The organism is Parabacteroides sp. AF14-59, from assembly GCF_003479515.1.
Taxonomy (GTDB): domain Bacteria; phylum Bacteroidota; class Bacteroidia; order Bacteroidales; family Tannerellaceae; genus Parabacteroides; species Parabacteroides faecis.
Genome location: NZ_QUHH01000019.1, coordinates 1 through 57,671, shown reverse-complemented (window position 1 = coordinate 57,671; position 57,671 = coordinate 1). Strand labels below are relative to the sequence as shown.

At 43.6% G+C, this 57,671-nt stretch carries 53 protein-coding genes (1 of these 53 running past the window's edge); 35 read left to right on the top strand and 18 right to left on the bottom strand.

The annotated features are described in order from the left end of the window. Window positions 1–329 carry the start of an aldose epimerase family protein gene (locus DWW23_RS18570; protein WP_122354954.1) on the bottom strand. 748 nt of this gene lie to the left of the window's left edge, so the window shows 329 of its 1,077 coding nt (coding positions 1–329); it begins with the start codon at window positions 327–329; its stop codon lies off the left edge, out of view. A gap of 189 nt (window positions 330–518) precedes the next feature. On the opposite strand from DWW23_RS18570, the gene DWW23_RS18565 reads away from it, so the two are divergent. The 15 genes from DWW23_RS18565 (at window position 519) to DWW23_RS18495 (ending at window position 19,186) form a co-directional block, all read left to right on the top strand. Continuing rightward, entirely contained in the window at window positions 519–2,471 is a 1,953-nt protein-coding gene (locus DWW23_RS18565) for an alpha-L-arabinofuranosidase C-terminal domain-containing protein (RefSeq protein ID WP_122354953.1), read from the top strand. A 146-nt stretch (window positions 2,472–2,617) separates the two neighbouring features. Next, window positions 2,618–4,171 (top strand): ATP-binding protein, encoded by a 1,554-nt coding sequence (locus DWW23_RS18560; protein WP_222941136.1) that lies wholly within the window; start codon window positions 2,618–2,620, stop codon window positions 4,169–4,171. A gap of 6 nt (window positions 4,172–4,177) precedes the next feature. Next, window positions 4,178–4,510 carry a CGGC domain-containing protein gene (locus DWW23_RS18555; RefSeq protein ID WP_075557030.1) on the top strand — a complete coding sequence of 111 codons (333 nt, stop codon included), beginning with the start codon at window positions 4,178–4,180 and terminating at the stop codon, window positions 4,508–4,510. Between the two features lie 635 nt (window positions 4,511–5,145). Further along, entirely contained in the window at window positions 5,146–6,063 is a 918-nt protein-coding gene (locus DWW23_RS18550; RefSeq protein ID WP_122354951.1) for a site-specific integrase, read from the top strand. Between the two features lie 533 nt (window positions 6,064–6,596). Further along, window positions 6,597–7,955 carry a DUF3575 domain-containing protein gene (locus DWW23_RS18545; protein ID WP_233564388.1) on the top strand — a complete coding sequence of 453 codons (1,359 nt, stop codon included), beginning with the start codon at window positions 6,597–6,599 and terminating at the stop codon, window positions 7,953–7,955. 15 nt (window positions 7,956–7,970) lie between these two features. Continuing rightward, window positions 7,971–8,891 carry a DUF5119 domain-containing protein gene (locus tag DWW23_RS18540; protein WP_122354949.1) on the top strand — a complete coding sequence of 307 codons (921 nt, stop codon included), beginning with the start codon at window positions 7,971–7,973 and terminating at the stop codon, window positions 8,889–8,891. Between the two features lie 30 nt (window positions 8,892–8,921). Continuing rightward, window positions 8,922–9,854 (top strand): fimbrillin family protein, encoded by a 933-nt coding sequence (locus tag DWW23_RS18535; protein ID WP_147382628.1) that lies wholly within the window; start codon window positions 8,922–8,924, stop codon window positions 9,852–9,854. Window positions 9,855–9,900: 46 nt separating this feature from the next. Further along, window positions 9,901–10,842 (top strand): fimbrillin family protein, encoded by a 942-nt coding sequence (locus DWW23_RS18530; RefSeq protein ID WP_122354947.1) that lies wholly within the window; start codon window positions 9,901–9,903, stop codon window positions 10,840–10,842. A 21-nt stretch (window positions 10,843–10,863) separates the two neighbouring features. After that, entirely contained in the window at window positions 10,864–11,817 is a 954-nt protein-coding gene (locus DWW23_RS18525) for a fimbrillin family protein (protein ID WP_122354946.1), read from the top strand. Window positions 11,818–11,846: 29 nt separating this feature from the next. Continuing rightward, window positions 11,847–13,142, top strand: a complete 1,296-nt coding sequence (locus tag DWW23_RS18520) for a fimbrillin family protein (protein ID WP_233564387.1) — start codon at window positions 11,847–11,849, stop codon at window positions 13,140–13,142. A gap of 24 nt (window positions 13,143–13,166) precedes the next feature. Further along, window positions 13,167–14,285, top strand: coding sequence for a fimbrillin family protein (locus DWW23_RS18515; protein ID WP_122354944.1), 1,119 nt, complete (start codon window positions 13,167–13,169; stop codon window positions 14,283–14,285). 67 nt (window positions 14,286–14,352) lie between these two features. Then, entirely contained in the window at window positions 14,353–15,522 is a 1,170-nt protein-coding gene (locus DWW23_RS18510; protein WP_233564386.1) for a fimbrillin family protein, read from the top strand. A gap of 49 nt (window positions 15,523–15,571) precedes the next feature. Beyond that, window positions 15,572–18,130, top strand: a complete 2,559-nt coding sequence (locus DWW23_RS18505; protein WP_122354943.1) for a BACON domain-containing protein — start codon at window positions 15,572–15,574, stop codon at window positions 18,128–18,130. Between the two features lie 180 nt (window positions 18,131–18,310). Further along, a complete protein-coding gene (locus DWW23_RS18500; protein WP_122354942.1) occupies window positions 18,311–18,586 on the top strand; it encodes an HU family DNA-binding protein in 276 nt (91 codons plus the stop codon). 114 nt (window positions 18,587–18,700) lie between these two features. Beyond that, complete coding sequence (locus DWW23_RS18495; RefSeq protein WP_122354941.1) at window positions 18,701–19,186, top strand: hypothetical protein; 486 nt, start codon at window positions 18,701–18,703, stop codon at window positions 19,184–19,186. Window positions 19,187–19,594: 408 nt separating this feature from the next. On the opposite strand, the gene DWW23_RS18490 is transcribed toward DWW23_RS18495, so the two are convergent. Then, on the bottom strand, window positions 19,595–22,228 hold the full coding sequence (locus DWW23_RS18490) for a response regulator (RefSeq protein WP_122355061.1): 2,634 nt from the start codon (window positions 22,226–22,228) through the stop codon (window positions 19,595–19,597). Between the two features lie 811 nt (window positions 22,229–23,039). On the opposite strand from DWW23_RS18490, the gene DWW23_RS18485 reads away from it, so the two are divergent. The 4 genes from DWW23_RS18485 (at window position 23,040) to DWW23_RS18470 (ending at window position 26,347) form a co-directional block, all read left to right on the top strand. After that, entirely contained in the window at window positions 23,040–23,360 is a 321-nt protein-coding gene (locus DWW23_RS18485) for a helix-turn-helix domain-containing protein (protein WP_122354940.1), read from the top strand. Between the two features lie 3 nt (window positions 23,361–23,363). After that, window positions 23,364–24,629, top strand: a complete 1,266-nt coding sequence (locus DWW23_RS18480) for a type II toxin-antitoxin system HipA family toxin (protein WP_122354939.1) — start codon at window positions 23,364–23,366, stop codon at window positions 24,627–24,629. Between the two features lie 343 nt (window positions 24,630–24,972). Beyond that, window positions 24,973–25,572 (top strand): DUF1062 domain-containing protein, encoded by a 600-nt coding sequence (locus DWW23_RS18475; RefSeq protein WP_075557047.1) that lies wholly within the window; start codon window positions 24,973–24,975, stop codon window positions 25,570–25,572. A gap of 46 nt (window positions 25,573–25,618) precedes the next feature. Next, window positions 25,619–26,347: a nitroreductase family protein gene (locus DWW23_RS18470; protein ID WP_122354937.1), complete on the top strand. Its 729-nt coding sequence runs from the start codon at window positions 25,619–25,621 to the stop codon at window positions 26,345–26,347. Window positions 26,348–26,436: 89 nt separating this feature from the next. On the opposite strand, the gene DWW23_RS18465 is transcribed toward DWW23_RS18470, so the two are convergent. The 5 genes from DWW23_RS18465 to DWW23_RS18445 all read right to left on the bottom strand — a co-directional run bounded on the left by DWW23_RS18465 (window position 26,437) and on the right by DWW23_RS18445 (window position 32,212). Beyond that, window positions 26,437–26,775 carry a type II toxin-antitoxin system RelE/ParE family toxin gene (locus DWW23_RS18465; protein ID WP_075557049.1) on the bottom strand — a complete coding sequence of 113 codons (339 nt, stop codon included), beginning with the start codon at window positions 26,773–26,775 and terminating at the stop codon, window positions 26,437–26,439. Continuing rightward, window positions 26,765–27,028: a hypothetical protein gene (locus DWW23_RS18460; protein WP_075559932.1), complete on the bottom strand. Its 264-nt coding sequence runs from the start codon at window positions 27,026–27,028 to the stop codon at window positions 26,765–26,767. Before DWW23_RS18460 ends, DWW23_RS18465 begins: the two co-directional genes overlap by 11 nt. Before the next feature lie 81 nt (window positions 27,029–27,109). Then, window positions 27,110–28,876, bottom strand: a complete 1,767-nt coding sequence (locus DWW23_RS18455) for an ABC transporter ATP-binding protein (protein WP_122354935.1) — start codon at window positions 28,874–28,876, stop codon at window positions 27,110–27,112. 3 nt (window positions 28,877–28,879) lie between these two features. Beyond that, window positions 28,880–30,604, bottom strand: coding sequence for an ABC transporter ATP-binding protein (locus DWW23_RS18450; protein WP_122354933.1), 1,725 nt, complete (start codon window positions 30,602–30,604; stop codon window positions 28,880–28,882). Between the two features lie 72 nt (window positions 30,605–30,676). After that, entirely contained in the window at window positions 30,677–32,212 is a 1,536-nt protein-coding gene (locus tag DWW23_RS18445; RefSeq protein WP_122354931.1) for a hypothetical protein, read from the bottom strand. A 297-nt stretch (window positions 32,213–32,509) separates the two neighbouring features. Between DWW23_RS18445 and rbsK the strand changes: the two genes are divergently transcribed. The 7 genes from rbsK (at window position 32,510) to DWW23_RS18410 (ending at window position 39,251) form a co-directional block, all read left to right on the top strand. Further along, window positions 32,510–33,439: a ribokinase gene (rbsK, locus tag DWW23_RS18440; protein WP_122355059.1), complete on the top strand. Its 930-nt coding sequence runs from the start codon at window positions 32,510–32,512 to the stop codon at window positions 33,437–33,439. Between the two features lie 19 nt (window positions 33,440–33,458). After that, entirely contained in the window at window positions 33,459–35,015 is a 1,557-nt protein-coding gene (locus tag DWW23_RS18435; RefSeq protein ID WP_122354929.1) for an ADP-ribosylglycohydrolase family protein, read from the top strand. A gap of 9 nt (window positions 35,016–35,024) precedes the next feature. Then, window positions 35,025–36,038, top strand: coding sequence for a nucleoside hydrolase (locus DWW23_RS18430; protein ID WP_122354927.1), 1,014 nt, complete (start codon window positions 35,025–35,027; stop codon window positions 36,036–36,038). Window positions 36,039–36,045: 7 nt separating this feature from the next. Next, window positions 36,046–37,047, top strand: coding sequence for a GRP family sugar transporter (locus DWW23_RS18425; protein WP_122354925.1), 1,002 nt, complete (start codon window positions 36,046–36,048; stop codon window positions 37,045–37,047). Window positions 37,048–37,202: 155 nt separating this feature from the next. Further along, a complete protein-coding gene (locus tag DWW23_RS18420) occupies window positions 37,203–37,958 on the top strand; it encodes a hypothetical protein (RefSeq protein ID WP_122354923.1) in 756 nt (251 codons plus the stop codon). Next, on the top strand, window positions 37,933–38,313 hold the full coding sequence (locus DWW23_RS18415) for a GtrA family protein (RefSeq protein ID WP_075557103.1): 381 nt from the start codon (window positions 37,933–37,935) through the stop codon (window positions 38,311–38,313). Before DWW23_RS18420 ends, DWW23_RS18415 begins: the two co-directional genes overlap by 26 nt. A 5-nt stretch (window positions 38,314–38,318) precedes the next feature. Further along, entirely contained in the window at window positions 38,319–39,251 is a 933-nt protein-coding gene (locus tag DWW23_RS18410; RefSeq protein ID WP_122354921.1) for a glycosyltransferase family 2 protein, read from the top strand. A gap of 82 nt (window positions 39,252–39,333) precedes the next feature. Here the strand turns inward: DWW23_RS18410 and msrA are convergent, their stop codons facing one another. Further along, complete coding sequence (gene msrA, locus DWW23_RS18405; RefSeq protein ID WP_122354919.1) at window positions 39,334–39,840, bottom strand: peptide-methionine (S)-S-oxide reductase MsrA; 507 nt, start codon at window positions 39,838–39,840, stop codon at window positions 39,334–39,336. A 63-nt stretch (window positions 39,841–39,903) separates the two neighbouring features. Here msrA and DWW23_RS18400 point away from each other — a divergent pair, with 63 nt between their 5' ends. The 7 genes from DWW23_RS18400 (at window position 39,904) to DWW23_RS18370 (ending at window position 47,272) form a co-directional block, all read left to right on the top strand. After that, window positions 39,904–41,094 carry a uracil-xanthine permease family protein gene (locus tag DWW23_RS18400; protein WP_122354917.1) on the top strand — a complete coding sequence of 397 codons (1,191 nt, stop codon included), beginning with the start codon at window positions 39,904–39,906 and terminating at the stop codon, window positions 41,092–41,094. A gap of 140 nt (window positions 41,095–41,234) precedes the next feature. Further along, on the top strand, window positions 41,235–42,617 hold the full coding sequence (potA, locus tag DWW23_RS18395; RefSeq protein ID WP_122354915.1) for a polyamine ABC transporter ATP-binding protein: 1,383 nt from the start codon (window positions 41,235–41,237) through the stop codon (window positions 42,615–42,617). Window positions 42,618–42,655: 38 nt separating this feature from the next. Then, the gene (locus DWW23_RS18390; RefSeq protein WP_122354913.1) at window positions 42,656–43,429 is read left to right on the top strand and encodes an ABC transporter permease; all 774 of its coding nucleotides are present in this window, start codon (window positions 42,656–42,658) and stop codon (window positions 43,427–43,429) included. After that, the gene (locus tag DWW23_RS18385; RefSeq protein WP_122354911.1) at window positions 43,426–44,217 is read left to right on the top strand and encodes an ABC transporter permease; all 792 of its coding nucleotides are present in this window, start codon (window positions 43,426–43,428) and stop codon (window positions 44,215–44,217) included. Before DWW23_RS18390 ends, DWW23_RS18385 begins: the two co-directional genes overlap by 4 nt. A gap of 22 nt (window positions 44,218–44,239) precedes the next feature. Then, window positions 44,240–45,568: an ABC transporter substrate-binding protein gene (locus DWW23_RS18380; protein ID WP_122354909.1), complete on the top strand. Its 1,329-nt coding sequence runs from the start codon at window positions 44,240–44,242 to the stop codon at window positions 45,566–45,568. Window positions 45,569–45,585: 17 nt separating this feature from the next. Further along, window positions 45,586–46,191, top strand: coding sequence for an HAD family phosphatase (locus tag DWW23_RS18375; protein ID WP_122354907.1), 606 nt, complete (start codon window positions 45,586–45,588; stop codon window positions 46,189–46,191). A 100-nt stretch (window positions 46,192–46,291) separates the two neighbouring features. After that, complete coding sequence (locus DWW23_RS18370; protein ID WP_122354905.1) at window positions 46,292–47,272, top strand: FimB/Mfa2 family fimbrial subunit; 981 nt, start codon at window positions 46,292–46,294, stop codon at window positions 47,270–47,272. A 37-nt stretch (window positions 47,273–47,309) separates the two neighbouring features. On the opposite strand, the gene DWW23_RS18365 is transcribed toward DWW23_RS18370, so the two are convergent. From DWW23_RS18365 to DWW23_RS18355, 3 genes are all read right to left on the bottom strand, one after another. Beyond that, window positions 47,310–47,876, bottom strand: a complete 567-nt coding sequence (locus DWW23_RS18365) for an ORF6N domain-containing protein (protein ID WP_122354903.1) — start codon at window positions 47,874–47,876, stop codon at window positions 47,310–47,312. Between the two features lie 157 nt (window positions 47,877–48,033). Beyond that, a complete protein-coding gene (locus tag DWW23_RS18360) occupies window positions 48,034–48,717 on the bottom strand; it encodes a queuosine precursor transporter (protein ID WP_122354901.1) in 684 nt (227 codons plus the stop codon). Between the two features lie 99 nt (window positions 48,718–48,816). After that, entirely contained in the window at window positions 48,817–49,485 is a 669-nt protein-coding gene (locus DWW23_RS18355; RefSeq protein ID WP_122354899.1) for a DUF2490 domain-containing protein, read from the bottom strand. A 92-nt stretch (window positions 49,486–49,577) separates the two neighbouring features. On the opposite strand from DWW23_RS18355, the gene DWW23_RS18350 reads away from it, so the two are divergent. Next, the gene (locus tag DWW23_RS18350) at window positions 49,578–50,249 is read left to right on the top strand and encodes an SGNH/GDSL hydrolase family protein (protein ID WP_122354897.1); all 672 of its coding nucleotides are present in this window, start codon (window positions 49,578–49,580) and stop codon (window positions 50,247–50,249) included. A gap of 222 nt (window positions 50,250–50,471) precedes the next feature. Further along, window positions 50,472–51,026: a GNAT family N-acetyltransferase gene (locus DWW23_RS18345; RefSeq protein WP_122354895.1), complete on the top strand. Its 555-nt coding sequence runs from the start codon at window positions 50,472–50,474 to the stop codon at window positions 51,024–51,026. 98 nt (window positions 51,027–51,124) lie between these two features. Here the strand turns inward: DWW23_RS18345 and DWW23_RS18340 are convergent, their stop codons facing one another. The 7 genes from DWW23_RS18340 to DWW23_RS18310 form a co-directional block, all read right to left on the bottom strand. After that, a complete protein-coding gene (locus DWW23_RS18340) occupies window positions 51,125–51,886 on the bottom strand; it encodes an exodeoxyribonuclease III (protein WP_122354893.1) in 762 nt (253 codons plus the stop codon). 117 nt (window positions 51,887–52,003) lie between these two features. Next, window positions 52,004–52,744, bottom strand: a complete 741-nt coding sequence (locus DWW23_RS18335) for a LytTR family DNA-binding domain-containing protein (RefSeq protein WP_122354890.1) — start codon at window positions 52,742–52,744, stop codon at window positions 52,004–52,006. After that, complete coding sequence (locus DWW23_RS18330; protein ID WP_122354888.1) at window positions 52,741–53,877, bottom strand: sensor histidine kinase; 1,137 nt, start codon at window positions 53,875–53,877, stop codon at window positions 52,741–52,743. The genes DWW23_RS18335 and DWW23_RS18330 overlap by 4 nt, the downstream gene beginning before the upstream one ends. Before the next feature lie 5 nt (window positions 53,878–53,882). Beyond that, complete coding sequence (locus DWW23_RS18325; RefSeq protein ID WP_122354886.1) at window positions 53,883–54,557, bottom strand: DUF2490 domain-containing protein; 675 nt, start codon at window positions 54,555–54,557, stop codon at window positions 53,883–53,885. Between the two features lie 21 nt (window positions 54,558–54,578). Further along, entirely contained in the window at window positions 54,579–55,262 is a 684-nt protein-coding gene (locus DWW23_RS18320) for a DUF4956 domain-containing protein (protein WP_122354884.1), read from the bottom strand. Further along, a complete protein-coding gene (locus DWW23_RS18315) occupies window positions 55,246–56,025 on the bottom strand; it encodes a polyphosphate polymerase domain-containing protein (protein WP_122354882.1) in 780 nt (259 codons plus the stop codon). The genes DWW23_RS18320 and DWW23_RS18315 overlap by 17 nt, the downstream gene beginning before the upstream one ends. Window positions 56,026–56,265: 240 nt before the next feature. Next, window positions 56,266–57,153 (bottom strand): Rpn family recombination-promoting nuclease/putative transposase, encoded by an 888-nt coding sequence (locus DWW23_RS18310; RefSeq protein ID WP_122354880.1) that lies wholly within the window; start codon window positions 57,151–57,153, stop codon window positions 56,266–56,268. Between the last annotated feature and the right edge of the window lie 518 nt (window positions 57,154–57,671).

Here is a 57,671-nt window from a genome sequence, read left to right as displayed (position 1 = left end):
CCATTGTTGATGGCCAACTTATCGTACACAACGCCGTCGAGTGTAAATGAACCCTTGGCGATACGGTTCCCGTAGCGACCGCAGATAGCTCCGAAGTAAGGCTCTTCAGAAACCAGATAATCATCGATTGAATTATGTCCGGTAACAACATCGGTTAACTTGCCGGACCGATCCGGTACCATAAGCGATACAATTTTTGCACCGTAGTTGGTAATGGTAAGTTCTGCTCCTTTCTTATTGGTCAGGATACATAGCATCGTCTCCTTCCCGTCTATTTGCTTGCTGAAATTAGCCACAGTCAAGCCAGACAGTGTATTCTTGTTCTTCATGTATGTAATGTTATCAAAATTGCGTGTAAAATTAGCCTACTTCTTCGTAAATAGGATGCACGAAAAGATGTTATAGAGCATAAAGCCGCTTTTTGTCTACCAATTTAGTGTATTAGTCCACCTTTTAAATATGTATTTAGTGTACATTTGCAACTAAATAAATCTTTTATTTACGGAAAAACACTTGATATGAGAAGAAGCATGAAAAACGCTATCTCTCTGTTCCTCTTTAGTATGGGGGTAAGCAGTCTGATGGCACAGACTAGTGAGTTCAAAATAGACGTGCAGCAAACGGGTGCGTCTATCCAATCCACCATGTACGGTATCTTTTTTGAAGATATCAACTTCGGAGCGGATGGAGGATTGTATGCAGAGTTGATTAAGAACCGTTCTTTTGAGTTTGAAAATCCTTTCGGGGGCTGGGTTCCTTTTGGAAATGTAACGGTACAGACCAAATCCCCCTGTTTTGACAAGAATCCGCATTATGTACGTCTTTCTTATAATAAAGAATTGACCGGTACAGGGCTGGATAACGAAGGTTTTAAAGGTATTGGTATTAAGGCAGAGGAGAAGTATGACTTTTCTTTCTATGCCCGTACGGTAACTAACGGTCCGATCAAGTTTCGTATAAATCTGGTAAATAGTGGGCATGACATTTATGAAACAAAGGAAGTTGAGATAAACGGTAAAGATTGGAAAAAGTATTCCGTTGTCCTGACTCCTGAGGCAACAGAAGCCCATTCCCGTTTACGTATCACGATGCTTACACAGGGAACGGCGGATCTGGAACATATATCTTTATTCCCTCAGAAAACATTCAATAACCGTCCGAACGGTATGCGTGCCGATCTTGCACAGGCATTGAAAGATCTTAAACCGGGTGTATTCCGCTTTCCCGGAGGTTGTATCGTGGAAGGAACGAACCTGGCCACTCGTTATCAGTGGAAAAATACGGTTGGTCCGGTTGAAAACCGACCGATCAATATCAATCGTTGGAATTATACATTTCCTCATAAGAAGTTCTCCGATTATTATCAGTCTTATGGTTTAGGTTTCTTTGAATATTTCCAGTTGAGTGAGGATATCGGTGCCGAGCCGCTTCCTGTGTTGAACTGTGGTCTTTCTTGTCAGTATGAAAATGATGATCCGAAAGAAAACTGTCCGGTCGATAAATTGCAACCTTATATTGACGATGCCCTTGACCTGATCGAGTTTGCCAACGGTCCTGTGACTTCTAAATGGGGAAAACTGCGTGCCGATATGGGACATCCGGCTCCTTTCAACCTGAAGTTTATAGCTATTGGTAATGAGCAGTGGGGTACTTTGTTTACCGAACGCCTGGAACCTTTCGTAAAGGCTATTCGTGCCAAATATCCGGATATCAAAGTTATTGGTAGTTCTGGTCCACAAGCGGAAGGGGAAGATTTCGACTTCTTGTGGCCTGAAATGAAGCGGATGAAAGTCGATTTGGTAGATGAACATTTTTACCGTTCTCCCGAATGGTTTCTGAATGGTGCCAAACGCTATGACTCATACGATCGTAACGGTCCTAAGGTTTTTGCCGGTGAATATGCCTGCCATCCGAACAATCGCGAGAATAGTTTCCTGACAGCATTGGCTGAGGCAGCTTTTATGACTGGTTTTGAGCGTAATGCGGATGTAGTACATATCTGTACTTATGCACCTCTGTTTGCCCATGTGGATGCCTGGCAGTGGCGTCCGGATTTGATCTGGTTCGATAATCTTTCTTTGGTGAAGACACCGAATTATTATGTGCAGCAACTTTACGGTCATAATGTCGGTACGAATGTCGTGCCTTTAACTATGCAGAACGAACCGGTTACCGGACAAAATGATCTGTATGCAACGGCAGCAGTCGATAAGAAGACAAATGAATTGATCATTAAGATCGCCAATACCGGTATTCAAAACAGAAAAGTGAAACTGGATTTAAATGGCCTTTCCGGTGGAAAACATAAAGGTACAGTAACCGTACTTCACGCTTCTGACCTGGAAGCTAAAAGTACAATCTGCAAACCGGACCAGGTAGTGCCTGTTGTTTCAGAAATCGAACTGGAAGCTCCGGCTGCAGAAGTTGTACTTCGCCCGTTAAGTTTCTCTGTTTATCGCATTGCGTTTTGATATTCCTATTTATATGGTGCAGGTCTTTTCGGATTCCTGTACCATAATTTGATTTGAATAACCTCCAATTAACCTGTCCTTTTTTTGTAAATGCCGATCTTTATTGCGTACTTTGCTTAAAAGGTATTATTTCAATCAGATAAATTATGGCAAAGCTTTATCCCATCGGTATACAGAATTTTGAAAGTCTTCGTGAGGATGGATATATCTATGTTGATAAAACGGAGCTGGTTTATCAATTAGTGAAAACTGGACGCTATTATTTACTAAATCGCCCACGCCGTTTTGGTAAGAGTTTACTTATTTCTACCCTGGAAGCTTATTTTCTGGGAAAAAAGGAGTTGTTTAAAGACTTGGCTATCGAAAAGCTGGAAAAGGATTGGTTGGAATATCCTGTACTTCATTTGGATTTAAACGCCGAAAAATTCGACAGTCCTGAGCGTCTGGATGCTTTGTTAAGTAATCAGTTGACTCAGTGGGAAGAGCTTTATGGTCATGGACCGGATGAAACGACACTTTCACTGCGCTTTAAAGGAGTAATCCGTAGGGCTGCCAGGCAGACCGGTCAACGCGTTGTAATCCTGATTGACGAATACGACAAGCCGATGTTGCAGGCATTGGAAAATGATGAACTGCAAGAAAAATTCCGTGATACTTTGATGGCTTTTTATGGTGTGATGAAGAGTATGGACGGGGATATCAAGTTTGCTTTTTTGACCGGTGTAACCAAGTTCGGGAAAGTAAGTGCGTTCAGTGACCTGAATAATCTGATGGATATATCAATGGACGACCGTAATGCGAACATTTGTGGTATAACGGAACCGGAGATACATGCTTATTTTAAAGATGATTTGCATGAATTAGCTCGTGTGCAGAATATGGATTATGATCAGGTTTGTATAGCATTGAGAGAATTTTATGATGGATATCATTTTACGGAGAATTTAAAAGGAATTTATAATCCTTTCAGTTTGCTTAATACCTTTAAGTATTTACAATTCGGTAGCTATTGGTTTGAAACAGGTACACCAACCTATTTGGTGAAATTGTTAAAGCACTCTCATTATAACCTGTATAACATGGCGCATACGGAAACGGATGCCGATGTTTTGAATAGCATTGACTCCACATCTGTTAATCCAATACCTGTGATTTATCAGAGTGGATATCTTACCATCAAAGGATATGATCGTGAATTTGGTATTTATCGTCTGGGATTTCCTAATCGTGAAGTGGAGGAGGGTTTTATGAAATATCTGCTTCCTTTCTATGCTAATACGGATAAAGTCGATTCTTCTTTCCATATTCAGAAGTTTGTTCGTGAGATACGTTCCGGCAATTATGATTCCTTCTTCCGTCGTTTGCAAAGTCTTTTTGCTGATACTCCTTACGAGTTGGTTCGTGATTTGGAGTTACATTACCAAAATGTCCTGTTTATTGTGTTCAAGTTGATTGGTTTCTATGTAAAAGCAGAATACCATACTTCGGAAGGGCGTATTGACTTGGTATTACAAACAGATCGTTTCATTTACTTGATGGAATTTAAACTGAACGGAACAGCTGACGATGCTCTGCGGCAAATAAATGAAAAAGGCTATGCGCTTCCTTTTGCAGCCGATCCCCGTCAATTATTTAAGATAGGAGTGAATTTTAGTGCAAAGACGCGCAATATAGAGGAGTGGAAAATAGAATCTAAATAATGACTTATGAAAGTTGGAATTATCAGATGTATGCAGACAGAAGATTACTGTCCGGGTACAACAGACTTTAAGGTGATCAGAGAAAGAAAAGGGGCGTTTGAAGGTATAACAGAAGATATAGAAATTGTCGGTTTCTGCAATTGTGGAGGATGCCCTGCAAAGAAATCTGTACTAAGGGCAAGAGAGCTTGTGAAAAGAGGTGCCGATACTATTGCATTTGCCTCGTGTATTCAGAAAGGTACTCCATTAGGTTACCCATGCCCTTTCGCCAAGAAAATGAAAATGTTAATTGAGAATGATTTACCTGAGGGTATTCGTTTTTTAGATTATACTCACTAGGCTTAAAGTTCATAATAAATACGAAACTGACGTTTTGACAAACTGTTAATTCATCTATCTTTTCTTTGCCATGTATAAGGGCTAAAGAGAGTTCAAAAACATTTATTCCCTTAATCCGGAGTTCAGTAATGACGGATTGAGGGAGTTTCTTTTGGGAGGAGATATTTGAGAGGAGAAAAATATAATCATTGCAATGTTTTTAGAGCTAGTGACAGGAAAAAGATAAAATCTGCTGCAATTTGTCAATTGAAAATGAACTGTTCAGAAAAAGCATCTAGTTTTCCGAAAGACACGTAAACCTGTTTTTAGAGTATAATCTGAAGAAAATCCCCCCCATATTTTGTAGTGTTAAAATTTTCATCACAATGATTGTCCCCCTTCATTGTGATGAGTGCGTGAAGTCATTGTGATGACTCTGTCGGGACATTGTGATGATAGGGAAGAATCATTGCAATGATTTCCGAAAGGAGAGGTTATAAAGAGTGGAAAACAGGGTGATAAGGCGGTTTTTTCTTCCGGAACAGCCGTTTGAGTGAAAACCGCTGTTAGCCTGATCTGTAAAAATCGAACATTCTGAAAGTTATGAATGTTTATCTTTATCTTTTTGATTAATCCGAATAAAATGGAGGAAGAGTATGAAGAAAAGAGATTTTTATAGACAGATGTTGTTGCAGGAAGAGGATAAGCGTTCCTGTGGCGATGAAAGTACGGCTGATCTGTATCGGGCGGTGCGTAATCATTTTATATGTTTCTCGGGTGGTAAGGAATTGTGCCTGAAAGATGTGACACCGGCTTTGGTTGAGGCGTTTCTGAAATGGTTGCGTGAAAAAGGACTGCGTGTGAATACGGTGAATAGTTACATGAGTAACCTTCGGGCGATGTATAACCGTGCCCGTCGGGAATCGAAGGAAAAAACGGGAGAGTCGCCTTTTGTGGGGATTCACCTCAGACAGGAGGAGACGCGTAAACGTGCTGTACCAGTGGAAGTGATAAAGGAAATAGCCGCTCTGGATTTGAAAAGTGAGCCGAAGAAACAGCTTGCTATCGATCTGGCACTGTTTTCGTTTATGGCTTGCGGTATTCCTTTTGTGGATATTGTGCATCTGACGGGTGAGAATTTGGTGGAGAACGGTACGGTATTACAATACCACCGGCAGAAGACGGGAGCCTTTATCCAGATGGAAGTGACTTCGGGGATGCAGATGCTGATCGATCGGTATAAAAATAAAGAGAGGCGTTACCTTTTCCCTGTATTACCGGAAGATGCGACCCACGAACAGTATAAAAGCTGCCTGGCGACGGAAAACCGTTACCTGAAAGAAATCAGTGTGATGCTGGATTTGCCGGAAACATTGACGACCTATTCGTTCCGTCATGCCTGGGCTTCGGAGGCGTACCGCCTGCATGTCGCTATCGGCGTGATCAGCCAGGCACTGGGACATACATCGGAAAAAACGACCCGTATCTATTTGCAGAAGTTTGACGTATCGGAAATAGCCAAAGCAAACCGGCAGGTTTCCGAAGCGGTCGGAGGCTGTTTGCGGGTGGGGTAAACCTTATTTATATAATAAGGGGAAACATCCTCTTTTAGTCTTACAATCAGTGTTTTATAAATAAGAAAAATCCTGAATTGTAATGAAGTACGTGGCAAACGTAAGAAGAAAAAAATGAAAAAACAAGGAGTGTAGGGTGTTTTCTTAAAAAAGGCATATCAATTTTACTAAATTTCACAAGTTAACCTATTTTTTAGCCATATAATATGAATTTCATTACAAGATGGTATAAAACAGGCCCGGACTGCCATCGTTTTTAAATCTGTTAAGAGAAAACTGCTATTTCCGCAGTACCGTTTCTTCCTCCAAAAAGACTCAAAAAGACATCAATCCTTCATTTTTTACCCTAAAAACTCCCTAAGGAGGTTCTTCGGGAAAGGGCTTTTTTTCACCCTCTACCCTTATTATATAAATAAGGTGAACATTTACAGAGAGTTAGTGATAATCATGGCAACTGCCTAATATTGAACAAACTGGTATTATATATTAATATGTATAGGATAAAAAGTTCACACCGGAGAATATGGGAAAGAATGATCTTCCTGTTACTGCTTAACTTCCTTCAGGGGATGGAAACGGATGCCCAGACTACGACCTATTATAAGGCTGAATCATTCCTTTTCTCTTTCCGCCAGGATAATGACCTGTTCCTTGCTGACTACGGAGACAACGCTTATCAATTGGAACGGATGGGCGGTTTACTCGACGTATCCCGTGACCAAATCCTAAAAGGTGATTGCCATTTGTTGATCGTCTCGCATGTGAATGCCTATGAATACGAAGATGAAGAGGTTGTGAACGAAGCCTCGCTGCGTGCGGGTCGTATCCGTGCCTACCTGAAAACCCGTTTCGATATTCCCCATGATTGTGTTGCCTTCTATATCGACCGTAGCGGAAACTACCGTGACCAGGTACATGTATATAAGGTTCATAAACCATTGCCCTGGTTCGCCAATATAGCCATTCATTACAGCGAAAGCCGTTACCCTAGTGCCATAAAGGCAGCCATTAGTCGGTATGGAGTTGTGCCCTATGTCGACCTGTACCGTCGTGGGGTAACGGGCCATAATGACCATGAAGTATATCGGATAGACGATCCTCTTTTCGACCCTTCGGAACTGGAAGATTACCGGCTGGCATCGGTGGTGGATACCTTGCAACAATATGAAGTGGCAGACGTTTCAGCCGTCCTTTTGGTTACGACGGAGACAACGAAGGAAACAGTGCCGGTAAAAAATGAACATAATTTAGCCGCCCGGCAGGAAGTAAAGGTGATACCGGCTATTGTAGAAAAAACGGAACGAAGAGCGGCATATCTTGCTGTAAAAACGAACCTGCTTCCCTGGTGTACATTGGTCCCTTCGGTGCGTTTGGGAACCGGTCAGACAGAGATAGAGACCGGTTCGTTCATGCCTAACTTAGAGATTGAATGGTATTTTGCCGGGCGTTGGTCGGTCGTTGCATCAGGAATGTACGCTGATTTCTCTTATGAAGATAAGATACGCGACCGCTGGTCGGTCTCTGAATTTTCAGTCGAACCTCGTGTGTGGCCGTTGCGTTCCGGTTGTTTTGCCGGGCTGAATACTGGATTATTCGGTGAGTATGGAGATTTTGATGTGTGTGGTAGTGAGATTGATCCCGACAGCGAGGTACTTTATGGCAGAACGGGTCGTTTTTGGACGTTAGGTGCTTCCATAGGCTGTCTGATACCTTTAGGAAAAGGCTTCTGTTGTGAGGTTAGTATGCGGACTGGTTATCGTTCGGTTTTCGACGGAAAGAAATATCGTTACGATAAAATAGATGACAAAAATTATTTGGAGACCCGTTTTTCGTCGACGGGTTTTATGATTGGTTTGAAGGTAAGTTTGGTATATCGTTTTCAAATCAGATAAAGAAAGAATAGAAATATGAAGAAGCAGGAAAAAAATAGAATTAGGGAGTGGGTGGTACTTCTTGTATGCGCTCTTGCTCTGCCGGCTTGTACTTATCATACGCCCGATGAAGATTGGGAAAGGAACGGAAAAGTACGTTTGCATCTTAATTGGCAGACACGGATCGATCATCCTTCGGTGATGACTTATTATTTTTATAAAGACGGGATCGGATTTCCGGTTATCCGGCAAGGATCTGCTTCAGGCTACGAGGGGACACTTCCGGCGGGACAATATAAGGTGGCAGTTTGCAATACCGATTGTGAGAACGTCGTGCTGGAAATGGATAACGGTTATGAACAGGCTTACGGTAAAGTACGGCAGATATCCGGATTAAAATCGTCCTCTGTGCATATTGAGCATCCTGGTAATTTATCTGGCACGGGTTGCCAGATAATCGATATAGGAGGGAAGCAGGCCGTAGTGGAAGAGCTGTATCCGATCAATCTGGTCAAGACATTGGAACTGAATATAAAAGTAAAAGGAGGGGAAGAAGTGCTTTCGTTAGAGGGATTGTCCGGTCGTTTGACAGGTGTCTCTGCGCGGATACACATACCGGACGGGCAACCGTTGTTTGATACGGTTGCTTTTATGGCATTCGAAGCGGTGGTTGCTGCTTCGGGTGTGTATACCGCTTCTCTAAACCTGTTCGGTTTATCGGGAGGAACGGAGAATAACGATCCGGTCGAACTTTATTTGACGCTCAGGACGAAAGACGGGAAGGAGATTACCTCATTGACCAACATAACCGGTGAAGTAATCGACGCATTGGAAAAAAGCATATCGGCCTATATCGTATTGGATATGGAGATTGTCTATGATAAAGTGGATGGATTTAAAATCATTCTTTCAGAGTGGAAAGAAGGGACGGGAGAGGTGAGCAATCGGGCTATGTGACAGTTATTAAGAATATTTGAAATGACAGATATGAAAATAAAAATTGAAAATAAACATGTTCAACGGTACACTTTACCGATACTGGTTTCCTTTCTGTGGGGAATGATGACGGCGTGTTCAGGTAATGACGTACAACTTTCCAACCAGAATGGACAGGAATTGGTACTTTATGCTTTTTTGAAGGAACTCTCAGGAGAGGCTTCTTTTTCCAACCCGGTGTTTTTTGCCAAGGGGAATGAATCGAGGAAGTATACGGAGATCTGGAAAGCCTCTGTAAAACCGGACGGAAGTACCGACCTGGCAGGACCGAAATATTATCCTTCCGACGACAGCCGTATATACCTGTGCGGTTTTGCCCCTGAAGGCAAGCAGGATAGCGCCGGGAAGAGAAAGTATTCGATTGATGGGCAGCAGGATATTCTGGTGTCGAATGAGCAAAGCGGCTCTCTGACGGATATGTTCTGGAGGGAAGAAAAGTCGTTTGAATTTCTTCATCTGCTGACCCAACTCCGTTTTCGCCTGTGTTGTGATGCAGTAGGCGAAGCACAAGGATGGAAATTACGTAGCCTGGTTGCGGAGGGAATGCAACAGGATGCTGTACTGTCGTTGGTGGATAAAAGATTGTTATTCAGTGGCGAAAGGGGAATGGTGGCGGTTGTGGACCGGATGAAGGAAGAAGAAAGGCTTTCTTTAACAACCACCTGGACGGATATCGGGAAAGTGACCATGATACAATCCGGCATAGCAGTCAACCTGACGATAACGATAGAAGACAAAGACGGCAATTTGGAGTGTTTCGAGCATCTGCCGGTCACATTCCATGAAGATGATAAGCTGTCGGTTGCAGGTACTTCTTACTTGTTGTCGGTCAGACTTCGCGTGAAGGATGAAGCTTCCCTTTCCGTTGCAATAGCACCCTGGAAAACCGGTGCTTCCGGAAACGGAACGATAACGGAAGAATAAAGAAAAAAGAATCAAGTATCATTTTATCAATAAACACTAGTATAATATGAAAACAAACAAGTTTCTGGTAATAAGTATGCTGTCGGCTACTTTTATCTGTAGTTGTAGCAGCGGGGAGGAGCCTCTTGAGAGTGGTTCCGGAGGGACGATCGAGATAAGTGCCGGTATCGGAGAGTCTACCCGTGCGGTGATAGATACCGATTATGCAGATAATCTGGATGTGTCGTTTGCCCGTTTCGATAATCCGGGCTCAACTGGTAACTGGACAGCGGTCAAAGCCGTCCGTGCCGGTGGTACTAATAATACGGCTATCACATTCGATGCCAGGCAAACCTATCTGAATACTAACGGACAGTCGGTCTTGATCGGCTTTCATCCCCAGGCTACTCTGACGACGGACAGCGATCCTGCAACTGTTGTATATGCCATTACCGGCGATGAAGATATAATGGCTACAGAATTACAAACCGGAGCATCCGATAATCATTTCACTCCGTTTACATTCCGCCATTTGCTGACTCAGTTGCAGTTCTTGTGTACAGGCTCTACCGAGGCGATAGCGAAATGGACCGCCATTTCTTCGATAAAGTTACAGAATGTAGCGACTTCGCTGACGCTTTCACTCGATAAGGTAAATGGTGCATCTGTGATAAACGGAACAGCAAACCAGGTACTTCCGGTAGTGAACTGTCCACAAGAAGTGGTGTCGTCTGCTGAAGTTGATCCTGCAATCGGTCACTTGATGGTTTTTCCCGTTGCAGATATGGGAACGGCTGCTTCTGCTATCAATCTGGAAGTTGTAGCCACTTATAATGGAACTGAAAAAATACTGGCTGTACCTATCGACAATATCAATGGTGGTGTCAAGGCCGGTGAGTCCCACCTGATCACGCTCAACTTTACGGTTGATGGCGAGATTAGTATAGAAGCCGGTATTGCTCCCTGGCAAACCGGTAACGGTGGTGGTTCAGAGATAACTCCTCCATAATCCCTTTACGCGTAGCAGGAGATGAAGAAAAGAATAGTGATAACGGCGTTCGTTTGCCTGAGTGGGGGAATGGCCTGTTCAGACGGAGGCAACAATGGGTTACAACCTGTCGAGACAACGGTTCGACTGGAAGGGTCGATCGGACTTTCTTCCCGCGCGGTGATCGGTTCCGGCTATGCGGATGCTTTGGCTGTCTGTTTTGCCCGTCAGGATGAAACTGTGCCTCGATCGGGAACGTATGGTGCATGGCACGTGTGCAAGGCTGTGCGTAACGGTGGAGATGGCAGGCAACCAATTTTGTTTACTATCCCGCAGTTTTATCCGGTCGATGGACGTACTATCCGTATGCAGGGCTATTTTCCGATGGAGGGTGAAACTGTAGAGGCAGATACGGCGGCGGGAATGGTCCAGTTTACGGTGGATGGAACAACCGATATTATGGCAACCGATTTCCTGAATGGAAATGCATATACACCGTTCAATACATGCATTTTCTACCATCTGTTGACGCAGATACAATTGGTTTGTTACAGCAGGGATGCCGATAAATGGGGAAGCGTCACTCAGATTGATGTGGAAAATGTGCATACCCGACAGCAACTAACTTTTTCGGTAGTTCCTCCTTTCCTTACAGATGTTTCTTCAGCTACCGACATAAAGATAGTATCTGTGCCGGATATGCCTGTATTTCCGATTCCCGAGATTGAGGAAGAAGAAGAATTACCCGATCCACAGGGTATTGTCTTGCTTCCGGTATCGGGTGGGTCGTATCGTCTGCAGATTGTTACGACCAAAGATGGAAGAGGTAATGAAACAGAGACGACATCGGAGGTGGCTATAGGGGTAGAGGGTGGTTTTCTGACAGGAAAAAGCCATGTAATCTCGCTACTTTTCACAGAGGAGAGCCAAATAAAAACAACCTTCGTTGGCGTGGCTGCCTGGACAGAACATGACGAGGTAGATATACCTATATAAATAGTATATAATTAAAAAAACGAATGAAAATGAAAAAGAGTATGACAATGGGGGCTCTCTTTATAGCCCTGCTGACAGCTACAAGCTGTTCGGAGACAGAAACTGAGATTGTTGACGGTACCGGTGATGACGATCTGGTTACTTTGGGCATCACACCTAATTTAAAGGTGGATGCTGGATCAAAGGCATCTACCAAATCGGTGGTAAGCGGTGATCTTATAACCTATAATGCAGCTGATTATGGCCAGGCTGATATTGCACCGGGTTTGGGTATTGTGATTACAGATAAGAATGCAACCGACTGGTATCAACCTGATGCCGGGGGATATACCGGTCACCATGTGTGGTATATGGGAGATGCAAGAGGAGCAAACTGGATTTCCATACAGACAAAAGGAGTCGATTTTGAAACAACGAGAGAAGTTCCTTATTTTCTGACCAAAAACATCGGGCAGGTCTATGCTTATTATCCTTATGATCCGACTCTAAACATAGCCAGTGCAACCGACCTGAAAATTCCGGTAACAATTCTGGCAAGCGGAAATATCGATGCATCGACCAATAATGCGAAGAAATATTGGAATGGTGGGGTATGGACGAGTACACCCAGAACAAATCTGATAAACCTCTCTTTGTCTACAGAGAAAGACTACCTGTACTTTGGTGCTGACGGCGGACGTTATGTCAATAACGGACGTACTGTCGGACAACAACCGGTCAAGCCGGAAGATGAACCGGATAATACGAATGATGTCAATCCCGGTTATAAGATCAATCTGGATATGAAGCATGCTATGGCGATGGTCACCTTCCGTGTGTATGACGGCGGTAAACTGAGTGATAATGATGTGAACTTTACAAAGTTCCGGATAAAGAATATGACCGGCGGGTCAGATCCTTTCAAGATGGGTACAGCCTATATGTCTTTGGTCGATGGTAGGATTACGCCCAATGCACTGGTGAATGGAGACATCAGCCGTACGATTGATAACTATATATTAATGAGACAAGTGGAAACCGGTGGAACGGAAGGGCAATATAGCTTTGTAACGAATGGTACTACCGTGAATGCAAAAGTTGTATCCAAAGCGGTCAGTAACATTGTGTATCCTACCACATTCGGTGATAATGATATAGAGGTGATCGTAACATTGAAAGAAGGTGTGGACGCTGCAGTGGATTACCCCGTTGTCCTGCCTGCGAATAGCTGGGATGCTAACAATAACTACATATATACGCTTTCAGCCGGACGTAATAAGTTGACTGTGATGGATGTAACTGTTGAAGCATGGATTGACAACGAGGAGGACGAAATACCTCTGTAATCAGTATCATTATAAACAAAGCCCATGAAACAGTTCATATATATGCTTTCGGTTGTTTTCTTTCTCTTGTTGTGTGTAGGTTGTACGCAAGCAGATATTGTTTTGCCTGAAGCTGGAGGCAAGGATGACATAGAACAAGGTGTTCCTTTATCCGTTAAGCATCTGGGCTTGTCGTTAGAGATCGAATCGAGAAGTGTCGTGACCGGCGGTCCGATGGATGGTGCTATAAATCCAAATCCGTTGACAACGGTCGGTCTTTGCGTTACGAAGCAAAGCAGTAGTGGTGTTGTGAGTTCCTATGCAAGTGGAAATAACACACAGGTGTTTATTTTCGATGTGTTGGCTGTTCCTGTAGCCTGGCAACTAGCGGATGGTGAAGAGAGACTTTTGCTGTTTTCGGAGGAAGGAGCGGCATATGGCTTTTCGCCTGCAGAAAGGAATGTGTCATTGTCGGGTACTCCGAGAGAACCCTTGATGAGTGGCGTTAAGGTGTTGGATAAGCAGAAATTTTATTTTAGCGACGGGGAAAATCCGGTAGACGCATCGACTGACATACAGTGGGAGACAGATCAGGATGATTATCTGTATTGTACGGTACCGGATAAAGTTGATCGTTGGCATCCGGAAGTTTCTTTAACCATGAATCATGCTTTGGCAAAAGTTAGTTTTCGGGTGTTGGAAATGGATGGAGGGGCAGTATTTGCTGACGCGAGTGTAAAAAAAGTAGTGTTGAAAAGTACTGATGGTTTTAAGAAATCTTCGAGTGCCAAGTTAAATCTGGCAACGGGTGACTTGAGTGGTACGATGACTGCTGTCGATGAGTTGTGGTTTACTGCCGATGGAAATATGCGTACGGTAGGGAGTAATGTTGTCGATGTATCCGATGTGGCGGTACAGGCTTTCGGGTTGGTTATCCCTGTGACAGGTGTGGTTGCGACATTGGAAATGACGCTTGACGATGATCGCATGTTTACGATGACTCCTCCCGGAGGCAGCGGTTCTGTCGGCTCATTTATGGTCAACTGGATAAAAGGGAATAATTATATCTACAATATTCGGTTGTCTCCGCAAGGTGTTGTAATTGACAATATAGAGGTTGCAGACTGGGGCGACGGCGGGTCGACCGAAGTACCGGTAGAATAGGCCGCAACGATTAGGACGGGTGGGGAGCGATACCCCCTCCGTTCACTATAGAGAATTGAAAATTAAAATGAATAAGATGGTAGGGAATCGAGTACAATTATTTCTATTGAGGCTACTGGCCGGTAGTCTGCTGGCGGGGTGTACGGCAGGCTCGGTGGAGGAGATCGTACCGGAAGAGAACCGGCCGGTAGTACTCAGTTTTGGAAAACCTGACCTGGGTGTACCTGAACTTTTGACTCGTGCGGGTGAAACCGTCATCCCGTCACCCACTCCTTTGCCTGCGGGAAGTACCGTTCGTATTGGAGCCTATTTTAGAAGCAAGACAGGTGAAATGTCGCCACCGATCTCTTTTTCTACGGTAGCTCCTTCATTTGAAGCAACCTATGTGGTAGGATCCGATGGTGATTTGACCCCTTGTTGTGTGGATGCGGATGGTAAACAGATACCGGGGGATGCTCAAAAGCTGGTCGTGCGGGGCGGTGTTTTCGATTTTTATGCTGTTTCACCGGCGCGTTCGTTGCTGAATGGGGCCGACGGAATGTATGGAATAACCGGTATTCTCCATAAAGAAGATGTGATGACCTCTTTCGTGCGTGACGTTACGGTTTCAGGAAATGTAGGCCAGATCACGTTGAACACTTTTTGTCGGAAATGTGCACAGGTAGTATTTAATGTGATGCCTTGGCCGGGGAATGCACTCCCTTTCGATCAGTTATATGGGACCGGGCTGGTGATAAAGAATATCTCTTCTTCAGGTGCCTCCCTAATTGCAGGTGAGGATACCGGTATTCTTCCTACGGGAGGAGGTACAGGTATAAACGCACAAGTGACATTTGTTGCGGACGAGTTTGAACTTGTGGAACCGGACTCTGATCCGGATGGTCTCGGTCTGAATAAAACAAAAGGCGTTATTTTACCAAAGGACAGCCAACCTTTTGATGTAGAAATAACAGTGGTTCGAAATCAGGAGACAGCGCTCCTGAGAGCTACTATAGACAGGAATATAACATTTGATGCGGGTAAACGATATATTTTCACACTTGAGGTGAAAAATAATGAAAGTTGTTTGCTTATGAGGGTACTGGCGTGGAATGCGATCTCTTTTAGAGATGATAATGTGGGAGCCCCTGACAGTCCTTATCCTGACCCGGATATCAATGAAGGGATAGGCACAACTGTAACAGTTGCCCGGTGGAGTGAAATACTTTGGAGCGGAAATGGTGATGTCGGTGGATAAGTCCTGAAAAGAACTGATAATACGAATCTTAATTAAAAAAAGAAATACAATGAAACGAGTAAATAAAGCGTGGTCGCTTGTGTTGTTGCTTCTGTTATTTGCCGGCAGTTGTACGCAGACCGATGTGGAAGAAAACGAAATTCCTCCGCATGCCTTGAAAGATGTGGATGCCGGATTCAATCTGAATGTACTGGCTAATCGGATTCCTGTAACACGTAGTATCACTTTCACTGCCGACGGTTCGATCGAATCGGATACGTTGACTGTCGGAGTAAGAGATTCGGTGCAGACCAAAGCTACTACCTCATTGTCGGAAGCGCAAGAAAGTCAGATAGCTAGCTTATGGGTAGGGCAGTATGATGTTACGACAGGCCTTCGTTTGTTTAATCAGTATCTTCCCTCTCTGACAGCAACAACTGTCAACCTGAAACTGAAACATAACCAGAATGGCAACAGGAGTCGTGTGTATTTTGTCTCGAATGCCGGTGACTTGGGTGCGATAGCAGATGAAACGATATTAAAGAAACATATATTGACTTATACACCCACAAATGCCGGCTTACCTGCTAATGATTTGTGTCAGATGGTGGGTATGTGGGAAGGCGAAGTGTTGGTCGGCGGTATAAGAAATATTACAGTAGAACTGACACGCCTGATAGCGAAGATCGAATTTACCTATTCGACAGGGGCTGAATTGAGTTTTACTCCGACTTCGGTAGTTTTAAAGAATGCTCCTGCTATATCGTTGGTGGAAGTTCCTACAGGACAGCTGGCGGATATAAGTTATGAAACTTATACCGGTACGGTTAGTCCGTTGGGTGCAACTGTTTATTGGTATCTGCCGGAGAATATGGCAGGAACTGTTGACGGTCCTGATGCTGTCGATTCCGAAAAGAAGAAAATCGGAACCGGTGTGACGAATGCAACCTGTATCGAACTGACGGGTGATGCCGTGCAGGGCGGAGTAAGATATTCCGATGTTACTTTTCGTTTTTTCCCGGGTAGTAATATGAATAACTATGACGTAATACGTAATGCTCATTATACCATGACTGTTACATTGTTGGGCATAGACATTTCCGATGAACGTATTACCGTAGGCGGAATACCTCCTATTGAGGTTGATCCGGGCGATATGCCTGCTAATAAAGGCGGAGAAAAAGAGATACAAATCACAGCCCGTCCGGGGCAACAATGGGTATTCGATATGCCTGCTTGGTTGTCTGCCCTTCTGAACGGTCAGCATATTCCATCGGGTGCAACCATAACATATCAAGGTCCTGCTAATGTTGTGTTCAAGGCTGAAGAAGCCAATCCGAGAGCGGAAAGCCGTAGTGTTTCCTTTAATATTAATATAAATGACACGAGTCAGTCCGTAACAATCACCCAAAGTGGTTCTACCTTGGCGAAAGGAAATGATATTTTGCTGAATGCGGAAGCCGGCTCTGGTGGTGCTTCTTCTTTTACTGCTACCGAAGGATTACAGTGGTTGGCAACTTTAAGCGGTGACGGCTGGCTGGATTGGGCGACTACAAATCCGGGTACGTCAGGTAGTGAGGCTCTGGCTGGTGTACAAACGTTAGAGGTAGAAGCGACTACATGCAATCCGCTAGCTCAGGAGCGTATCGGAAAAATAACGGTGAAGGCGGGGGCTTCGGTGGGCGATCCCGGTTATACGGATCTAAAACAGGAAATAACTGTCAGACAAGAAGGATCTACTGTGACCGGCTCAACAGTAAATATGAGTGCGGAAGCGGCAGTCGATCAGGCATCGGCATTCATTGCTACATCCGGTTTGAGTTGGATAGCTAATGTAACGAACGGAGATTGGATTACATTATCAGGAGCGACGTCAGGAAGTCTGACAACGGGGAGTGCCCAAAATATAACTTTTGAGGTATCGCTAAATCCGTTTTCAACTCTGCGAAGCGGTGAAATCACCGTTCGTGCAGGCGATCCGATTGATGGTCCGACAGGAACGATCGCTATAAACCAGGATCCTTCTTCTTTTAGTACTACCAATGCTACAACTGTAATCGATGCTGCTGCTACCAGAACATCTGCTGGTTTGATTACTGCTACTGCCGGTTTAGCGTGGACTATATCTCCGGAAACAAGTAATGGTATAACAGTTAGTCCTATCAGTGGTAGTGGAAATGATTCTTTGACTTTTACGGCATCCGTCAATACCGGTGCTGAACGTACGGGAATATTTACAGTGGCAGTTACGGAGGCTCCGACGCGTACAGTTACGGTTACGGCTAATCAGGAACCGGAAATTCCGGCTTATCTTGGTGCTATTCAGGTCTGTAAAACGGAAGTTGACGGTCGGGTTACTTTTAGTTATGCTAATTCTTATTGCAGTAATTTGGTAACGGAAGAGAGGAGTGATTGGCGTATACCTACATTGGATGAACTGAAAAGTATGTGGACAAATAGAAATGCGTTAGAGAGGATAAGTGGCTTCACTCCGTTTGTTCGTTATTACTATTGGTCTGTTTCAACAGGTGGTACCTACGGTCGCTGGGTCGTAAGTCTTGGCAATGGTGATGTCGGTAGTGACTACGATTATAACAGTAATTGTATTCGTTGTGTCCGTACCAGATAGGTCTACACATTTGACATTAAATCATGGTTTGTCGTTTTTGTCAAATGGTAGAGGTATTGAACGGAAGAGCGAAAAGCAGGGGAAAAGAATCGTGTCAAGTGTACGCAGAATATCGAAAAACGTATTTAAACAGGAGAGTAGCTTGTTGTAAATTAGTAATATATTTTTAAGTAGTGGCTTATGAATAAAGCAGAATTAGTAAACGAGTTGGCTGTGAAGATGAATATCACGCAAGAACAGTCACGTAAATTTGTCAATGTCTTTCAGGAAGTATTGACAGAAGCGTTCAAACAAAATGTACCTGTCATGTTACAGGGATTTGGAAGTTTCACCTCTTGGAAGCAAAACGAACGGGAGGGGCGAAATCCTCGCACAGGTATTTCCTGTATGATACCGGCACGTACAAGTGTCAAGTTCAAACCTGGAAAGTTTTTACTCGAAGAGTTGAATGTCTGAAAATGGATCGTATTTGGGGTGCAGATTTTTAATATAATGGATTGTGAATCTGCGTCCCAATACATCTGTTATTTGTTTTTCCTATTAATTATTCAACGCCTGTCAGAATATATCATGAAGAAACAAAACAAATTAGAAGCCTTATTCCTCAATGGAAAAGTGCCGGACGTAAGAGTCTTTAATCGGAACCTCGACAAAATGTCGAAAGAAGGCCGTATCCATTTCCTTGAAAAAATCTACAAAATAGCTTTCACCGTTTGGTCTACCTTACCTAAAAAGCACCAGAAATTTATCCGGGAAGTAATCATCCACGACCGCCAGTCATACGTCGATTTCATCCAGCAAAGAACCGTCATGTCCTGCCTCCGTTGTCCTCTCCGTTATCCTGTTTTGTTTATCCGAATGCTCCACCTAACCGAAATCGTAGAACGTACTGCGCAAACTTCTGTAAACCATATCGCAATGTCCGTCCTGACCAGCTTCCAGATTTGCGGTAAGATCGGCACGCTTGCCGGACATCTCGGTAAGGGGGAGATCGCTTATGATGAGGCGTTAGTGTTGGTGGGGAAGATGACGATTGTAGAGTTTTGCGGGTATTAATATCTGTATTAGCCGCATAATGTGCGGAGAATACAGAGGCTAATCTCCGTAAATAAACTATGATTGCCAAAATTACATTAGTAAAACCTATTCCATGTCTAGCCTGTTTTTAAGAAAAATGTTTATCATGGAAAAGTTCAGTTTTGTATTTTTGATTCGTAAAGACACTTGCTGGAATCAGTTGTTTTCACATGTGGATAATTTGAAAAAGTCATCTGACGAAGTTGGAAACTATCAAAGAAACTATATCACGCCTGTTGGAAGGGGACACAATTTTATTTATGTATAAATACGATGTCTCGTTATGGCATCCAGGAAGACATGTTACTTCCCCAGATAGCCATTGCCCATGAAGGCGGCCTTTTGAAAGTCGCAAAACTGGAATCAATAGGCTATCATCAGGTTGTTTTATAAAAACTCTTGCAATATATCGAAGAGTTTTGTTTTATCGATAGGCTTCATCAGGTATTCATTGCAACCAGCGGTCAAAGCAGCTTGGCGGTCTGCATCGAATGCGTGAGCTGTAAGGGCTATAATCGGAAGTTTGGTGTTGAACTGCCGGATCTTCTCTGTTGCTATCAATCCATTCATAATAGGCATTTTCATGTCTATCAATAGTAAATCGACAGGCTGACTTTTGATAATGTCCATAGCTTCCTGCCCGTTTTTAGCTCGGATCAAGTCATAATCTTTCTTTAAGATCGTCGAAACCAATAAGTAATTACTTTCGATATCCTCTGCTATCAGAATCGTTTTCCGTTCGTTTGAAATAGATGATTTGTTTGAAACCGGGACGGCTTTTTTCTCCGTTTGGAGCTGTTTTTCCTGGTGTATCTCCGTTTCGCAAGGCAGAAAGGCCCAAAACAAAGAACCCTGACCAAACGTTGATTCAAAGCCGACGTTACCACCCATCGCTTCGGCAATGGCTTTGCAGATGGATAGTCCTAATCCTGTGCCTTGAGCAAATTCGTCCAACTTTTCGAAACGCTGGAACAGTTTATTCTTCTTTTCATCGGGAATACCGATGCCACTGTCTCTCACATAGAGGCGAATACCATTCTCTACCACCTCGTATCCCATTTCGATAAATCCTTTTGGGGTATATTTGATCGCATTGGTGACGTAGTTGGTTATGATTTGGGTGACACGGTTCCGGTCCAGATTAACTTTGCAATCCGGGTAGGGATTATGAGAAAGCAATCGTACATATGAATTTGTTATCCGCTGCTTCATCGAGATGACCAGGTCCTCGAAGTAGGTTGAGATATCGAATTTGTCATACTTCAATTCAACAGTTCCGGATTCGATTTTCGATAAGTCCAGGATGTCGCTGATTAGTTTCAGCAACAGTTCGTTGTTGATATTGATGATTTTGATGTATTCGGCTTTCTCTTCCGGCTCGGTTGTCTCCATCAACAGATCGGAAAATCCGACGATAGCGTTCAATGGAGTCCGTATTTCGTGACTCATATTGGCAAGGAATGCAGACTTGAGTTTGTCCGACTGTTCTGCAAGGGTCTTGGCATGTTTCAGTTCCTGTATCATATTTTCCCGTTCGGTAACATCGTCCATGCGGATGACAATACCATCTGCTATCCCGTCTTCTTTGAAAACGGGGGTACAGAAAATTTCAAGGGTATGTCCGTTTTCAAACGTGTTCTGCATCTGTTCCGTTTGTCGGGAAAGGATTGCTTGTTGCATAACGCAATCCTCGCAAGGGGAAGTAAGCCCGTAAGACTCATAACAGTGGCTTCCTTTTTTGTAAGCTTCGTAGGTGAGACTGGCTGAACAGTTGGCGACGTTTTCCCATTGCACGATATAGTCCGTGGTGATATAGACCAGGCCGGAGTAGGTATTGTTGAGTATAAGCTCGTTTTGTTGGATGAGACCGTTCAGTTTCTTTTCGTTTTCCCGCATCATCGTCAATTCATTTTGCTTGTGCTTGTCGATGCTGATGGTCATACCGAACATAAATGTATAAGGACCTTCGTCGCGTTGGGTTGTTTCGACTAATCCTTGTGTCTGCCACCAGTTATAGGTGCCGTTATTATTCAGGTCGGCACGGTACTCTACGTTCCACTTTTCGTTTTCATGGGTTATTGCATGTCGGAAAGAGTCCAGGAAGAGTTTTCGGTCGTCGGGATGGACGAAGCTGATGAATTTTTTTAGAGAATCGTGCAATACGGGGTTAATTATGAGATTATCGGAACCTTCGCCAAAACTGAACTGATCTTTATCCGGCTCGTAGAACCAGGTATGGGCGTTCATTATTTCCATAGACAAGTCGAGCATCTTAGTCCGTCGTTTAAGGTCGTTTTGCAGACTCTGGTCCCAACGGACAGTAAGCAACATACGCTTGCCACTGTCGAATATAACACTTTTACGGACGAGTGTGTCGAAACTCCGGCCGTCCTTCAATTCGATATGTTCCAATCCGTTATAGGGGTTACCGGTGGCGAATACTTCCTTGTCGGTCTTTTCGATGCGGCTGACACGTTTAGCCTCCATCACATCGTAAATCGTTTTATCGACACTGATTCCGAACAACCGCTGACTCTCATCATTACAGAATACATAACGCGAATTATCTTCTATATCTTTGATTTGTATGCAAGCCGGAATGCTGTTGAGGATGTTGTCCTGTAATTGTTTTTTCTCTTCGAGTTGCCTGGTGGCACGTACTGTCTCGGTTACGTTCTGTACGATAAACAGATAATTTTCGAGTTGTCCGCGAGCGTCTGTAATGGGGCGGCCGATACATTCTATGTGAATGTTGCCATCCTGAGCCGTCGTATAGTAACTGGAATCTTTTACTGTTTCAAAACTGTATGGAAAGGAACAACGGATATCACCACCTTCCATCACTACTTTTTTTACTTTGTCGGGGAGGTTTGGATTGCCATTAATATTTACGCCGCTGATGTCAAAAGATTCTTTGGGGATACCGAATATCTTGAAATCTGTGTCGTTAAGGAATTGCATCTTACCGTCCGGTGAATATATCTCAACGCCTACTGGCAACGTATTCACGATAGTGGTCATCTGATTGTATAAGGATTCGTATTTTTGCTGGAGCAACCAGCTTTCGGCTGTATTTTCGAGTTTCCCGTATTCCTTTGTCTCTATCTGGTTTCGTTTGATTACGATATCGGTGATGTCGCGGATTTCGTTGAGTATCTGCCCGTCGGATAATTTGCTGATCGTCGATTCTAGGTAGTTGTCGAGGATTTTGAAATGGTATTTTACCGGAACTCCTGTCATGGAAACGGATTCGAATGCGTCGTTCAGCATTGAGCAAGCCTGATGGAATGGTGAAGTAGGATCGTTGGCATACATGAGAATATTCGTACCGAGGATATCGTCAACCGATTTGCCTGCCAGTATTTTTAGTGAGAGGTTGAAGATACCGATTATATTTTTGTCCTTATCCAGAAGTATCATTGATTGTGGCAAAGCCTTTACTATGGTTTTGTAAAATTTCAACTCTTCTTCTTGGGTGTAATCCTGAATGAATTTCATGGCTTATGTGTATTGTACATGGCAAAGGTAATATAATTCATCATCTTTCAACTAAAAAGTAACCGAAAAGTCATGATATACATTCGACATAGAGAAAACCAACTGAATACGGCTCTTACATTCTCCGGAAATGCTAAAGAAACGATAGTGGGGGATACCCTGTTTTGTTATAAGAAGAAAATGTTCTGCTCTCTTTATGTGACACGAACGGTTACTTATTTTCAAATGCAAAGTGAGTAATTTCTTTTTGTATTAGTAGTAATATATCCTCTTCAATATATCATAAAATGAGGAAAAATAATTATATTTGCATATTATATGATATATTGAGTGTATGACAAAGAGTACAATGGGTACAAAGCTACCTCGCAAGTTGGAACAGAAGATGCAAATCGTAGGCGAACAAATTAAGTTGGCTCGCTTACGTAGGAATTTAAGTGTGGCGCAAGTTGCTGAACGTGCCACTTGTTCACCTCTCACGGTATCACGTATAGAGAAGGGAGTTCCTACTGTGGCAATCGGTATCTACCTGCGTGTGTTATATGCTTTGCAACTGGATGAGGATATCTTATTGCTTGCCAAAGAAGATACGTTAGGCAGGGCTTTGCAGGATTTGAGTTTGAAGCAACGGGAACGTGCATCGAAAAAAGAGTAGGTTATGAAGAAAATATTTGTATTTGCTGATTTTGATTGGTTAAAAGAGATGGAACTTATTGGAGAACTCAGTTATGAATCACTTCGGGGTTCGGATAGCTACGGCTTTAAGTTCGACGATACCTGGTTGAAGAAGCATGGTGCTATTTTTCTGAGTGAAGATTTGAACAATTATCCCGGACAGCAATACACCCAACCAGGCAAAGATATTTTCGGTTGCTTTTCCGATGCATTACCCGATCGATGGGGACGCACATTACTTAACCGTAGGGAGCAGATATTGGCAGGGGAGGAGAAGCGCCCGGTTCGTCGTCTTTCTTCATTTGATTATTTGCTAGGGATTGATGATTATTCCCGAATGGGTGGTTTCCGTTTCAAGGAGAGTATGGATGGTGATTTCATTAATGTGAGTGATACGCTTCGCATACCACCGTTGACCGACATCAGGCAACTGATAGAGGCAAGCCGGGAGATTGAAAAAAGTGAAGAGGAGAATCAGCTGCCCGATAAGAAATGGATTATACAACTTGTTCATCCGGGTTCATCATTGGGGGGTGCCCGTCCCAAAGCAAGTATTATAGATGTGGATAAAGTGTTATATATCGCAAAATTCCCTTCACGCAAAGATGATTACGATACTGCATTATGGGAACATTTCTGTCATTTGTTGGCCATTCAGGTAGGTATCGATGCTGCTGTCACACAGGTTATTTCAACGAATGATAAATACCATACGTTGCTTTCCCGCCGTTTTGACCGGACGGAAGATGGAGAACGTATTCATTTTGCATCAGCCATGACTTTGTTGGGACTTGATGATGGCGATAATGCTGCGACAGGGCATGGTTATCTGGATATCGTTGATTTCATTTTGCAAAACTGTACGAATGTAGAAGAGAACCTAAAGGAACTCTACCGTCGTGTGGCATTCAATATTTGTATCGGTAATAGTGATGATCATTTCCGTAATCATGGTTTTTTGTTGACTGCCAAAGGGTGGACGTTTTCGCCTGCCTACGACATGAATCCTACATTGAGTGAATACCAAAGTTTACTTATCAATTCTTCTACCAATAAGGCGGATTTGAATATTCTGCTCGATGCTTGCGAGGAATATATGTTGAGCCGTAAAGTGGCAGAACTGATTATTTCGGAGGTAATTGAAGTTGTTAAAAATTGGCGAGTGTTAGCTACTAAACTTGGTATCTCTAAACGGGAGATGGAGATGTTTAGCTCTGTTTTCAACAGTCGTATTCTAAATAATACATAGTTGATTATCACTGCTAGAGTAGAGTTATATCTTTTGCTAATTGAATAAAATGAGCAATAAATCGTTATCTTTGCCCCGAAATTATAAATATTCACGTTTTGGGAGCAATTCTTAAATTTATACTGGCTTAATATTAGCCTTATAAACCGCAGGCTGATAATTCTTTCGTTTGAGTAGTCCTACTTGAACAGGTTTCTTATTTAATTTTTTTCATTCACAGCATTGAACTTTAAGGGCATAGGCCTTTGATGTGGTTGTTTATGGCGACTTCTGAGTTTGCTATAACTGTAATGCTGTGGATCATAATCAAATATTTCAAAGAATATCAAGCACAGTATAAAGAATGGAAACTGAATATATATGGGAGATAAAGCCTAAAAATACTCCTGCCTTAAAAAGAAAATGTAATCACTGTAATTGCGACCGGTTTTATTGTAGTAACAAATTCAGAATGAATGCGCAAAAAAGGAATATCGATGTCTGGTTGATTTATAGATGCATAGAATGTGATAGTACATATAACCTAACGATTTTGTCACGCACAAAACCTGAACAGATAAAGAAAGAGCTATTTCGTAAGTTTTCGGAAAACGATGAAGAACTTGCGTGGGAGTATGCTTTTTCTTCCGAAACAGGGCGAAAAAATAGTGTCGAGTTAGATTATAGCAGTGTCGAATATGAGATATTGCATGACGATATTTCGATAAATGATATCTTGAACGCGGATGATGAGTTTGTAACATTCAAGATTCAAACCCGTTTTGAGTTTGGGTTAAAGTTATCTTCTGTCATTCGAATTTGTTTAGGGTTGTCTGCAAATCAGTTAAATCGGCTGATAGAGGCAAAAGCGATATTCAGTCCTGAGGGTTATCCGCTAAAGAAACATAAAGTAAAGGATGGAGATGTTGTGCTGGTAAACAAACATATTGCGGGAATGTTTTAATTTTGTAGTGATATAGAAAAGTATTTTAATCAAATAAGTCAGCATTATGAATTTAGAAGAAGTCCTCAATTACCGCCGTTCGGTACGGGTGTATGATAAAGAAAAACCGATGGATCCGGAAAGGGTGAAGCATTGTCTGGAACTGGCGACATTGGCTCCCAACAGTTCGAATATGCAGTTGTGGGAGTTTTACCATATTACGGAGCCCGAATTGTTGGCGGAAGTTTCAAGAGCTTGTCTCGACCAGAAAGCGGCTTCGACTGCTTCGCAAATCGTTGTTTTCGTTGTACGGCGAGACTTGTACAAAAAACATGCTCGGTTCGTTCTCGATTTCGAACGGGAGAATATTCACCGGAACAGTCCGAAAGAACGTCAGGATAAACGTATCAAAGACCGGGAATTATACTACGGGAAATTGATGCCGTTTGTTTATGCCCGGTTCTTCGGGGTTTTGGGGTTGTTCAGGAAGCTGCTGGCTAATACCATCAGTATCTTTCGTCCGATGATGCTCGAAGTATCTGAGAATGATGTGCGTGTGGTTGCTCATAAATCGTGTGCACTTGCCGCCCAGACATTTATGATTGCGATGGCAAACGAAGGGTATGATACTTGTCCTTTAGAAGGGCTGGACAGCCGACGGCTGAAAAAGGCACTGAAGTTACCTCACGGGGCTGAAATAAATATGGCTATTCCCTGCGGAATACGAGACGGAAATAAAGGAATCTGGGGAGAACGGTGCAGGTTGCCGTTTGAGGATGTTTATCGGAGGGTTTGAGGTTACTCGTTTACTGATAAACCTTTTTATTTCTAAATAAATACTTGATGGAGACTGTCTTATTCGTTGAATGGATAGTCTTCGTCTTGTCATAACAAAAAACGCTTCATAAGATCTATTAATTCTTTATCTGATATAGTATCCTGATCGGCTTTATCGTAAATATAGAGTAAAGTGATTACTCCGTCTTCTACACTGACAATTGCTGTGTGGGTAATCACTCTGGCTCCATGGCTTTTACCTTTTCCTTTGGAGGCAATAGACATACGGACTTTGTGAAGTCCGTTTCCTAAGTCGGCACCGAGGGTGGGATTTTGCTCAAGCTCTTTTACTAGTGCTGCCAGATCGCTTTTTAGTGAATGGTATTTTTTACTCAAGCGTTTGAACTCTTTGTCAAACTCTATATATGTGTCTATCCTATATTTCATTGAGTAACTCATTTACATCTTTGAACATACCCTTAGTCTCTTTTCCATCCTTGCGAGCTTTAATGGCTAATAATCCATTTTTTATACTATCCAGCATCTCTTCCTTGGTTGGCTCCCGGTCTTCCTGGTCAACATTGGAGGCCGCTTGTTTCATACGGCGGATAGAAGTTAAAGCTTTTTTGACGAGTGCTTCATCATCGAGGATAGTGGCAATTTCCTGTAAGAGGGTAAGTCTTAATTCTACTGCTGTCATATATAACTCCTTTCTATTAAATAAATCTTCTCACAAAGATATACTTTTTTTAGGGATGATATATAGGTAAATACAATTAAATTATTTGAACTGCTCCTGATTTAGCGAGTAATATTTTCCTTTTAAGCGGAGAAGTTCTTCATGATTTCCCCGTTCTACGATCTGTCCGTGTTCGAGTACCAGGATCACGTCTGCGTTTCTGATGGTAGAGAGGCGGTGGGCGATGATCAGGCTGGTACGTCCCTGCATCAGTTGGTCGAGACCTTTCTGAATGAGTATCTCGCTACGGGTGTCAATATTGCTGGTTGCTTCGTCCAATAATAGGATAGGAGGGTCGGCAATAGCGGCACGGGCGATATTGAGCAACTGACGTTGTCCCTGGCTAAGGTTGGCACCGTCGTTTTCCAGCAAGGTATCGTATCCCTGGGGCAGACGTTTGATGAAAGAATGGGCGGCAGTCAGTTTGGCTGCTTGTATAACTTCTTCATCGGTCGCGTCCAGACGTCCGAAGCGGATATTTTCGCGGACAGTTCCTGTGAACAGGTGAGTGTCTTGTAAAACGATCGCCATGGATTGGCGCAGGCTGTTTCGTTTGATCAGTTGTATCGGGTGACCGTCTATGGCAATTTCGCCCGACTGGATATCGAAGAAACGGGGGAGCATGTTCAGGATGGTTGTTTTTCCGGCTCCGGTGGCACCGACTAATGCTATTTTACAACCGGCAGAGGCATGGAGCGAGATACCTTTCAGAATTGTTTTCTCCGGTTTGTATCCGAAATAAACGTCTTTCATGGAAACATCTCCCTGTACCTGCTGTAAAGCGATGGCTTCGGGGGAGTCCGGTGTTTCCGGCGCTTCGTCGATCACTTCGAAGATACGTTCGGCTCCGGCAATGGCGGCCTGGATACTGTTGTAAAGGCTGGCCAATTCATTGATCGGACGTCCGAACTGGCGGGAATATTGCAGGAAGGCTGCAAGACCGCCGACATCAAAACCACGAAAGATGGCGAGTAGGGCACCTACAATCGTGATAAAGACGTAATTCAATGTGTTCAGGTTCTGCATGACAGGCATCATCATACCGGAATAGAACTGAGCTTTCTCCGATTTACCTTTCAGGTCGTCGTTGAGCGTATCGAAGTCGGACTGTACTTTCTTTTCGTGTCCGAATACTTTGATCACCTTCTGGCCGCTTATCATTTCTTCGATATAACCGTTCAGGGTACCGATAGATTCCTGCTGGGCTTTGAAGTATTTGCGGCTTCGCTGAACGATCCCTTTGGCAAAGAGGAACATTAGTGGAACGGTGATCAGAGTTACCAGAGTAAGTATCGGACTGATATATAACATCAGGCAGAAGATACCGATCAGGGTGAGAGCACTCGACAACATATCCGACAGGCTGTCGGTCAGTGCATCGCTGATCTTGTCTATGTCATTCGTGTAACGACTCATCAGGTCGCCGTGCTGGTGTGTGTCGAAATATTTGACAGGCAGATGTTCCATCTTTTGGAAAAGGTCGGCACGCATACGGGTAACGGTGCGCTGACCTATTTTATTCAGCAGGATATATTGGATATAGACGGCGGCAACTCCTGTCAGGTAAATGGCGGCAAGGATAGCTAATACCCTGATCAGTCCGTGAAAGTCTCCGGGAAGGATATAATCATTGATAATCGGTCGTAACATGTATGACCCCAACAGATTCGCCACAATACTGACAATGATCAGAAAGCCGATCACGAACAATAGACGCTTGTCGCAGGACAGGTACGAAATCAGCCGGAAGAAAGTTTTCTTTCCTTCCCGGGGCTTTGCATTCTCTTTTAAATGATCTCCGTGTGCCATATCCTATAATAATACTTGTTGTGAATGATAGATTTCCTGATAAACGGTAGATGTTTCGATCAATTCATCCGGAGTTCCTATGGCGTTGATCTCACCGTCTTCGAGTACGATCACCCGGTCGGCCGATTGCATCGTATTGATCCGCTGGGTGATGATAAATACAGTCGTGTCGTGTAACAACGCATTCAGGTTGTTCCGTATTTTCAGTTCTGTTTCCGTATCGACAGCACTCGTACTGTCATCCAGGATCAGTATCTTAGGTTTACGAAGCAACGCACGGGCGATGCAGATACGCTGTTTCTGTCCGCCGGAAAGATTGATGCCTCCGCGTCCCAGCAACGTATTGTAACCGTCCGTGAAGGACTGGATAAAATCGTGTGCTTCGGCGGCACGGGTGGCTTCTTCTATCTCTTCCATCGATGCGTCGGGTTTTCCCCATTTGAGGTTCTCGACGATCGTTCCGGTGAATAGCTCGTTTTTTTGAAGGACCATCCCGATCCCCTGGTGAAGTTCATCCAGGTTATAGTCTTTTATCGGGATATTGTCGATCTGGATTTCTCCGGCAGTAACATCGTATAACCGTGGTATCAGTTGTACCAGGGAGCTTTTGGCAGAGCCGGTAGCACCGACCAGCGCAATCGTTTCGCCGGGTTCGGCCCGGAAGCTGATATGCTGTAGAATGTCATTTTCTCCACCGATGTAACGGAAACTGACATCATTAAATGTCACTTCTCCTTTCTCTACCCGGTGTTTGTTTTGAAGTCCTTCCCGGGTGTTTGTCAGGGAGGGTTCCGTATTGAGCACTTCCATGATCCGTTTAGAGGAAGCGGAAGCGCGGGAGTACGACATAATGACCATTGAGAGCATCATCAATGACATCAGTACCTGGAAAACGTAATTGACGAATGAGATCAGTTCGCCTACCTTCAGTTCGCCGTCCATCACCTTTTGTCCGCCCAGCCAGAGGATGGACAGTATGGATAAATTCATGACTAACTGCATGACCGGAAAGATGGAAACGACGATGTTGGAGGCACGGATCACCATATCGCGCAGTTCTTCGCTGCTTTTGACGAATTTATCCGTCTCAAAATCTTCCCTGACAAAAGATTTGACGACACGGATATTGATGAGGTTTTCCCTGACCACGCCATTCAGTTGGTCTACTTTCTGCTGGACTTTCAGGAAATAAGGAAATCCTTTACTCAGGATCAGGTATACACTTCCTCCGAGGATCGGGATAGCTGCTATCAGGACCAATGCCAGTTGTTTATTGATGCTGACGACAAAGAAAACGGCCATAACAAGCATCAGTGGAGAGCGTAATAAAAGTCTCATCGACATCAGTACGATCTGTTGTATGCGGGATATATCGCTAGTAAGCCTTGTGACAAGAGAAGCTGAACTGAATTTGTCGATATCGAAAAAGGATAGTTGTTGTATTTTATTGAAGAGTGTTCCACGTAGATCTGTACCGAAGCCGATTCCGATGCGGGAGGAAATGTAAGTATTCACAATACTGACTAATAATCCCCCGACGGATACCAACACCATATAGGTCCCGATCCGGGTAATAACCGACAGGTCACGTGGCATGACCCCGTTGTCAATGATTTCAGCCATGAACATCGGCTGAACCGTTTCGCACAGCACAGTGATCAGTACAAGAAGCGGGCTGATCAACAATCCCACTTTATATCGTTTAAGAATTTGCCAGTATTTTCCCATATCGTTGTTACAAAGATAGAACATAATTGGGAAATGATATGTTTTCGGGTTTCTGAAATACGGAGTTACAGGCTATTGTAACCCCGTATTCCTTTCCACCAGTATCTCTGCAAACGCTCTGTCGGTCAGTTTGCTTTCTATCCAGGAAAGGATATCGAATGTTTTAAGTAACTGTTTCTCGTATTTATCCTGCCTGATTTTCGTTATTTCTCTTTGGAATTGCATCCACAATTTATTCCGGGCTTTCTCATAAGATGGCAACGGATACCCCATGACAAAGCGGAACAAAAGTTTCTCTGTCTGGTACGTCTGCTTTTCATAACGCATATTTCGTTTGATGGAGTTGATCTCATTCTCAAAGAAACTGTAATCCCCGAGTTCCGCCTGTATAAGGAGGTTGATCAGACGCGCTGTTTTATAGGATGGTAACGCATAGAATTGTTTGCCAGCACTGAATATCTTCTTCATGCTTTTACGTGCTTTACCGGGATTTCCCAGACATAGATGAAGGATCGCAGTATTCAGATACAATTTAAGTTGTGTCTCCGGCCTGAGTAAACCGACCTTTTTGAATAAGCTGTCTTCGTTTTCTTCCGATAGGTGGAGTGCCTCTTCCAATTTTCCCGTATTTATCAGAGCAGTCTGTTCGTATTGATAGATGCAAGCACTTATTTCCAGAAGAAATTCGGTAGCGTAGTCGCCTTGTTGTATCTTTTTCAACCGTTCGATAAAGAAGGGCATTTCTTTATATAAACCTGCCGTATGGAGGCTGTCCAGTACACCCTTTATTGCACTTAGATAATAGATCGGAGGATTCAGGATCAGATGCTGGTTCGATTCAAAAAGAGCGATAAGTTCCTGATAAAAGCGGATCGCTGATTTATAATTACCTGTATTCAGATAGTAGGCTGCCTGGAACAGCAGGTGTAGTTTCTTGGCCTCAAAACCTTTATATGAACTATTGGCTATCAGATTGAGTTCGCTCAATACCAAATCGTTCAGGTTATCTTTCTGTTTGTCCGACCGGACATATCCTTTATAGGTGATGCGGTGCTTTAGAATATCATATAGTTGCAGATGAAGGTTCGTATTTCTTGAATACTTCATAATGTCGTTTATTTTCATCTGCTTACTGACTAACTCCCTTTCGGAAATCTCCTTAAAGCCAAGCGAACTGAGATATTTCAGTTCTGTCCTCCGGATGAGAAGGAGAAGAGGGTCGTTCTCATAAGTCACTGCCAGGCTTTTGGCTTTATCCAACTGGCTGAAAGCGGCATCGAAGAGTTCCCTTTCAAAAAGTATCTCGGCTTTGGTGATATGGTCGAAGATCGCTGTCTGTACATCTTCTTTCTTTCGTAGATGGGCCAGGCAATCCATGATCACCCGGTAAAGATGTTTTGCTGCCATCTCAAAGTTGCCTTTGCTCTGTTCCTGACAGTAAAGTTTACAGATATCCTCGGAGGAGGTCCCTTTATTGATCAGGTCGAACAGAAGGAGATAGTTCTTTTCACCGCTTTGCAAATTCGCGTACAGGCGGAAATATCTTTTTTCCGCTTTGGTAAGTGATTGGATAAGCAGGATCAGATGATCCGGATTTGTGTATTTCATATCTGTATCGGATTGTTCTTTCAGGATATTAGTTCCTGTTGCACGACGAAATTAAATAAACTTTTTCATATGAAGACTGTAAAAATGTTTTTTCTATTGTTGTTTTACTCTCGGTAAGATGGATATTTATAACTTGTTTTGTGAATTATATTCATTTGTTTATTAGTGATTTATTGTTCTGTAGTAGAAATAAATCTTAGATTTGGGTTTATCTGTATACTCGAATTATTCATAGAATAGTAGAGAATATAAAGTTATATTTGTATCGCTTCATTGCAGACTTTAAATTTTATAGATATGGACACTGAACAATTAGACCGGCATAATATCCTGGTGGTTGGTAGCAGCAATACGGATATGGTTATCAAAGCCGGACATCTTCCCCGTCCGGGGGAAACCATTGTGGGAGGGACATTCTTTATGAACCCCGGTGGTAAAGGGGCCAACCAGGCAGTCACTATTGCCCGTTTGGGAGCTTCCGTCACTTTTATATGTAAAACGGGCAGTGATATTTTCGGTCATCAGTCGCAACAACTTTTTGAGGAAGAAGGCATCAATACCTCGTATATCTTTTCTGATTCGGAGCATCCTTCCGGGGTCGCTTTGATTACCGTGGACGATCATGCCGAAAACTGTATCGTTGTTGCCTCGGGAGCAAATGCCAATTTATTACCGACCGACCTGGCAAAAGCGGAAGAGGCGATCGACCAGGCGGATATTGTCCTGATGCAGTTGGAGATTCCGATGGAAACAGTCGAGTATGTTGCGGAAATAGCTTATCGCAAGCATAAAAAAGTGATACTGAATCCTGCTCCGGCGCATCCATTATCTTCTTCATTACTGAAACATCTCTACATGATCACCCCAAATGAGACGGAAGCTGAAATGATTTCCGGTGTGAAGATAACCGACCGGGAATCGGCAGTTAAGGCAGCCCGTATACTTTCTGAAATGGGAGTGGAGAATGTTATCATTACGCTGGGTTCGAAAGGAGCATTGGTGTATGGTGTTGAGGAAGCGGATTTTGTACCGGCTCTGAAAGTGGAAGCCGTGGATACAACCGCTGCCGGTGATGTCTTTAACGGTGCACTGATTGTTGCTTTATCGGAAGGACGGAGTCAATTGGAGGCAGTCCGTTTTGCTTGTAAGGCTTCGGCAATCTCGGTAACCCGGGTCGGGGCACAATCTTCTGTCCCTTACCGGAGTGAAGTCGATATATTTGAGTAAACATTATAATCTGCTAATTATGAAAAATCTGATTGTACCTATTTTATCCGGCTGTTTATTCCTGTTGGGAACTGTAGCCTGTTCGGAACAACCGTCTGCCGGAAAGCAAATCGTCTTACCGTCGGAAATAGCCATCAGTAAGGAGAAGCTGATGGATAAAATCAAAGGAGGATGGGCCGGACAAACGATCGGTTGTACGTACGGAGGACCGACGGAGTTTCGTTATAACGGGACGATGATACAGGATTATGTCCCTATTGCCTGGCCGGACGGCTATATCAAATGGTGGTATGAGAACAATCCCGGTCTGTATGATGATGTCTATATGGACCTGACCTTTGTGGATGTCTTCGACCGTTTGGGATTGGATGCACCGGTCGATTCGTTTGCGATGGCATTTGCAAAAGCCGGATATATGCTGTGGCATGCCAACCAGGCTGCACGGTATAATATTTTGCAGGGTATCATGCCTCCGGCTTCCGGTCATTGGCTGAATAACCCGCATGCGGATGACCTGGATTACCAGATCGAGGCCGATTATGCCGGTCTGATGTCTCCTGGAATGCCGAATACCGCTTCTGAAATTTCGGAAAAGATCGGTCATATCATGAATTATGGTGACGGTTGGTATGGAGGTGTTTATGTAGGAGCCATGTATTCGCTGGCATTTGTTTCGGATGATATCGGGTTTATCGTTACCGAAGCCCTCAAAACTATACCAAAGGAGAGCCGTTACTATCAATGTATGAACGATGTGATCCGTTGGCATAAAGAATTTCCAGATGATTGGAAACGGACTTGGTTTGAATGCGAAAAGAAATGGAGTGAAGATGTTGGTTGTCCGGACGGTGTTTTTGTCCCGTTCAATATTGATGCGGTGATTAATAGTGCCTATATTGTGATCGGCCTGTTGTATGGCGAAGGTGACTTCTATAAAACAATGGATATTGCTACCCGTTGCGGTCAGGATTCCGATTGTAACCCGGCTTCTGCTGCAGGTATTTTAGGTACAGTGCTGGGATACAGTAAAATCCCTGACTATTGGCTGAAGAACCTGAAAGAAGTGGAGGATATGGATTTTGCCTATACAACGATTTCGCTTAATAAGGCCTATCGGATGAGTTTCGATCAGGCTTTGCAGGTCGTTGAACGGAATGGAGGAAAGATAGAAGGAGACCAGGTACTTATTTCCTGCCAGCAGCCTGTCCCTGTGAAATTAGAGAAAGCATTCGACGGCTTGTATCCTGTAGACCGTATCGGTGTCAATAAGCGTGTTGCCGATGTGGGAAATGTCGGATTTGAAGGAACCGGTATTGTCTTTAAAGGACATGTGCAGTCGAATAATAATGAATATGTGGCCCGTGTGGAAATGTATATAGACGGGGAGTTGGTCGAAACAGCCAACCTGCCTGCTTCGTATATTACGCGTCGCCATGAATTGTTCTGGAAATATCAGTTGCCGAAGAAACCGCATACAGTCTCTTTCAAGTGGCTGAATCCGCAACCGGATGCATCCGTTAATTTCGGAGAAGCTATCGTTTATTCCGATACCCCGTTGAAAATAAATCATCAATAATGTCTTATCATGAAACAATCCTTTTTGTTAATCTGTGTATTATCCCTGCTGGTCGCCTGTAACGGAACAGCGAAGAAAGCAACGCAGGAAGCTGCCGTACAACCAGTGAATCTGATTCTGGATACCGATTTGGGCCCTGATTACGACGACGTAGGGGCGATGGCTGTTATGCATGCACTAGCCGACAGCGGTTATGTGAATATACTCGCAACCTTGTCTTCTAACCACGATGAGTTGGTCATTCCTTGTATAGAGGTGTTGAATATATATTTCAACCGGCCTGATATTCCGTTGGGAGCACCTAAAAGCGAAGGTGGTGTAACAATGACTTCCGGTCATAAAATAAAATGGACGGAGATATTACCGGCTAAATATCCGCATAAGACCAAAAAGACATCGGACGCTCCGGATGCAGTCCAGGTATATCGTAAAATATTAAGTTCGCAACCGGATGGCAGCGTTGTCATTTGTACTGTCGGCTTTTTCACGAATCTGAAGGACCTGCTGCTTTCTGTCGGCGATGAATACAGCCCGTTATCAGGAAAGGAACTGGTTGCTAAAAAGGTAAAAAGAGTCGTGGCGATGGCTGGCTTGTTCCCGCAGGGACGTGAGTTTAATGTGCTTTGTGATACACCGGCATCGAAAGTAGTTGCTGAACAATGGCCTACAGAGATCGTTTTCAGTGGCTTTGAGATCGGTAATGTCATTTTTACCGGGAAGAAACTGGTGGCATCCGATATAGATAACAGTCCTGTCAAAGACACCTATGCACAGTGTTTTGCAGAAGGCGATCCGGACGGTCGGATGAGCTGGGACCTGACGGCGGTTCTGGTTGCGATCAAAGGTTATGAACCGTACTATAACGTAGAACGGGGAATCTTTAAGGTAATCGATGAAGAAGGCAGCAACACCTGGATCCCGGATGAGAACGGCCGGGACCTTCGGCTGATCGAAAAAGTTCCGGCCAGCCAGATGGCAGCTTTGCTGGATAATTATATGATGCATCAACCTGTATTAAAATAGAAAAGTTATGTTTATCGTACAAAGTTATACTTTAGCAATCGTTTTCTGTGTCGTTACCATGCTATGCTGGGGCTCCTGGGGAAACACACAGAAGTTGGCTTCCAGAACATGGAGGTATGAGTTCTTTTATTGGGATTATGTGATCGGAGTACTTTTATTCTCCATCCTTTCCGCTTTTACCCTGGGTAGTTTTGGTTCGGAAGGGCGCAGTTTTCTGCCCGACCTGATGCAGGCGGACTGGAACAATATAGGCAGTGCTTTTCTGGGAGGTATTATCTTCAATGCTTCCAATATTCTGCTTTCGGCGGCAATCGCTATATGCGGAATGTCCGTCGCTTTTCCAGTGGGAGTTGGGTTAGCCCTGGTGCTGGGCGTGCTGATCAATTATTTCGGTGCGGCAAAAGGAGAACCGTCTTATATCTTTGCAGGTGTAGCTTTGATCACGGTTGCCATTATATTGAACGGTCTGGCTTATAAAAAAGCCCTGGTCGGATCGAAGAAAGTATCCGGTAAAGGCATCTTTATTTCTGTTGCCGCCGGTGTGATTATGGCTTTCTTCTACCGTTTTGTAGCTGCTTCTATGGACCTGGATAATTTTGCCTCTCCGGCAGCCGGAAAACTGACACCTTATACGGCTGTATTCATTTTTGCTTTGGGTGTTTTTGCCAGTAATTTCCTGTTCAATACGATCGCGATGAAGAAGCCGGTGGAGGGTGCGCCTGTCTCCATAAGCGGTTATTTCAAAGGCAATATCCGAACTCATCTTGTCGGAGTATTGGGAGGCGTTATCTGGTGTATCGGGCAATCATTCAGTATGATCGCATCCGAAAAGGCAGGAGCGGCAATATCCTATGGTTTAGGGCAGGGAGCGACGTTAGTCTCCGCCTTATGGGGGATCCTGGTTTGGCATGAGTTCCGGGGAGCACCTAAATCTTCCGATTATTTGAATCTGGGTATGTTTATCTTTTTCGTCATAGGATTGGGTTTCCTTATCTACGCGGGTGCCTGATACTTTGTAATTGAAAGAAATCCGGGGATAGAGTGCTTTTTATGGGCCTTTATCCCCGTTTTTGTACGATAATACCAAAAATATCGGGAAAAAGCCTTACTTTTGTCTTAGTTTCTTGTTTATTGGGTATAGTATATAACTAAAAAAACAGGTCTATGAAAGAAGAAGGCGATGTATTCAAGAGGTTCCGTGACTCTTTTAGTAAGATGGACGGACATTTCCATATTTTAGAACAGCGTGTTCCGGTAGAACTTCAGATGGAATATTTCAAATATTCCGAACAGGTTCGTAAAGGCAAAGTGAAGCAAGATTTGGATGATATGGATTATACAGCCTTCCGCGAAAGTCTGTCTAATCCGGAGGCGACAACCGATTATAAGAAATATATTTTATCCATGTTGGCCACTTCAAAGGAAGTGAAGGCCTATCGGATGTTGGAAGATTATGTGCAGCATCCCGATGAAGATGTCAGCAATTGGGCATATATGGCTTTGATGGAAAGCCGTATCTCGTTGGAGTCGGAATTGTCGGATGAGAAACAAATATATATTTCTACAGGGCTGGGAGGCAAAGGTGAAAAATTGCGCTTTTACGTATTGATGTTGTCCAAGGACAGGAACCCTTTTCTGGACTATCAGCGTAAAGTGATCGAACGTGAATTCGCTTACTTTTTGCCGCAGGCAGACTGTGAGATAGAACGGTTGACGATCGGTGAACAATATGTGGAACTGGTATTTTTGATACCGGTGCGTGCAGACATCAAGTTAACTCTCGACAGGGTTATCAATGAATGTAATCAGTACGGTGATTTCCTTTCGGATATCTTTACGATAACGAACGTAAAAGAACTTACGCAGCAGGAGATTACTGATATTATAAATAAGAATGGAAACAGTAAAACAAGCCATTAAGTATGGCGTGGTAGGGGTGAGCAACACCTTGATAACAATGGCTGTTATCTGGGTGATGATGAAACTCTTCGGATGTCGGGAAGGTTTATCTAATTTAACGGGATATGTAGCAGGATTGCTGAATAGTTTCATCTGGAACAAGCAATGGACTTTCAAGGGAAGTTCTACCGGGTGGACGAAAGGTGCAATCCGCTTTGGTATTGCGTTTGCGGTATGTTATGTCCTGCAATACGGACTGGTACTTCTATTAAATTCCCAGTTAACGATCGATCATTACTACAACCATTTAATAGGAATGGTTTTCTATACAGCGATCAATTTTTTAATAAACAAGTTTTATACCTTTAAGGCTTAACGGAAATGAAGAAGCTCGCAGTCATAGTTCCCTGTTACAACGAAGAGTTAGTCATCGGTGAATCCTATCGCCGTACGAAAGCTGCTTTGCAGTCCATGCCCATCGATACCGAGATCATTTATATAAATGACGGAAGCCGGGATAAAACCCGGGAGTTGCTGGATGGCATTGCCGCCTCCGACCCGCATGTGAAGGTAATCCATTTTTCCAGAAATTTCGGACATCAGCCGGCGGTTACTGCCGGTATCAATAATTGTGATGCGGATTTAGCCGTTATACTCGATGCCGATATGCAGGATCCTCCGGAGTTGATCCCCGGCATACTGGAACTGCAGGAGAAGGAAAATGCCAATGTCGTGTATTGTGTGCGTAGGTCGAGAGAAGGCGAGAGTCTTTTCAAGAAGTTTACGGCAAAAGCCTTTTACCGTTTGCTCAATTATATGAGTGATGTCAGTTTCCCGTTGGATACGGGTGATTTCCGTATGGTCGACCGGAAGATCATGGATCAGTTCGATCGTTTCCAGGAACGGGGTAAATACATCAGAGGGCTGATAAGTTGGCTCGGCTATAAGCAAGTGCCGTTTTACTATGAACGGGAAGCACGTATTGCCGGCGAGACAAAATATCCTTTCAGCAAGATGTGGAAGTTCGCTTCGACAGCCATGTTGTATTTTTCCAAGAAACCGCTTCGTCTGGCTACCAGTTTAGGTTTTATAGCCGTCGTGGTCGGTATCGTTCTGGCTGCCTGGTTTACGCTCGGGAAGATATACGGTTTCAGTAATGCGGAAAGCGGCTGGACTTCCATTATGACATCGGTTATTTTCTTTGGCGGCGTTCAGTTGCTGACGGTGGGTGTCCTGGGGCAGTATGTCGGGATTCTCTTTGATGAGATCAAGGCGCGTCCCGAATATATTATCGACGAAAAGAAGAATTTCTGATAAATACATTCTTATAGTTCCTTTCGGATGAAAATTCAATTTCATCCGAAAGGAATTTTATTTTCTTCCGAAGGGAATGGAATCAGTCATGGAATATCTTTCGATAAATATGACAGTAAGGAGTTTCTCCTTTTTTGTCGTAATAATGCTGGTGATAATCTTCCCCGATCCAGAACTTTCCGGCAGGTTCTAATGCCGTAGCCACTTTAAATCCCATTCCGAATAATTTGCTGATATATTCTTCTGCGATCGCTTTCTGTTCTTCGCTGCAATAGAAGATAACCGAACGGTATTGACTGCCGATATCCGGTCCTTGTCCGCCAACCTGTGTAAAATCATGTGTTTCGAAGTAAAGACGTACTAATTGTTCGAAACTGGTTTGAGACGGATCAAAGATCACTTCCACTGTTTCCACATGGCCGGTAGTACCGGTCTTCACTTCGGGATAGGACGGATTATCAATAGTTCCACCCATATAGCCGACATGCGTACTGTCTACACCTTTTACTTTTTCGAGATGGTATTGTGTTCCCCAAAAACAGCCGGAAGCGAAATAAGCTGTTTCCTTATGAAAATTATTCTGTGTCATATTCTTTCTTAGCGTTTGGATTATTCTGATTATATTTGTGCAAATATAATCTTTTATTTCGCAATGGACAGCAAAAAATCACTGGGCCCTGCTCAAAAGACGGTAGTAGGCGTTCAATTTCTCTTTGTAGCCTTTGGTGCCACCGTCTTAGTCCCTCTACTGGTGGGTTTAGATCCTTCGACAGCCCTTTTCACTGCCGGATTAGGAACATTGATCTTTCATTTGGTAACAAAGGGGAAAGTGCCGATTTTTCTGGGAAGTAGCTTCGCTTTCGTGGCACCCATCATTAAAGCGACTGAATTATATGGTTTACCGGGGACAATGTCGGGACTGGTGGCTGTCGGTGCTGTCTACGGACTGATGAGCATGTTGGTGAAGTGGCGTGGCATCGGGTTCATCAAGCGGTTATTTCCGCCGGTTGTGATCGGGCCGGTCATCATATTGATCGGTCTGTCGTTGGCGGGTTCGGGTGTGAATATGGCGAAAGAGAACTGGCCGCTGGCTCTGATCGCTTTGTTTACTGCTGTTCTGGCATCGTTGTTGGGACGGGGGATGATCAAGCTGATTCCTATCTTCTGCGGGATTATCGTCGGATATATTGCTGCATGCTTTTTTAAGGTGATCGACTTCGAGCCGATCATTGCGGCCCCCTGGTTCGCTTTGCCTCAGTTCGTCAAGCCGGAGTTGTCGTGGGAAGCTGTGATCTTTATGATCCCGGTGACGATCGCCCCGATCATAGAACATATCGGAGATGTATATGCCATTAACGAAGTGACGGGCAAAGATTTTGTGAAAGATCCGGGATTGTACCGGACTATGCTGGGTGACGGTTTAGCTTGTGTGGCTGCCGGGCTGATCGGCGGACCTCCTGTAACCACTTATTCAGAGGTGACCGGAGCTATATCGCTGACGAAGATCACGGATCCGGCCGTTATCCGTATTGCAGCGGTGGCAGGGATTGTCTTTTCCGTTTTCGGCAAGGTCAGTGCTTTCCTTAAATCGATCCCGCCTGCCGTACTGGGCGGAATTATGCTGTTGTTGTTCGGAACGATCGCTGCTGTCGGTATAAATAGTCTGATACAGAACAGGACAAATCTGGGAGATACCCGTAATTTGATCATAGTCTCGTTGATTCTCACCTTTGGTATTGGCGGAGCCTCCCTGGAGTTTGGTGAATTTACGATGGCGGGGATCGGCCTGGCGGCTCTGCTGGGAGTGATCCTGAACCTGGTCTTGCCCAAGGGAAGCCAATAAAGTTGGATATTGTTCTTTATATATATCCATCTCTTAACGGTCCAAACCCTTTGTATGTCCCCTAAATTGTATACCTTTGTGCCGCTTTTTAAGAAAGCAAGCGATTATATGTTTAACTTGTAAGGAAAAGGGATAAATCTATGCAAAAGTCCGACTGCATTATTGGTGTGGAACATGTCTCCAAGTTCTTTGGCGACAAGGCCGTGCTGAATGATGTAAATTTGTTTGTCCGCAAGGGCGAGTTTGTTACTATTTTAGGACCTTCCGGTTGTGGAAAAACAACCTTGTTACGTCTGATAGCCGGATTTCAGACAGCTTCGGAAGGGGAGATCTCTATTGCAGGAAAAGAAATAACGCAAACGCCGCCGCACAAACGTCCGGTCAACACGGTGTTCCAGAAATATGCATTATTCCCTCACCTGAACGTTTTTAATAATATTGCTTTCGGTCTGAAACTGAAGAAGCTACCGTCTGCCGTGATCGAGAAAAAGGTCAAACAGGCGTTGAAGATGGTAGGTATGACCGACTACGAATACCGCGATGTGGATTCCCTTTCGGGCGGACAGCAACAGCGTGTGGCGATTGCCCGTGCCATCGTGAACGAACCGGAAGTGTTGCTGCTCGACGAACCGCTGGCTGCTCTCGACCTGAAGATGCGCAAGGATATGCAGATGGAGTTGAAGGAAATGCATAAATCGCTCGGTATCACTTTTGTTTACGTAACTCACGACCAGGAGGAGGCATTGACTCTGAGCGATACGATCGTCGTTATGAGTGAAGGCCGTATTCAGCAGATCGGAACTCCCATCGATATTTATAACGAACCGATCAATTCGTTCGTTGCCGACTTCATCGGTGAAAGTAACATCTTGAACGGATTGATGATCAAAGATAAACAAGTCTCTTTTGCCGGACATGACTTTGAGTGTGTCGATGAAGGCTTTGGAGAGCAGACACCGGTAGATGTCGTGATCCGTCCGGAAGATATCTATATTTTCGATCCGTCGGAAGCGGCGATGCTGACCGGTACGGTGACATCTTCTATCTTTAAAGGAGTCCATTATGAAATGATGGTACAGACTCCCGAAGGTTATGAATTTATGGTGCAGGACTATCATTGTTTCGATGCGGGACAGGAGGTTGGATTACTGGTGAAACCTTTCGATATACATGTCATGAAGAAAGAGCGCGTCTGCAATACGTTTGAAGGCAAAATGATCGATCCGACGCATGTCGAGTTCCTGGGAACAACCTTTGAATGTAAGGAAGTGACGGATGTGGAAGGCGATACTCCGGTAAAAGTCGAGGTCGATTTCCGTCATGTCATTCTGGAAGACAATGAGGAAGACGGTACACTGACGGGTGAAGTGAAGTTTATCCTTTATAAAGGAAACCATTATCATCTGACCGTATTTACAGACTGGGACGAAGATATTTTCGTCGATACGACAGATGTCTGGGATGACGGTGACCGTGTCGGTATCCGGGTTGCCCCTGAAAATATACGTATTATTCATAACTAAAAGGGAAGGAAGTGATAAATAAAGTTGCAGCTTTTTTCATGCGTCGCAGGAACTGGACAATTCCTTACGCACTATTTCTGGCAGTATTCGTAGTCATGCCGTTGCTCCTGATCGTCCTGTATGCGTTTACAGATACGGAAGGAGCCTTTACCTTTGCCAATTTCCGTAAGTTTATGATGCATCCCGAGGCGTTGAATACCTTCGTCTATTCGATCGGGATTGCTATTATAACCACGTTAGTATGCCTGATACTGGGATATCCCGCTGCTTATATATTGAGCCAGGCCCGGTTCAATACTTCCCGTACAATGGTCGTACTGTTTATCTTGCCGATGTGGGTGAACATCCTGATCCGTACGCTGGCAACGGTCGCCCTGTTCGACTTTCTGAACTTGCCGTTGGGCGAGGGAGCCTTGATCTTCGGTATGGTGTATAACTTCCTGCCGTTTATGATCTATCCGATCTACAATACGTTGCAGAAGATGGACCGTAACCTGATCGAGGCGGCACAGGACTTGGGGGCTAATCCCTTTCAGGTGTTTATGAAGACAATCTTTCCTTTGTCGATGCCTGGCGTGATGAGCGGTATCGTGATGGTCTTTATGCCGACCGTATCGACATTCGCCATTGCCGAGCTGTTGACAATGAACAATATCAAGCTGTTCGGTACGACCGTTCAGGAAAATATCAATAACGGAATGTGGAACTATGGAGCCGCCCTTTCTCTGATCATGTTGCTGCTGATCGGCATTACGATCTTGTTCACCAATGAGGAAGATAATGCTTCAAATGAAGGAGGAGGTGTGATATGATGACGAAAATAATGGCGAAAGCTTACCTGTGGCTGCTTCTTATCCTGCTCTATTCACCGATCCTGATCATCATGATCTTCTCTTTTACCGAGGCGAAGGTGCTCGGTAACTGGACCGGTTTCTCAACAAAACTGTATAGTTCGCTGTTTACCGGAGGTGTGCAACGCTCGCTGGTTGGGGCTTTGTGGAATACATTTGCGATCGCTATGCTGGCAGCATCGATCTCGACAATTCTGGGAAGTATTGCGGCTGTAGGTATCTTTAACCTGAGGTCCCGTCCGCGCCAGGTAATGAATTTTACGAATGCCATACCGATGATGAATGCCGATATCATCACCGGTGTTTCCCTGTTTTTGCTGTTTGTCAGCCTGGGAGTTTCCCAGGGATTCACGACTGTCGTGCTGGCGCATATCACCTTTTGTACGCCTTATGTGGTATTGAGCGTGATGCCGCGTCTGAAAAAGATGAACCAGAATGTGTATGAAGCGGCACTCGATCTGGGAGCAACCCCGTTCCAGGCACTCCGTAAAGTGATCCTGCCGGAGATTCGTCCGGGAATGATCAGTGGCTTTATCCTGGCTTTTACTCTTTCGATCGATGATTTTGCCGTTACGATCTTTACGATTGGTAACGAAGGGCTGGAGACACTTTCCACCTTTATCTATGCGGATGCCCGGAAGGGAGGGCTTACCCCTGAACTGCGTCCGTTGTCGACGATCATCTTTGTCACCGTACTGGTATTGCTGATCGTGATCAATAAGAGAGCCGATAAATCATCCGCTAAGTAGCGTCAAAAACAGGAATAGAAGAATGAATAGACTGATTAAAATAATATGTGTGCTGGTTGCTTGTCTGGGTGTTTTGTCTTCCTGTGCACGCACGGAGAAGGAACGCAGCAAAATATTGAAGATATACAACTGGGCAGATTATATCGATGAAGATATCCTGGATGAGTTCCCGGTCTGGTATAAAGAACAGACAGGCGAAGACATCCGCATCATCTACCAGGTTTTCGATATTAACGAGATCATGTTGACCAAGATCGAACGGGGTCATGAAGATTTCGATCTGATTTGTCCTTCCGAATATATTATCGAGCGAATGCTGAAAAAGGGCTTGTTGCTTCCTATCGACCGCAATTTCGGTAAGACTCCCGATTATCTGGATAACATATCTCCCTATATTCAGGAACAATTGAATAAACTGAGCCAGCCGGGCATGAAAACGACCGACTATGTGGTTCCTTATATGTGGGGAACGGCCGGTTTGTTATATAATAAAAAGTTTGTATCGAAGGATGAAGTAATGACCTGGGATTGTTTGTGGAATCCTAGGTATAAGAACAAGATCCTGATGAAAGACAGCTATCGCGATGCCTATGGTACGGCTATTATCTACGCCCATGCCAAAGAGTTGGCCGACGGAACCGTTACGGTAGAACAGCTGATGAACGACAACTCGCCGGAAGCCATCGCCATCGCAGAAGATTATCTGAAACGGATGAAACCTAATATCGCCGGATGGGAAGCCGACTTCGGTAAGGAGATGATGACCAAGAACAAAGCATGGCTGAACCTGACCTGGAGCGGTGATGCCGTTTGGGCTATGGAAGAGGCGGATGCTGTCGGTGTCGAACTGGGGTACGAAGTCCCTCTGGAAGGCAGTAATATCTGGTATGACGGCTGGGCGATCCCTAAATATGCCCGTAATGTAAAAGCTGCCAGTTATTTTCTTGATTATCTTTGTCGTGCGGATATTGCTTTGCGTAATATGGATGCCAATGGGTATGTGAGTGCCGTGGCTACTCCCGAAATACTGGAAGCAAAGATAGACACGACGGTTGAAGAGTTCTCGAACCTCAGTTATTTCTTTGGTCCCGGAAACGATAGTATCCAAATCAATCCGGTGCAATATCCCGACCATAAGGTGGTGGAGCGGTGTGCCATGATCCGTGATTTCGGCGACGAGACCGAACTGGTACTGGAAATGTGGAGCCGCGTAAAAGGGGATAACCTGAATACGGGGATCGTTTTGTTGATCTTTGCCGTCTTCGGCCTGTTATTGGTCTGGGTACTTTACCGCAGAATACGTGAATATAAACAGAAAAAGCGTTATCACAGACGTCGCAGACGCTGGTGAATAGATTATTATGAAGTATGGATGGAATTAAAAACTTGATTATAGACTTTGGTGGGGTGATTATCAATCTGACCCGTAACCGTTGCGTGGAGGCCTTTGAAAGTTTCGGTGTACCCAATGTCCGCGATTGTATTTTGAACAGCAAGGACTTGTTCATGCAGATAGAAATAGGCACTATCACATCGACGGAGTTCAGGGATGGGATCCGCCACCTGACCCGTCAGCATCTGACCGATGAACAGATCGATGCTGCCTGGATCGCCATGCTCGACGATATTCCCGCTTATAAGCTGGAACTGTTGATGGAACTTCGTAAGAAATACAACACGATGCTGCTCAGCAACACGAACGAGATCCATTGGCAATGGGCGGAAAAGAACAGTTTTGCTTATCAGGGTCATCATGCCAGGGATTTTTTCAATAAGATCTACCTTTCTTACGAGCTGAATATGCTGAAACCCAATGCTGATATCTTTGAATATGTATTGAATGATGCTGTGATAAAACCCGAAGAGACCCTGTTCCTGGACGATTCCGTCCCTAACTGCCGTACTGCAGAATCTCTGGGTATCCGTACGTATACACCCCAGGCCAGAGAAGACTGGTCGCATCTGTTTAAATAAATCTTAGCCGCTACCGAAAAGTTAATAAGACCGATTCAGAGAACCAATCTGTTTGTATGCTGTTTCTATAAGCATAAATCTAAACAAACATTTGGTGATTATGAATAAGTTAGTTTTTTCTACATTGTTATTATCCCTGTTTTTGGGTAGCTGTTCAAAAGACGATGATTGTCATTGTGTGAACAATGACGATTTAATAAGTCCGGAACTGGCCGAAATGATGGTTTCGACCGGAACTTCTACAACTTCTTTTACCGGGGTCCTGATGGTTTATCCTTGTGTGGAGGATTCCAGTTTGTATTATGGTAATTATTCCGGCAATGGTTCTTTAGGGCCTTTTAATGCAACATACACTATAAAGGACGGCTCCATTTATAAAGCCTCTATCCCTGTCAGGTTGCCTCTGGGCGATTATAATTTTTTATATTGGGGACTGGCTAAAAACAGCCAGACTGATTCCGTATATGAAGAAGCTGCTATCAGAGAACCGGGTTTACGGTTGGGCGCAGACCTGTCGGAATTGTATATGACTTTGCGGAAGGATAATTATCAAGATACGACTTATATGCCGGTATATGATTTCCTGCATGCGGTCAATCCTATTAAGGTCGGAACAGAAAAGATGCAGGCGACTTTGAAACATGTTGTAGCAGGTCTGAAAATCACTTTGACAAATAAAGACGGTGATAAGATGAACCCGAGCATTGCTTCCGCCCGTATTTTGATCGGTAATATTGCTTCCCAGCTGGATTATTATACAGCCGAACCCAGTGATTTCACGAAGACGATCGAGTTCCCTCTGTCTATGTCTGCCGATAGCCTGTTTATGTCAGCCAATTCGACAGTAATGGTATTCCCTTCCGCCGACAATCCTCCGTTGACCATCCTTCTGACTCTGAAGAACGGGCAGGAGAAACATTTCAGTAAGCCGTTGACGAATGCTTTGGTAGCCGGGAACCGCTTAACGCTCAATATAACATTAGGTGAACTGTATTCCGAAGAGACCTCTTCCGATGGTTTTGAAGTGGAGAACTGGACGGAAACGACTGAAAATATAGATTTCTCTACTTCGGCATCCTGATTCAATTATAGAAAAAAGTGAAACAGTAATGGCAAAGTCACTTTGGCTTCACAAATCCTACCGGGTTGCGCGGCTTATCAGACAGTTTCTTTTGGACTTGCAATTCTGCCAGAGTTTTATTGATTAATTCCAGTTGTATCCGGGTATCTTCGTTTATGTCGTTGTAGTCAGTAAAAACTTCCTCAATGTATTCTTTGAGTTCTTTTACTTCTTGCTGAAGTTCTGCGGTTTTATCAACAGGAGGGTTAGTGATCATTTGCCGCACAGCAACAAAGGCACGCATTATGTTGATATTCACCTGTATTGCTGTATTTGAACGGAGTACACTGCTAAGCATAGCCACTCCCATTTCTGTAAAAACAAAAGGCATGTATTTAAGGTGCTTTCCTTGTTCCATTTTTAAGGTCACAATTTGTGATCTTAAAGATTCCTCTTTTGTTAACTGAAACATGAAGTCTTCTGGGAAACGGTCAATATTACGTTTTACTGCCTGATTTAAGGTTCTTGTTTCTACTCCGTACATTTCTGCCAAATCACGATCCAGCATAACTTTATGCCCTCGTATCTCATAGATCTTACTTTGAATTATTCGTATTTCATTCATAGTTGGTTTTTTAAGATAATTATTAATATCATTGGTCGCAAATGTAATGAATTAATTGAAATTATCCCACTCTTCCAAACATGCTTTTCGTAAAAACTCAAATCTGACAATATCCGAACCTGTTGTTCTCTTTATTAGCACATTTCAACCTTCTTTCTTATATATCCTTCACTTTTAGTATATTATAGGACGTTCCTATATCATACACATCGTTGCCGTCTACTTTCTTTATGTATTTCACAACGCGGACGGTTACCGGGAGGATTATCACTTCGTACAAAGATTTCAGGACTGCCTGTGTTCCGATCATGATCAGTAGTTCCTTAGCCGGTATCAGTCCGGCGAAAGCTATCGGAAAAAAGATCATCGAATCAGCACTTTCACCGACTAAGGTCGAGACGATTGCCCGTACGGAAAAGTGTTTCCCGTTCGACGCAATTTTCATTTTACTCATAACATATGCATTCAGGAAAGAACCGACCAGGAAAGCGATCAGGCTGGCAATGGCTATGCGCGGCGCCATCCCGAAGACGAAATTAAATCCTTCTTCGCCTTCCCAGAAAGGGGCGGCAGGCAACATAACAGCCAGTTGGGCAAATCCGATAACCAGGAAATTGGATGCGAACCCGCTCCAGATGATCAAACGTGCTTTCTTGAATCCCCATACTTCGGCTATACAGTCGTTGATAATATAGGAAATAGGGAATACGATCAGTCCGGCAGTGGCGGTGATGCCGAATACCTGTACGACTTTTGTCTCTAAAAGATTGGAAGCTACCAGGCATATATTAAAGAGAATACCCAGCAGCATGAACGGGATTGTGACAGTTGTTCTCTGCATAATTCTTGTTTTTTACGAGGTTTATCAAGCACTCGGGAAAGCACGGGCTTTCCGTATCATGTCTTTTTATTTATTCAGGTTGCAAAGATAGTTATTTTTTTAGAATCTGTGCGAATAGGTCAGCCCTATTGCATGTTTGTAGTTGACAGGATCATATACATTAAATATATGGTAACGATAATATAGCTGTAACGTATTTTGCTTATTGATCTTATAATCGCTTCCGGTAGAGAGGCGGATACGCTCTGTGTACATATTCCCTTGGTGGCCGGTGTTATTGAACAATTCTCCGTAAACGAAAGGGGAGAAGCCTGTTTTACCGATTTTGTATGAAACGGTCAACATAGTCCTGAGATAATTTTTAGGATGTTGGCCGCCCGTCTTAAAAGTACTTTGAAATCTTTCCCGTAAAGAGAAAGAAAGGTTGCCGATCGGATAAGATGCCGAAGCATACACATAATAACGATTGCGTAATTCTTCCGAAGCTTTATACTGGCAAAGCAGCATATAGGCCACTCCGGCTTTTACATACGGATTGAATGTATAGTTGACTTCCCCTGTAGTCAGAAACCATTCTGCTTGCTTGAAATTGGATTTAGGGCGGATGTCTTCTTCAAATAAAAAGGAAAACTTATGATAAATCTTTCCCGACAAACTGACCTTAAATGCCATACCGGCTCCGTCTATTGCATATAAGGAAGAATGAAACAGAAGTATCCAAAAAGCAGACAGAATAAAGAAACGATTTCTTCTGAAATAGTTTTTCATGAGAATATGACGTGTTTTTGATTTAGATTCTTTGCAAAGATAAAGATAAAAGCGTTACTTTTGTTTCTTCTGGAACTTAATAAAATCATATTATGAAGAACATTAAGAAATGTTTTATGCTGGCAGTATGTATATTCACTGCATCGTCTCTTTTCGGCCAGCAGAAAGATTGGGCACAGTTTGGCCGTTACGCAGAGGCTAACAAGACAGTGAAAACTCCCTCTAAAGTAGTTTTCATGGGAAACTCGATTACAGATGGCTGGTGGTCGACCGATTCGTTATTCTTTAAGACAAATGGATTTATAGGCAGAGGTATTAGCGGGCAGACAACGGCAGAAATGCTGGTCAGATTCCGTGCAGATGTAATCAACCTGAAACCTAAGGCTGTCGTGATCCTGGCCGGTACGAATGACATCGCGCAGAATAACGGATATATAGCAATGGAGAATATCCTCGGAAATATAATCTCTATGGTTGAGTTGGCAAAGGCTAATAATATAGATGCGATCCTTTGTTCCGTATTACCCGCATACGAATTCGGATGGCGTAAAGGCTTGGAACCTGCCGGTAAAATTATCGAACTGAATAAAATGATCAAGGCTTATGCCGACTGTAACAAGCTGACTTATATCGATTATCATTCCCGACTGGCTGATGAAAGGGGAGGATTGCCCGAGAAATATTCAAAGGACGGTGTACATCCCACTTTGGATGGATATAAAATAATGGAAGAAATACTTCTTCCGGCACTGAAACGTTATTGACCGGATTATTTTATTATATTTGCTCCCGAATTATAAAAACAGTTTTTTGAAAACACTACATTCTACATCTATAAGTGCGTAATAACAGCCTATAACTCTTTATAGGCTGGCCACTTTTCTTTTTCGGATATATATCTTTATCCGAACCTTCTTTTTATTTTCTTTTTTGTACGAATAAAGTGTTCCCATAAGGGAGCATAATAACCATTAATATAAATAATCATGAATTTGAATGACGTACATGTCAGGAAGGCTACTTCCGACGATTTCAGTGACGTAATGAACGTCGAACGGCTTGCTTTCGGCGAGGAAGACGAAGCTCGACTGGTGAAGGATCTGCTTGCAGATGCGAGTGCCGAACCTTTTGTTTCGCTACTTGCCTGTTACCAGGGGGAAGCCATAGGGCATATTCTTTTCACCAAGGCCTTACTGGAGGGATCCAATCCTTCTCCTTCTGTGTATATCCTGGCTCCATTGGCTGTAAAACCAGCATATCAGAAGCAAGGAATTGGCGGTTTATTGATCCGCGAAGGGCATCGGATATTGAAGGATATGGGTGTAGAGTTGGTATTTGTTCTGGGGCATAAAGAATATTATCCCCGCCACGGATTTAAAGGAAAGGCAGAAGAGGCCGGTTATCCGCCTCCTTATCCGATCGAAAGCATCTATGCAGACTGTTGGATGTATCAGTTCCTCATCCCGGAAACGAAAGATTTCCCCAAAGGGAAAGTAAAATGTGCCGAAGCGTTGGATAAGCCGGAGTATTGGCGGGAGTAGGTTTAAGTAGATATATCAAAACAAATAAACCGGACGCAGATATCTTAGAATTCTGCGTCCGGTAAATACCGTCTTTTGATACAATTTCTTCTTGTCTTTTATTTGATTTCCAACACCGCCGGGCAATGATCCGAGTGTATAGCATCGTTCAATATGTAGGCTTCTTTCAGTAACGGCTTTACCGGTTCGCTCACCATGCAGTAGTCGATACGCCAGCCTTTATTGTTTTTGCGCGCATTGAAGCGGTAGCTCCACCAGGTATATTGCTGCTTGTCGGGATTCAGGAAACGGAACGTGTCGATAAATCCGGCATCGAGAAACCGTGTCATCCATTCGCGTTCTTCAGGAAGGAAACCACTATTGGTCGCATTCCGTACAGGATCATGGATATCTATCGGTTCATGGCAGATATTATAGTCGCCGCAAAGGATCAGTTGCTTGCGTGTTTTCTGTAATTCCACTACATAGTTCCGGAAATCTTCCAGCCATTCCATCTTAAACGCCTGACGTTCATCGCCGCTGGTTCCTGAAGGATGGTAGACGCTTACGACAGAGATATCGCCGTAATCTGCACGGATAAAGCGTCCTTCATTATCGTATTTCTCTATTCCCATGCCGGTTTCCACATGATCGGGTTCCTGCTTGGTCAGGATGGCAACGCCGCTGTATCCTTTCTTTTGTGCACTGAATAAATAGGCTTTATAGCCCAGAGCCTCGAATGCTTCTGCCGGAAACTGGTCCGGTTGCAGTTTGGTTTCCTGCAGGCAAAGTACATCCGGTTGCTGCTCACCGAGCCATTCGGGCAATCCCTTTCCAACGGCTGCACGCAGACCGTTTACATTGTATGTGATGATCTTCATATGAACTGTTTGTTTGTCCGTTTTTATATGAATTCAAAGATACGATTTAACGTTTGGATCTGCTAATATTTGTTTGATAATTCTGTAAGATGCCTTATATCCACAGATAAATAATATCTATTTCCCGAGGAAGCGGGTATCCAGATATTGAGTGAATTTATCTTTATACTGGTTGCCGATAGGGATATAAGTGTCCTTTCCGAAAATGATACGGTTATTGGCTACTGCCGTTATCTTTGAGAGGTTTACCATATACGAACGATGCACACGCATGAATTTGCCCGAAGGTAATTTCTCTTCCAGTAATTTCATGCTGATAAGAGACATGACCGGCTTCTGGTCTTCGGTAAAGATGCGGACATATTCATTCTGGCTTTCGATATACAGGATCTTGCTCATATCTATCCGGATCATTTTGTAATCCGCTTTGATGTAAAGGTCTTTGCTTTCCGACGGGCTGTTTTCATCTTTTACTTCAGGGACTATGGCGGATGGTTTTAGTAATTCCATCTGTCGCAATGCTTTGTTTGCCGCTTTCAGGAAATCGCCGTATCCGAATGGCTTTAGCAGATAATCGAGCGCATCCACGCGGAAACCTTCTACGGCATATTCCGAATAAGCGGTTGTAAAGATAACAAGCGGTTTCTTTACCAGCGATTTAACGAAATCCATCCCGTTCAGGTCCGGCATATTGATGTCGGCAAAAATAAGGTCGACGGGTTGCGAAGCAATCACGTCGAGTGCTTCGAGTGCACTCGAACAACTTTTGACCAGTTGAAGAAAAGGAACTTTTTCTATATAACCGGTTATTTGTGTGAGCGCCAGCGGCTCATCATCAATGGCAATACATCTGATCATGATTGTATGGGTATTATCAGTAAAACACGATATTCATTATTCTCACTTTGGATATCCAGCGTATAATCATTGTCGTATAACAAACGGAGCCGCTTCTTCACATTTTCAAGTCCTATCCCTTTGTGTTGTTCGGTCGCATTGTTGAAACTGCTGTTGATCACGAGGCATTCTATTTCGTTCTCTTTAACCTCCATCGACAGGTGGATGAATGACTTCCGGCGGTAACTGATCCCATGCTTGAACGCATTTTCAAGAAAAGAAATGAAGAGCAGGGGCGGAATCTGTATGTTCGGTATCTCTTCCGGGAGAGATACCCCTATTTCAACCTGGTCCGTATAGCGGAGTTTCATCAATCCGATATAATTATCCAGAAAAGCGATCTCTTTAGCCAGTGGCAAGGTGGGCTGGGTGGCATCATATAAAACATAACGCATCATCTTGGATAACTCAAGAACGGTCTCTTTCGCTTTTTCCGTATCCAGGTCGATAAGCGCATGGATATTGTTGAGCGTATTCATAAAGAAATGCGGATTGATCTGATGTTTCAGGTATTCCAGTTCTGTTTGTAAGGTATGTTTCTCCAGTTCCTTCATCCGGTGCTCGTCACGGATCGATTTGAACAGGAGCTTAATGGCGACATTCAGGCCGAGTACCAGGATAGCTGTCAGGATGAAGTTTACCATAGGAGAGATCATCCCCGGCATCTGCCACATCGGTGGGCGCATAGCTTGCCTGGGCGGTTCTTTCTCCATCGGGAATTTAGGTCCCGGCATTTCCTCTTTCGGCGGCCGGTTCATCATAAATTCGCGTGGCGGATGTTTCTCCATTCCTCCGGGTCGTTTGAGTTTGACGAAAGGATTCAAGGCAAATATCAGGCAGACGGTCAGCAAGGAGAATAGCAGGTAAAGCCATGACTTTTTCCTTATCAGTAAAAAAGGAATAAGCACATAATTATTGATCAGGAAAAGGATAAAGAAAGGTGCGATCATTTTCCAGGCGCGGAAAATATCGTTCCAGTTGATCGTCTCTCCGTTATATTTATGTTCCAGAAGCGGGGACACCAGAATGACTACCCAGATAATCAGGTAGATCAGGTTTTCCAGTAGCTTCTGTCGTCGTTCCTGTTTCTCCATTGCTGTCAGAATTTATATGAATATCCCAATCCTATCATATGTTTACCGTTTCCTTCGTCATCGTCTTTGAAGTTGACGTAACGATAATAGAGTTGTAACGAATTACGCTTGTTCAGCTTATATTTGCTTCCTGCCGTGTATTTCAACTTGTTCATCTTGTTTCCCTGCGGATCGTTCAGTGTATTGTATAGCTCGACAGAGGCAAAAGGCTCGAATTTACAATTCCTTATATCGTATTCCACCTCCAGGCGGCTGCGAAGATACAGTTTCGGGTTTGCCCGTTTGCTTGTTTCCTTCACTCCGACACGGTAGGTACTCTGAAAACGCTCCCGTAAAGATACGGTAAAGCGGTTAATACGGTAAGAACCGGTGGCAAAAAAATAATACCGGTGGCGCACTTCCCAACCTTTCGTCTCATGGTTATAGTTGATCAGGTTGTAGGCACCGCCTAATTTCAGGAACTTCCAGGGCTTATAGCTTAGTTCGAGTGTAGTCGAAAAACGGTCGACCTCACTCAGGTTATCACGCAGCCGGAAGTCTTCTTCCAGCGACAGGTTCAACCCGGGGATGATCCTTTTAGTAATGTCGGCGCTAAGGGAGGAGCCCAGGTCGTCCTGTGCTGAAAGAGTATGGATAGTCAGCAGGGAAGCGGTAAAAAATAGTATTTTTAGCTGTTTCATGATCGATGTATTTAAATGTTTTTATTCTCCTTCCCGAGGGAAACGGGTTACTGTATCGACCGAATTGATCTCCCTCACTTCGGATTCATAATATACCTTGATGAATGCCGCATCGCGCAGGAAATCGATATGCCCGATCTCAATCTTTTGTATATTCAGTCCGGTACGGTGGCGGAGGTCTGCTATCAGCTCTTTGCGTTTTTCCGGAACGATCAGCTGGATTTTATCATACAGGATCAGTTTGCAGGATACATGTTTCAGCCAGCGTTCGCTTTCCAGCAGCCAGGTGACAAGGATAAAGATACAGTTTGTCGCAATCAGTTCGGCATAACTGATCTGTACAGACAAGGCATTGATAACGGATAGGGCGATAATGATGAAGAGATACGTCATTTCGCGGATAGGGACCGATTCTGTCCGGTAGCGGATGATCCCGAAGATGGCAAATATACCCAGGGCAAAACCGATCTTCAGCTTCACGCTTCCCATCAGGATGATCAGGAAAAAGACACTGACATTGATCAAAGAGAATGTGAAATAGTAATCCCTCCGCCGGCTCTTCGGGTAATAAAAGAAATGGATGATGATCCCGACAATCACGAAGTTGAAAAAGAACCGGATAAGCAGCTGGGTAATCGCTTCCGTATCCATTACGGGAGTGCCCATCAACTGCGTTTCCTCTACGATATCAAATAATGTATCCATAAGAATAGTTTGCTAGTTTATTTATTTGAGTGAGTTTCTTTTTAAAGCGGTTGCGTTTGGCTTCCGGGTTCGTCAGGAGCATACCCAGGCAATATTTACTGATACTTACCGGGTGGATATGTAATTGCGAAAGGTTTACTTTGGCGCGGGAGGGGATATTTCCGTCCTGCTTCAGTTCGATAATGACCAGTCCGGGTAACGATTGTTCTTTTCCGGAAGAGAGATGGCGGAAGCAGAGATCCGTATCGATGGTAAGCCGTTCTGTTTTCTCCCGGTTGACCAGGGTGATACGGTTGAACTGGTTTTCAACCTGTAACGTTAAGTCTTGCAACTGAAAGGAAGCATGTTCATAAAGAAACACTTCTGCTTCTGTGACCAGGTATGAGTTCATAGAGGAGAGGGGCATCCGTACTTTTCGTGTTCTTCCTTTATTGTTTTTATCTTTTATCTCAAGGAAAGTCCGGCAGGAATCTATATAGGAACGCATGCGTATTTTTTCGCGGGTTTTACGTCCGTTCTGGTGTGCCAGATACATGGATAGTCCCGGTGTATCCAGATAGACGGTGCGATAGGGGCTGACACGTTTACCGTTTATTTCCTGTATATAATAGTCCTTTTGCAACAGGCGAAGGAAACAGACCAACTGCTCCGACGTTGTCGTGTACTTGGTATCTATCCGGTTCATCAGCCGGACACCCTCCATCTCACTCAGGGAGATGGAGGGGAAGCTTTTTAGAATAGTGTCGATAACCTTTTCTTCCATATTACTTTTCAGACTAATAACGAAACCTTTTACTAAACCTCTACATTGTGGTTTCAAAAATAGAGATGCTTTTATTGATAGGAAAAAATAATCAGTGAAGTGGCGGTTTTATTCAATGAAAATATTTTTTGAGATATAGGTAGGAGAGAAAGATTCATTAGTAGAAAGAAATGAAACAAAAAATCAGCAAAGTTGTCCGAAGGCTGGATTACTTTGCTGATTGAACATAATATGAACAAATTACAATCGTTCTATTTCTTCAACAGGCAGACTGGTACATTTGGCAATTGTTTCAACATCTATGCCCTGTCTTTTCATATTTACAGCAATCAGACGTTGTTCTTCCGCTTTGCCTTTCTCAAGCCCTTTCTCCATCCCATCCTCGAAGCTGGTATCGAGGGCCGCGGAAAGGTCACGTTCGACAGAGATGCTTAATTCATATTCCAGACGTTGATCGGGCGTCATACTCGCTACTTCCACAATGCTTTTAAGCTTGCGGAAAATTTGGTTGTTGAGTTCTTTGGGTAATCGTTCCATGATCTCGATATTGTTTAATACATATAACCACTTCTTATAAAGAGTGTCGCATAAACGCAAAGGTAACACAAATTTCGGCATTTCAAGATAAATCTCGTTGAGCGTTTCGCTGAAGGGCACCTTCAGTTCGCGGTCCATACGCACGATATCCCAGCGGTATTTCTCCGGGAGGGAAGGGTCCATAATATAATTCAGTACGCAAATAACATACACTTTACTAATGTGATAATTCCATTGTTTACGAATTTTTTCATCAGAGTCCTTTGCCAGCTTTTCCTTTACGATCATGGATTGTTGCTGGATTGCAAAAGAAGCATAGTATAACACCCTGTCTGAAAAGTATTTCTGCCGACTTTTCTGCATCTCTACGATGAAGACTTCCCCCTTTTCATTCTCACAGAAGATGTCGAATACGGCACGCCGCTGGTCTTGTTTCAGCCCTAACATCTCTACATTCCTAAAAGTGATGTCTACGATTACTTCTTGTTGAATTACTTCATTCAAGAAGCTGATGATAAGATCTTTACTTACTTCACTGCCGAAAATACGTTTCCAGCCGTAATCCGAGAAGGGATTGATAAATTTGTTCATAGCTAATTGTTTTTAGTTACCTCCTAATGGAGTTTCAACAAATATAGCCAATCTTTTTTTATTCGTTTATATTAATTGATTTATTTCATGGTAAATAGTAATCTGACAGAGTTGATACTCTGATATGGAAATGCACAGACTCAAATCTGATAATTTCTGAATCGAAATTTTCGGAACTCCTACCAGGCATAATCAGATTGTAGGACCAAATGTTTTGATCCTAGTTCTATATTGTACAATTAAAGAAATTAAGTTATACGCTGAGTTATACGTTTCCTATACGCTGCATCGATTGAATTTCAGGTATCCAAAACAAGTTATAAAACACAGCTTATACACACGAACCGGTCTCTCTTTAAATATAGATAGAAGTATCTTTAATATAGAATTTATAATAGGGTATTTTTTCAATTTTTTTCAGTAGAGGTCAAACCGTTCTCTAACGCTCTATTACAAAGTAAATCGTTTTCCAAAACATATATGTTTCGTTTGCAAATCATATATGTTTTGTCGTTAAA

Coding starts and splice junctions, on each gene's coding strand:
- rbsK (WP_122355059.1), top strand. CDS start 32,510: ATGGACACTGAACAATTAGACCGGCATAATATCCTGGTGGTTGGTAGC.
- DWW23_RS18410 (WP_122354921.1), top strand. CDS start 38,319: ATGAAGAAGCTCGCAGTCATAGTTCCCTGTTACAACGAAGAGTTAGTC.
- DWW23_RS18535 (WP_147382628.1), top strand. CDS start 8,922: ATGAAAATAAAAATTGAAAATAAACATGTTCAACGGTACACTTTACCG.
- DWW23_RS18365 (WP_122354903.1), bottom strand. CDS start 47,876: ATGAATGAAATACGAATAATTCAAAGTAAGATCTATGAGATACGAGGG.
- DWW23_RS18560 (WP_222941136.1), top strand. CDS start 2,618: ATGGCAAAGCTTTATCCCATCGGTATACAGAATTTTGAAAGTCTTCGT.
- DWW23_RS18470 (WP_122354937.1), top strand. CDS start 25,619: ATGAATTTAGAAGAAGTCCTCAATTACCGCCGTTCGGTACGGGTGTAT.
- DWW23_RS18515 (WP_122354944.1), top strand. CDS start 13,167: ATGAAACAGTTCATATATATGCTTTCGGTTGTTTTCTTTCTCTTGTTG.
- DWW23_RS18355 (WP_122354899.1), bottom strand. CDS start 49,485: ATGAAAAACTATTTCAGAAGAAATCGTTTCTTTATTCTGTCTGCTTTT.
- DWW23_RS18565 (WP_122354953.1), top strand. CDS start 519: ATGAGAAGAAGCATGAAAAACGCTATCTCTCTGTTCCTCTTTAGTATG.
- msrA (WP_122354919.1), bottom strand. CDS start 39,840: ATGACACAGAATAATTTTCATAAGGAAACAGCTTATTTCGCTTCCGGC.
- DWW23_RS18350 (WP_122354897.1), top strand. CDS start 49,578: ATGAAGAACATTAAGAAATGTTTTATGCTGGCAGTATGTATATTCACT.
- DWW23_RS18415 (WP_075557103.1), top strand. CDS start 37,933: ATGGAAACAGTAAAACAAGCCATTAAGTATGGCGTGGTAGGGGTGAGC.
- DWW23_RS18485 (WP_122354940.1), top strand. CDS start 23,040: ATGACAAAGAGTACAATGGGTACAAAGCTACCTCGCAAGTTGGAACAG.
- DWW23_RS18455 (WP_122354935.1), bottom strand. CDS start 28,876: ATGGCACACGGAGATCATTTAAAAGAGAATGCAAAGCCCCGGGAAGGA.
- DWW23_RS18400 (WP_122354917.1), top strand. CDS start 39,904: ATGGACAGCAAAAAATCACTGGGCCCTGCTCAAAAGACGGTAGTAGGC.
- DWW23_RS18325 (WP_122354886.1), bottom strand. CDS start 54,557: ATGAAACAGCTAAAAATACTATTTTTTACCGCTTCCCTGCTGACTATC.
- DWW23_RS18315 (WP_122354882.1), bottom strand. CDS start 56,025: ATGGAAGAAAAGGTTATCGACACTATTCTAAAAAGCTTCCCCTCCATC.
- DWW23_RS18465 (WP_075557049.1), bottom strand. CDS start 26,775: ATGAAATATAGGATAGACACATATATAGAGTTTGACAAAGAGTTCAAA.
- DWW23_RS18435 (WP_122354929.1), top strand. CDS start 33,459: ATGAAAAATCTGATTGTACCTATTTTATCCGGCTGTTTATTCCTGTTG.
- DWW23_RS18375 (WP_122354907.1), top strand. CDS start 45,586: ATGGATGGAATTAAAAACTTGATTATAGACTTTGGTGGGGTGATTATC.
- DWW23_RS18335 (WP_122354890.1), bottom strand. CDS start 52,744: ATGATCAGATGTATTGCCATTGATGATGAGCCGCTGGCGCTCACACAA.
- DWW23_RS18490 (WP_122355061.1), bottom strand. CDS start 22,228: ATGACCACTATCGTGAATACGTTGCCAGTAGGCGTTGAGATATATTCA.
- DWW23_RS18550 (WP_122354951.1), top strand. CDS start 5,146: ATGAAGAAAAGAGATTTTTATAGACAGATGTTGTTGCAGGAAGAGGAT.
- DWW23_RS18390 (WP_122354913.1), top strand. CDS start 42,656: ATGCGTCGCAGGAACTGGACAATTCCTTACGCACTATTTCTGGCAGTA.
- DWW23_RS18530 (WP_122354947.1), top strand. CDS start 9,901: ATGAAAACAAACAAGTTTCTGGTAATAAGTATGCTGTCGGCTACTTTT.
- DWW23_RS18345 (WP_122354895.1), top strand. CDS start 50,472: ATGAATTTGAATGACGTACATGTCAGGAAGGCTACTTCCGACGATTTC.
- DWW23_RS18540 (WP_122354949.1), top strand. CDS start 7,971: ATGAAGAAGCAGGAAAAAAATAGAATTAGGGAGTGGGTGGTACTTCTT.
- DWW23_RS18545 (WP_233564388.1), top strand. CDS start 6,597: ATGATCTTCCTGTTACTGCTTAACTTCCTTCAGGGGATGGAAACGGAT.
- DWW23_RS18450 (WP_122354933.1), bottom strand. CDS start 30,604: ATGGGAAAATACTGGCAAATTCTTAAACGATATAAAGTGGGATTGTTG.
- DWW23_RS18475 (WP_075557047.1), top strand. CDS start 24,973: ATGGAAACTGAATATATATGGGAGATAAAGCCTAAAAATACTCCTGCC.
- DWW23_RS18445 (WP_122354931.1), bottom strand. CDS start 32,212: ATGAAATACACAAATCCGGATCATCTGATCCTGCTTATCCAATCACTT.
- DWW23_RS18320 (WP_122354884.1), bottom strand. CDS start 55,262: ATGGATACATTATTTGATATCGTAGAGGAAACGCAGTTGATGGGCACT.
- DWW23_RS18340 (WP_122354893.1), bottom strand. CDS start 51,886: ATGAAGATCATCACATACAATGTAAACGGTCTGCGTGCAGCCGTTGGA.
- DWW23_RS18425 (WP_122354925.1), top strand. CDS start 36,046: ATGTTTATCGTACAAAGTTATACTTTAGCAATCGTTTTCTGTGTCGTT.
- DWW23_RS18380 (WP_122354909.1), top strand. CDS start 44,240: ATGAATAGACTGATTAAAATAATATGTGTGCTGGTTGCTTGTCTGGGT.
- DWW23_RS18310 (WP_122354880.1), bottom strand. CDS start 57,153: ATGAACAAATTTATCAATCCCTTCTCGGATTACGGCTGGAAACGTATT.
- DWW23_RS18555 (WP_075557030.1), top strand. CDS start 4,178: ATGAAAGTTGGAATTATCAGATGTATGCAGACAGAAGATTACTGTCCG.
- DWW23_RS18370 (WP_122354905.1), top strand. CDS start 46,292: ATGAATAAGTTAGTTTTTTCTACATTGTTATTATCCCTGTTTTTGGGT.
- DWW23_RS18460 (WP_075559932.1), bottom strand. CDS start 27,028: ATGACAGCAGTAGAATTAAGACTTACCCTCTTACAGGAAATTGCCACT.
- DWW23_RS18505 (WP_122354943.1), top strand. CDS start 15,572: ATGAAACGAGTAAATAAAGCGTGGTCGCTTGTGTTGTTGCTTCTGTTA.
- DWW23_RS18525 (WP_122354946.1), top strand. CDS start 10,864: ATGAAGAAAAGAATAGTGATAACGGCGTTCGTTTGCCTGAGTGGGGGA.
- DWW23_RS18520 (WP_233564387.1), top strand. CDS start 11,847: ATGAAAAAGAGTATGACAATGGGGGCTCTCTTTATAGCCCTGCTGACA.
- DWW23_RS18500 (WP_122354942.1), top strand. CDS start 18,311: ATGAATAAAGCAGAATTAGTAAACGAGTTGGCTGTGAAGATGAATATC.
- DWW23_RS18510 (WP_233564386.1), top strand. CDS start 14,353: ATGAATAAGATGGTAGGGAATCGAGTACAATTATTTCTATTGAGGCTA.
- DWW23_RS18385 (WP_122354911.1), top strand. CDS start 43,426: ATGATGACGAAAATAATGGCGAAAGCTTACCTGTGGCTGCTTCTTATC.
- DWW23_RS18420 (WP_122354923.1), top strand. CDS start 37,203: ATGAAAGAAGAAGGCGATGTATTCAAGAGGTTCCGTGACTCTTTTAGT.
- DWW23_RS18360 (WP_122354901.1), bottom strand. CDS start 48,717: ATGCAGAGAACAACTGTCACAATCCCGTTCATGCTGCTGGGTATTCTC.
- DWW23_RS18430 (WP_122354927.1), top strand. CDS start 35,025: ATGAAACAATCCTTTTTGTTAATCTGTGTATTATCCCTGCTGGTCGCC.
- potA (WP_122354915.1), top strand. CDS start 41,235: ATGCAAAAGTCCGACTGCATTATTGGTGTGGAACATGTCTCCAAGTTC.
- DWW23_RS18495 (WP_122354941.1), top strand. CDS start 18,701: ATGAAGAAACAAAACAAATTAGAAGCCTTATTCCTCAATGGAAAAGTG.
- DWW23_RS18480 (WP_122354939.1), top strand. CDS start 23,364: ATGAAGAAAATATTTGTATTTGCTGATTTTGATTGGTTAAAAGAGATG.
- DWW23_RS18330 (WP_122354888.1), bottom strand. CDS start 53,877: ATGGAGAAACAGGAACGACGACAGAAGCTACTGGAAAACCTGATCTAC.